This window comes from Roseibium album (assembly GCF_965233825.1).
In the GTDB taxonomy this organism is placed as follows: domain Bacteria; phylum Pseudomonadota; class Alphaproteobacteria; order Rhizobiales; family Stappiaceae; genus Roseibium; species Roseibium album.
Genome location: NZ_OZ247583.1, coordinates 5,433,607 through 5,490,341, shown reverse-complemented (window position 1 = coordinate 5,490,341; position 56,735 = coordinate 5,433,607). Strand labels below are relative to the sequence as shown.

At 56.6% G+C, this 56,735-nt stretch carries 50 protein-coding genes (1 of these 50 running past the window's edge); 25 read left to right on the top strand and 25 right to left on the bottom strand.

Going from position 1 to position 56,735, the window contains the following annotated elements:
- Nucleotides 1-84: 84 nt before the first annotated feature.
- The 5 genes from ACO6TI_RS25230 to flgF form a co-directional block, all read right to left on the bottom strand.
- The gene (locus ACO6TI_RS25230) at nt 85-891 is read right to left on the bottom strand and encodes a lytic murein transglycosylase (RefSeq protein ID WP_422383609.1); all 807 of its coding nucleotides are present in this window, start codon (nt 889-891) and stop codon (nt 85-87) included.
- A gap of 209 nt (nt 892-1,100) precedes the next feature.
- Nucleotides 1,101-1,850, bottom strand: a complete 750-nt coding sequence (gene flgH / locus ACO6TI_RS25225; protein WP_055116581.1) for a flagellar basal body L-ring protein FlgH — start codon at nt 1,848-1,850, stop codon at nt 1,101-1,103.
- Nucleotides 1,850-2,833 carry a flagellar basal body P-ring formation chaperone FlgA gene (gene flgA / locus ACO6TI_RS25220; protein WP_104702156.1) on the bottom strand — a complete coding sequence of 328 codons (984 nt, stop codon included), beginning with the start codon at nt 2,831-2,833 and terminating at the stop codon, nt 1,850-1,852. Before flgA ends, flgH begins: the two co-directional genes overlap by 1 nt.
- A 15-nt stretch (nt 2,834-2,848) precedes the next feature.
- On the bottom strand, nt 2,849-3,631 hold the full coding sequence (flgG, locus tag ACO6TI_RS25215) for a flagellar basal-body rod protein FlgG (protein ID WP_055116579.1): 783 nt from the start codon (nt 3,629-3,631) through the stop codon (nt 2,849-2,851).
- Nucleotides 3,632-3,654: 23 nt separating this feature from the next.
- Nucleotides 3,655-4,395: a flagellar basal-body rod protein FlgF gene (gene flgF, locus ACO6TI_RS25210; protein ID WP_196876969.1), complete on the bottom strand. Its 741-nt coding sequence runs from the start codon at nt 4,393-4,395 to the stop codon at nt 3,655-3,657.
- Nucleotides 4,396-4,673: 278 nt separating this feature from the next.
- On the opposite strand from flgF, the gene ACO6TI_RS25205 reads away from it, so the two are divergent.
- The 5 genes from ACO6TI_RS25205 to ACO6TI_RS25185 all read left to right on the top strand — a co-directional run bounded on the left by ACO6TI_RS25205 (nt 4,674) and on the right by ACO6TI_RS25185 (nt 12,176).
- Nucleotides 4,674-5,186, top strand: coding sequence for a flagellar basal body-associated FliL family protein (locus tag ACO6TI_RS25205; RefSeq protein WP_196876968.1), 513 nt, complete (start codon nt 4,674-4,676; stop codon nt 5,184-5,186).
- Nucleotides 5,187-5,236: 50 nt separating this feature from the next.
- On the top strand, nt 5,237-6,433 hold the full coding sequence (gene fliM, locus ACO6TI_RS25200; protein WP_408008785.1) for a flagellar motor switch protein FliM: 1,197 nt from the start codon (nt 5,237-5,239) through the stop codon (nt 6,431-6,433).
- The gene (locus tag ACO6TI_RS25195; protein WP_281929677.1) at nt 6,430-7,023 is read left to right on the top strand and encodes a DUF6468 domain-containing protein; all 594 of its coding nucleotides are present in this window, start codon (nt 6,430-6,432) and stop codon (nt 7,021-7,023) included. Before fliM ends, ACO6TI_RS25195 begins: the two co-directional genes overlap by 4 nt.
- Complete coding sequence (locus ACO6TI_RS25190; RefSeq protein WP_196895644.1) at nt 7,020-7,751, top strand: MotE family protein; 732 nt, start codon at nt 7,020-7,022, stop codon at nt 7,749-7,751. Before ACO6TI_RS25195 ends, ACO6TI_RS25190 begins: the two co-directional genes overlap by 4 nt.
- Nucleotides 7,752-7,931: 180 nt before the next feature.
- Complete coding sequence (locus ACO6TI_RS25185) at nt 7,932-12,176, top strand: hypothetical protein (protein WP_422385334.1); 4,245 nt, start codon at nt 7,932-7,934, stop codon at nt 12,174-12,176.
- 68 nt (nt 12,177-12,244) lie between these two features.
- Here ACO6TI_RS25185 and ACO6TI_RS25180 read toward each other — a convergent pair whose 3' ends face one another.
- The 3 genes from ACO6TI_RS25180 to ACO6TI_RS25170 all read right to left on the bottom strand — a co-directional run bounded on the left by ACO6TI_RS25180 (nt 12,245) and on the right by ACO6TI_RS25170 (nt 15,758).
- On the bottom strand, nt 12,245-13,315 hold the full coding sequence (locus ACO6TI_RS25180) for a DUF2336 domain-containing protein (RefSeq protein WP_196899747.1): 1,071 nt from the start codon (nt 13,313-13,315) through the stop codon (nt 12,245-12,247).
- A 104-nt stretch (nt 13,316-13,419) separates the two neighbouring features.
- Nucleotides 13,420-14,187, bottom strand: a complete 768-nt coding sequence (gene fliP / locus ACO6TI_RS25175; protein ID WP_209014069.1) for a flagellar type III secretion system pore protein FliP — start codon at nt 14,185-14,187, stop codon at nt 13,420-13,422.
- Nucleotides 14,184-15,758, bottom strand: a complete 1,575-nt coding sequence (locus tag ACO6TI_RS25170; RefSeq protein ID WP_422383608.1) for a hypothetical protein — start codon at nt 15,756-15,758, stop codon at nt 14,184-14,186. Before ACO6TI_RS25170 ends, fliP begins: the two co-directional genes overlap by 4 nt.
- A 104-nt stretch (nt 15,759-15,862) precedes the next feature.
- On the opposite strand from ACO6TI_RS25170, the gene ACO6TI_RS25165 reads away from it, so the two are divergent.
- The 12 genes from ACO6TI_RS25165 (at nt 15,863) to ACO6TI_RS25110 (ending at nt 25,378) form a co-directional block, all read left to right on the top strand.
- Complete coding sequence (locus tag ACO6TI_RS25165; protein WP_196895648.1) at nt 15,863-16,084, top strand: hypothetical protein; 222 nt, start codon at nt 15,863-15,865, stop codon at nt 16,082-16,084.
- Between the two features lie 93 nt (nt 16,085-16,177).
- Nucleotides 16,178-16,582 (top strand): flagellar basal body rod protein FlgB, encoded by a 405-nt coding sequence (gene flgB, locus ACO6TI_RS25160; RefSeq protein ID WP_196914881.1) that lies wholly within the window; start codon nt 16,178-16,180, stop codon nt 16,580-16,582.
- Nucleotides 16,583-16,613: 31 nt separating this feature from the next.
- A complete protein-coding gene (flgC, locus tag ACO6TI_RS25155; protein ID WP_055116557.1) occupies nt 16,614-17,024 on the top strand; it encodes a flagellar basal body rod protein FlgC in 411 nt (136 codons plus the stop codon).
- A 33-nt stretch (nt 17,025-17,057) separates the two neighbouring features.
- Nucleotides 17,058-17,372, top strand: coding sequence for a flagellar hook-basal body complex protein FliE (locus tag ACO6TI_RS25150; protein ID WP_029063063.1), 315 nt, complete (start codon nt 17,058-17,060; stop codon nt 17,370-17,372).
- 22 nt (nt 17,373-17,394) lie between these two features.
- On the top strand, nt 17,395-17,664 hold the full coding sequence (gene fliQ, locus ACO6TI_RS25145; RefSeq protein ID WP_029063062.1) for a flagellar biosynthesis protein FliQ: 270 nt from the start codon (nt 17,395-17,397) through the stop codon (nt 17,662-17,664).
- A 13-nt stretch (nt 17,665-17,677) separates the two neighbouring features.
- Nucleotides 17,678-18,451, top strand: a complete 774-nt coding sequence (gene fliR, locus ACO6TI_RS25140; protein ID WP_055116555.1) for a flagellar biosynthetic protein FliR — start codon at nt 17,678-17,680, stop codon at nt 18,449-18,451.
- A gap of 9 nt (nt 18,452-18,460) precedes the next feature.
- Complete coding sequence (gene flhB, locus ACO6TI_RS25135) at nt 18,461-19,540, top strand: flagellar biosynthesis protein FlhB (RefSeq protein ID WP_104702150.1); 1,080 nt, start codon at nt 18,461-18,463, stop codon at nt 19,538-19,540.
- A 162-nt stretch (nt 19,541-19,702) separates the two neighbouring features.
- Entirely contained in the window at nt 19,703-22,252 is a 2,550-nt protein-coding gene (cckA, locus tag ACO6TI_RS25130) for a cell cycle histidine kinase CckA (RefSeq protein ID WP_104702149.1), read from the top strand.
- A gap of 136 nt (nt 22,253-22,388) precedes the next feature.
- Entirely contained in the window at nt 22,389-23,207 is an 819-nt protein-coding gene (locus ACO6TI_RS25125; RefSeq protein ID WP_422383607.1) for a chromate resistance protein ChrB domain-containing protein, read from the top strand.
- 4 nt (nt 23,208-23,211) lie between these two features.
- On the top strand, nt 23,212-24,540 hold the full coding sequence (gene chrA, locus ACO6TI_RS25120; protein WP_422383606.1) for a chromate efflux transporter: 1,329 nt from the start codon (nt 23,212-23,214) through the stop codon (nt 24,538-24,540).
- A 250-nt stretch (nt 24,541-24,790) separates the two neighbouring features.
- Complete coding sequence (locus ACO6TI_RS25115; protein ID WP_055116979.1) at nt 24,791-25,126, top strand: cupin domain-containing protein; 336 nt, start codon at nt 24,791-24,793, stop codon at nt 25,124-25,126.
- A gap of 93 nt (nt 25,127-25,219) precedes the next feature.
- Entirely contained in the window at nt 25,220-25,378 is a 159-nt protein-coding gene (locus ACO6TI_RS25110) for a hypothetical protein (RefSeq protein ID WP_196914888.1), read from the top strand.
- Nucleotides 25,379-25,616: 238 nt separating this feature from the next.
- Here ACO6TI_RS25110 and ACO6TI_RS25105 read toward each other — a convergent pair whose 3' ends face one another.
- The 4 genes from ACO6TI_RS25105 to ACO6TI_RS25090 all read right to left on the bottom strand — a co-directional run bounded on the left by ACO6TI_RS25105 (nt 25,617) and on the right by ACO6TI_RS25090 (nt 28,496).
- The gene (locus ACO6TI_RS25105) at nt 25,617-26,246 is read right to left on the bottom strand and encodes a lysophospholipid acyltransferase family protein (RefSeq protein WP_055116544.1); all 630 of its coding nucleotides are present in this window, start codon (nt 26,244-26,246) and stop codon (nt 25,617-25,619) included.
- A 12-nt stretch (nt 26,247-26,258) separates the two neighbouring features.
- Nucleotides 26,259-27,185, bottom strand: a complete 927-nt coding sequence (locus ACO6TI_RS25100; protein ID WP_055116542.1) for a phosphatidate cytidylyltransferase — start codon at nt 27,183-27,185, stop codon at nt 26,259-26,261.
- Complete coding sequence (locus ACO6TI_RS25095; protein WP_197000910.1) at nt 27,182-27,793, bottom strand: CDP-alcohol phosphatidyltransferase family protein; 612 nt, start codon at nt 27,791-27,793, stop codon at nt 27,182-27,184. Before ACO6TI_RS25095 ends, ACO6TI_RS25100 begins: the two co-directional genes overlap by 4 nt.
- Nucleotides 27,794-27,902: 109 nt before the next feature.
- Nucleotides 27,903-28,496: a TetR/AcrR family transcriptional regulator gene (locus ACO6TI_RS25090; protein WP_197000909.1), complete on the bottom strand. Its 594-nt coding sequence runs from the start codon at nt 28,494-28,496 to the stop codon at nt 27,903-27,905.
- 186 nt (nt 28,497-28,682) lie between these two features.
- On the opposite strand from ACO6TI_RS25090, the gene ACO6TI_RS25085 reads away from it, so the two are divergent.
- The 4 genes from ACO6TI_RS25085 to ACO6TI_RS25070 are packed head-to-tail and all read left to right on the top strand — an operon-like array spanning nt 28,683 to nt 34,252.
- The gene (locus ACO6TI_RS25085) at nt 28,683-29,546 is read left to right on the top strand and encodes an ABC transporter six-transmembrane domain-containing protein (protein ID WP_108873810.1); all 864 of its coding nucleotides are present in this window, start codon (nt 28,683-28,685) and stop codon (nt 29,544-29,546) included.
- Nucleotides 29,539-30,000: a DUF2147 domain-containing protein gene (locus ACO6TI_RS25080; RefSeq protein ID WP_422383605.1), complete on the top strand. Its 462-nt coding sequence runs from the start codon at nt 29,539-29,541 to the stop codon at nt 29,998-30,000. Before ACO6TI_RS25085 ends, ACO6TI_RS25080 begins: the two co-directional genes overlap by 8 nt.
- A complete protein-coding gene (locus ACO6TI_RS25075; protein ID WP_055116534.1) occupies nt 29,997-31,130 on the top strand; it encodes an efflux RND transporter periplasmic adaptor subunit in 1,134 nt (377 codons plus the stop codon). Before ACO6TI_RS25080 ends, ACO6TI_RS25075 begins: the two co-directional genes overlap by 4 nt.
- A complete protein-coding gene (locus ACO6TI_RS25070) occupies nt 31,127-34,252 on the top strand; it encodes an efflux RND transporter permease subunit (protein WP_422383604.1) in 3,126 nt (1,041 codons plus the stop codon). The genes ACO6TI_RS25075 and ACO6TI_RS25070 overlap by 4 nt, the downstream gene beginning before the upstream one ends.
- Nucleotides 34,253-34,320: 68 nt before the next feature.
- Here the strand turns inward: ACO6TI_RS25070 and ACO6TI_RS25065 are convergent, their stop codons facing one another.
- The 5 genes from ACO6TI_RS25065 to ACO6TI_RS25045 form a co-directional block, all read right to left on the bottom strand.
- Nucleotides 34,321-35,079, bottom strand: a complete 759-nt coding sequence (locus ACO6TI_RS25065; protein ID WP_055116529.1) for a hypothetical protein — start codon at nt 35,077-35,079, stop codon at nt 34,321-34,323.
- A 133-nt stretch (nt 35,080-35,212) separates the two neighbouring features.
- Entirely contained in the window at nt 35,213-35,545 is a 333-nt protein-coding gene (locus ACO6TI_RS25060; RefSeq protein ID WP_108873814.1) for a hypothetical protein, read from the bottom strand.
- 15 nt (nt 35,546-35,560) lie between these two features.
- The gene (locus ACO6TI_RS25055) at nt 35,561-37,225 is read right to left on the bottom strand and encodes a sulfatase-like hydrolase/transferase (RefSeq protein ID WP_422383603.1); all 1,665 of its coding nucleotides are present in this window, start codon (nt 37,223-37,225) and stop codon (nt 35,561-35,563) included.
- A 118-nt stretch (nt 37,226-37,343) separates the two neighbouring features.
- Nucleotides 37,344-38,615: a DUF3179 domain-containing (seleno)protein gene (locus ACO6TI_RS25050; RefSeq protein ID WP_422383602.1), complete on the bottom strand. Its 1,272-nt coding sequence runs from the start codon at nt 38,613-38,615 to the stop codon at nt 37,344-37,346.
- A gap of 166 nt (nt 38,616-38,781) precedes the next feature.
- Nucleotides 38,782-40,422, bottom strand: coding sequence for a sulfatase-like hydrolase/transferase (locus ACO6TI_RS25045; protein WP_422383601.1), 1,641 nt, complete (start codon nt 40,420-40,422; stop codon nt 38,782-38,784).
- Nucleotides 40,423-40,641: 219 nt separating this feature from the next.
- Between ACO6TI_RS25045 and ACO6TI_RS25040 the strand changes: the two genes are divergently transcribed.
- Together ACO6TI_RS25040 and ACO6TI_RS25035 are read left to right on the top strand one after the other, a co-directional pair.
- Nucleotides 40,642-41,586 (top strand): helix-turn-helix domain-containing protein, encoded by a 945-nt coding sequence (locus tag ACO6TI_RS25040; protein ID WP_422383600.1) that lies wholly within the window; start codon nt 40,642-40,644, stop codon nt 41,584-41,586.
- A 403-nt stretch (nt 41,587-41,989) separates the two neighbouring features.
- Nucleotides 41,990-43,735, top strand: coding sequence for a CAP domain-containing protein (locus ACO6TI_RS25035; RefSeq protein WP_422383599.1), 1,746 nt, complete (start codon nt 41,990-41,992; stop codon nt 43,733-43,735).
- Between the two features lie 51 nt (nt 43,736-43,786).
- Here the strand turns inward: ACO6TI_RS25035 and ACO6TI_RS25030 are convergent, their stop codons facing one another.
- Both ACO6TI_RS25030 and ACO6TI_RS25025 read right to left on the bottom strand, forming a co-directional pair.
- Entirely contained in the window at nt 43,787-46,900 is a 3,114-nt protein-coding gene (locus ACO6TI_RS25030) for an efflux RND transporter permease subunit (protein WP_422383598.1), read from the bottom strand.
- Nucleotides 46,893-48,020 (bottom strand): efflux RND transporter periplasmic adaptor subunit, encoded by a 1,128-nt coding sequence (locus ACO6TI_RS25025; protein ID WP_422383597.1) that lies wholly within the window; start codon nt 48,018-48,020, stop codon nt 46,893-46,895. The genes ACO6TI_RS25030 and ACO6TI_RS25025 overlap by 8 nt, the downstream gene beginning before the upstream one ends.
- A 468-nt stretch (nt 48,021-48,488) precedes the next feature.
- On the opposite strand from ACO6TI_RS25025, the gene ACO6TI_RS25020 reads away from it, so the two are divergent.
- On the top strand, nt 48,489-50,528 hold the full coding sequence (locus ACO6TI_RS25020) for a M10 family metallopeptidase C-terminal domain-containing protein (protein WP_422383596.1): 2,040 nt from the start codon (nt 48,489-48,491) through the stop codon (nt 50,526-50,528).
- Between the two features lie 65 nt (nt 50,529-50,593).
- Here the strand turns inward: ACO6TI_RS25020 and ACO6TI_RS25015 are convergent, their stop codons facing one another.
- Genes ACO6TI_RS25015 through ACO6TI_RS24990 form a run of 6 tightly spaced genes read right to left on the bottom strand, consistent with a single transcriptional unit; the run spans nt 50,594 to nt 56,300 of the window.
- Nucleotides 50,594-51,865: an amidase family protein gene (locus ACO6TI_RS25015; RefSeq protein WP_422383595.1), complete on the bottom strand. Its 1,272-nt coding sequence runs from the start codon at nt 51,863-51,865 to the stop codon at nt 50,594-50,596.
- Between the two features lie 39 nt (nt 51,866-51,904).
- Nucleotides 51,905-52,558, bottom strand: a complete 654-nt coding sequence (locus tag ACO6TI_RS25010) for a DUF2848 domain-containing protein (protein ID WP_422383594.1) — start codon at nt 52,556-52,558, stop codon at nt 51,905-51,907.
- An 11-nt stretch (nt 52,559-52,569) separates the two neighbouring features.
- Nucleotides 52,570-53,850 (bottom strand): TRAP transporter large permease, encoded by a 1,281-nt coding sequence (locus tag ACO6TI_RS25005; protein ID WP_422383593.1) that lies wholly within the window; start codon nt 53,848-53,850, stop codon nt 52,570-52,572.
- Nucleotides 53,847-54,380, bottom strand: coding sequence for a TRAP transporter small permease subunit (locus ACO6TI_RS25000; protein ID WP_422383592.1), 534 nt, complete (start codon nt 54,378-54,380; stop codon nt 53,847-53,849). The genes ACO6TI_RS25005 and ACO6TI_RS25000 overlap by 4 nt, the downstream gene beginning before the upstream one ends.
- A gap of 12 nt (nt 54,381-54,392) precedes the next feature.
- Nucleotides 54,393-55,439 (bottom strand): TRAP transporter substrate-binding protein, encoded by a 1,047-nt coding sequence (locus tag ACO6TI_RS24995; RefSeq protein ID WP_104702131.1) that lies wholly within the window; start codon nt 55,437-55,439, stop codon nt 54,393-54,395.
- A 33-nt stretch (nt 55,440-55,472) separates the two neighbouring features.
- On the bottom strand, nt 55,473-56,300 hold the full coding sequence (locus tag ACO6TI_RS24990; protein ID WP_422383591.1) for a putative hydro-lyase: 828 nt from the start codon (nt 56,298-56,300) through the stop codon (nt 55,473-55,475).
- Nucleotides 56,301-56,413: 113 nt separating this feature from the next.
- On the opposite strand from ACO6TI_RS24990, the gene ACO6TI_RS24985 reads away from it, so the two are divergent.
- Nucleotides 56,414-56,735, top strand: partial view of a LysR family transcriptional regulator gene (locus tag ACO6TI_RS24985; RefSeq protein ID WP_422383590.1) — the start only. The gene runs 590 nt beyond the window's last position; only the first 322 of its 912 coding nucleotides appear in the window; it begins with the start codon at nt 56,414-56,416; the stop codon falls past the right edge of the window.

Here is a 56,735-nt window from a genome sequence, read left to right as displayed (position 1 = left end):
AAACGGCTGGCTTGCTGAATACGGCAAGTCCGAGCAACTTTTGAACCTCCCCTCCAGGGGAGGTTTTTTCTTTGTCAGATCCAGTCAGTTGGCGATCTTGTCGGCCATTACGGCAATTGTCTGCTGATAGACACTGGCCTTGTTCCATTCCTTGATGACGCGATAGTTTGCCGTGCCCGGACCCCAGGGTTGACCGCGCCGCCATCCTTTCTTCTTCAGATAGTTCGCGGTGGACGCCAGAACGTCGGGAATGGAGCGGATCAGGTCGCGGCGGCCGTCACGATCATAGTCGACCGCGTATTTGACATAGGAGGAGGCAAGAAACTGGGTCTGGCCGATTTCTCCAGCCCAGGCCCCGCGCATTTCTCCTGGCGACATATCGCGGCGCTGAACGATGACCAGAGCATTGACGAGTTCGTTGGTGAAGAACTTCGACCGGCGGCAGTCATATGCGAGCGTTGCCAGCGACTGCAGGACCGGCATTTTGCCGGAGTAGCCGCCGTAGTTGGTTTCCAGCCCCCAGATTGCCAGGATAACCGGGGCCGGGACGCCGTATTTCTTTTCGATTCTTGAAAACAGCCTGCGATATGTCTCGCCGAGTTTCTTTCCCCTTCGGATCATCGCATTGTTGACCCGCTTTGCATAAAACTGCTTGAAACTCAGCTTGAACGATTTCTGGTTGCGATCGAGGCGGACGACCTTCGAGCTGTATTTCGCATTTTTCAGAGCTTCCCGCACGATACGTTGCTTCAACCGATAGCGTGACGAATTCGCGATGAAGTCCTGTTTCCAGACTTCAAACCCCGCGGGGCCATTCCCGCAAGTGGCCGCGAAAACGGGTGCGGTTAAAATCAGGAAAAAGCTGACAATAGAAACAAAGACAATTTGCATGAAGCCCCCTGTGAATCGAGCTGTCTTCCTTCGGCATTCTAAATCAAAATGACGCCACGTCATCTCGGAAAGTCCAAAATCCTCCGAAACGAGAACGGGCACGGCACTCGGGGAGCGAGATACCGTGCCCGTCGTCAGCCGCCACAGTCCCAGTTTCTAGAACACTTTGACCGAGGCTGGCCGGGGGATCGTTTCCAGTGCCGGGATCATCAGAACGGCAGCAGGATATCCAGAACCTGGTTGCCCACACGCGGCTGCTGAACCGTAGTGATCTGGCCGCGACCGCCATATCCGATGCGGGCCTCAGCTATTTGTTCGCTGGCAATCCGGTTGTTTGCGGTGATGTCTTCAGGCCGCACGATACCGGCGACAATCAGTTCGCGGACTTCGAAGTTCACGCGAACTTCCTGCCTGCCCTCGATGACAAGATTTCCGTTCGGCAGAACCTGGGTGACAACTGCGGCAATGGAGGTCTGGAGGGTTTCTTCCCGGTCGACACTGCCAGCTCCCTGGAAACTTGAGTTGCTGTTGACATTGCCAAGATTGCTGGCCGCCATGTCTGCCGGCAGGAAGATCGTATCGATCGCCGTTCCCAGTGCGCCACCAACTCCTGCGCCGTTTGTCTCGGTTCTGTTGCGCTCGGTTTCGTTTTCAATCTCTGCTTCATCGTCAATCGTGACTACGACAGTCAGAATATCACCGACCTGGCTGGCCCGCTGGTCCTTGAAGAAGGCCCGGCTTCCGGACTGCCAAAGTGAATTCGGATTGTAGTGAACCTGCTGTGGCTCCGGCATCGGCATCTGGACCGGCCGGTATCCGGGTGTCGTTGTCGGATCCTGGATTGCATTCAGGGCAGGTTGCTGACCGACTTGCGCAAGCTGGTCTGCGGTACCACAGCCTGCAGCAAGCGACGCCAGCGCAATACTTGCCAAAAGATGGCGGGGAAGGGAGGTCAACATTAGTTCGTCTCGCTGTTCAGGCTTGCAACGACAGGATTGGCGGTGTGGACACGTACCTGCCCACGTGACATGACGGTTGCTGGAATGATACGTCGTGACTGGAGATTCATGACGTCTATGACATCACCCTTGGCACCTTCTTCCAGTGCTCTTGCCCTTGAAGTCAGTTTCAAGCCAGGCATGTTGAAGGTCACCGTGACCTTGTCTCCCCGTGTTACCAGGACCGGACGCTGGAAATTCCTGCGGGAGAGCGGCATGTTGGCGCGAATGCTGTTACGGGCAGCCATGCCGGTAACTTCCGATGGGTCGATGACGGCACCCGCAGGCGTCTTTGAGCGGGCAAGACGCATCACCGTCAGGTCTTCTTCCTTCAGGATGTCACCCCGGCGAAGCGGCTGTGCGAGCGTGACGACTTCGACCATTTCGTGGGCAATGCCTGTAAGTGTCAGCGGTTCGGTGCCATGTTCGACGGCAACGCTGGCCTGAACAATAAAGCGCCCGCTTGCCTGCACCCAGTCAACGCGGTCGAACCGGATCGGTTCTGCAACTTTCGGGTCGGCGAGAACGCGGTTGGGTGCCTGAATGAGCTTCACATCCAGATTGTTCGGGTCGATGCCTGCGTTCCGTTCGGCCAACGTTTTGCGCACAAGGCTTGCCAACTGGTCTCTGCCCAGTTCAGTCGCGCCCCTGTGTACGACAACGGTTCTCAGACCGTCAGTACCGGCAGTGGTCAGACCAGCGGCCCGCGCCCTTTCAGCGACCAGGTTGGCCGGGACATTGCCCGACGTGCCCATGTCCGGCGAGCGAAAGAGCGGTTTTGCGGCATGGGCACCGGCATCGGAGTAGAAATCGCCTACAGTCACGATCTCGGAAAGTGTCATGACCTGGGAACGCAGGACCGGTTGGACTTCTGCGATTGCAGACAGCCCGGTGAACCCCATGAACAGAAGGCCAAGCGTAGCTTTGATCAGATGTTTCATCATCTCGGCTTTCCTGCGTTAACGGAGGTTAGCGGTGGTTGAGTACATCTCGTCTGCCGCCTTGATGATCCTTGAATTCATCTCGTAGGCACGTTGCGCGGAGATCAGGTCGGCGATTTCGGTCACCGCGTCCACGTTTGCCATTTCAAGGAAGTACTGCTGAACATTGCCGAAGCCGCTGTCGTTCGGATTGCCTGTTTGCGGCGTGCCGCTGGCATTGGTTTCCAGAAACAGGTTGTCGCCGATGGCTTCCAGGCCTGATTTGTTCACGAAACGGGCAAGCTGGATCTGTCCGAGCGTAACGGTGCCGCCGGTCTGATTGATGCCCTGAACTTCGCCAGTGTTTGAAATTGTGATGTCCTGGGTGCCGTCCGGAATCGTTATGCCCGGATTGACGGTGTAACCGTCAACAGTGACCAGTTGCCCGTCGGCATCGCGTTCGAATGAGCCGTCCCTCGTATAACCGGTGTTTCCATCCGGAAGTTCGATCTGGAAAAAGCCTTCGCCGCGGATGGCGACATCCAGTTCCTTGCCTGTCTGTTCAAGAGAACCCTGGGACATGATACGCGCGGTCGACGCGATCTTTACACCGGAACCGATCTGAACGCCGGTTGGAACTATGGTTCCTGCATCGGAGGTCTCGGTGCCCATCCTGCGAAGGTTCTGATAGAGAAGATCCTGGAAATCCGCCCGTTGTTTCTTGAAACCCGTTGTCCTCATGTTGGCAACGTTGTTCGAGATGACTTCGACGTTCCGTTCCTGGGCCTTCATGCCGGTGGCGGCGATCTGCAGTGCTTTCATGATCTTAAATCCTCTGGAGCCCGTCAGGCTTGAACTCTTCCGAGCGTCGAGATGGCCTGCCGGCTCAGCTCATCGATGTCTTTCAGCATCTTCGATACCGCTTCGTATGATCGGGTGACTTCGATCAGGCGCGTGACTTCAAAGACGCCATCCACGTTCGATTGTTCCAGCGCTCCCTGCACGACCTTGGTCGCCGCCGGAACGCCTGGATTTTCGCCTGCAAAAATGGTTTCGGAGAGCTTTTCCAAATCCTGCACATTTTCAAACGAAGCGACCCGGATCTGACCGCGAACGCCAAGTTCGGTGGCAATGGTGCCATCCTCGGCGATTTCGATGATGCCGTCTTCGTTGGTGAAGGTTAGGGGACCGGCGGATGTCATGACCGGTCGGCCCTCGGAGGTTACAAGCTGTCCGTCCGCGTCCAGGTGAAAAGCGCCGTTGCGTGTAAAGGCTTCACCGCCGTCCGGCATTTGCACCACAAAAAACCCTTCGCCCTCAAGAGCGATGTCGAGTTCGTTGCCGGTAAGCTTGAAACTGCCATTGGCAAAATCGGTGTGCGAGGAATAATCGAGAACATAGGACAGTGTTTCATCCGGCGTCTCGAATTCGGTCGCCTCGGCCACCGGCATCATATATTCCTCAAACAGCAGGTTTTGCGATTTGAAACCCGATGTGTTGATGTTCGCCATGTTGTTGGCGATGACATTCAGCTGATTCCGCAGGGCGGTCTGCCTGGAAAGGCCAATTAGCTGTGCGTTCTCCATGTGAACGGTTCCTTTTGCTCCCCGATGAGCCGTTCGGTCTCCCCAGACTTGCGGGCTCGTTAAGGTTAATGCACGTGCCGTGCCAGTTTTTAAATCCTTGGAAAATCTGGGTAAAAGACGAAACAGCAGGGTGCGTGCGGCAAGAGATTCCGGCAGAAGTTAACCACTTGGCAATTTTTGCCTGGTGACTCGCGTTAACGGCTTGGTAACCATTCGTTAACCATTAACTCTTTAGTAATAATTATCGCGCGCGAGCGCCGGATAATGCGGAGTTCGGAATGGCTGACGAAAGCGCTGCTGCTGATGAAGACGTCGAGGGCGAGAGTGAAGGCACTGCGGGTGGCAGCAAGAAAAAGCTGTTTCTGTTTGGCGGTATCGGCCTGGTGGTTCTGCTGGCCGCGGGGGGCGCGGCCTACTATTTTCTGATGGGGTCCGCAACGCCGACGACGATGCCTGACGATGCAGGTTCGCCTGTCGAGGTTCAAAAGCCGGTGGTCTTCTTCGATCTGCCGGAAATGACGGTGAATTTGGCGACGGAAGGACGGACGACCTATCTCAAGGTCAGGATCGCGCTGGAAGTCGAAAATCGCGCGATGATCGATCAGATTCAACCGTTTCTGCCGCGCATTCTGGATGCGTTTCAAATTTATCTGCGCGAATTGCGCCCTGCGGACCTGGAGGGGTCTGCCGGTCTGTTCCGTTTGAAGGAAGAATTGCTCAGACGGATCAATTTGTCGGTGTATCCGGCGAAAGTGGAAGGGGTTCTGTTCAAGGAAATCCTTGTGCAGTGACACGATGAATGGCTGATAGCGACGAAGACGACGATCTGTCCGAAGAAGACATGGCTGATGCCTGGGGAGCCGCTCTTGCGGAGCAGGGCGCCGGTGGTGATGATGATGACGATCTAGCCGCCGCCTGGGGTGCTGCGCTTGAAGAGCAGGGTGCCGGCAGTTCCGACGACATGGCTGCCCAATGGGCGGCGATGATCGACGACAGCGAGCCAGACCTTGAAAACGCGACCCGTGGTGCGGATCGTGTTCTCAATCAGGAGGAAATCGACAATCTCCTGGGCTTCAATATCGAGGATACGATTGCCGGCGACCAGAGCGGTATCCGGGCACTTATCAATTCGGCGATGGTCTCTTACGAGCGATTGCCGATGCTCGAGATTGTCTTTGACCGGCTGGTGCGGCTGACAACGACCTCGTTGCGGAACTTTACGTCTGACAACGTGGAAGTGTCGCTCGACTCCATCAGCTCCGTCCGGTTCGGCGACTATCTCAATTCCATTCCGCTTCCGGCGATCCTTGGAGTGTTCAAGGCCGAGGAATGGGACGGCTTCGGGCTGATCACGGTTGAGTCCAGCCTTATCTATTCGATCATCGACGTGTTGCTCGGCGGCGGGCGCGGGACCTCTGCGGTGCGGGTCGAGGGACGTCCATACACCACGATCGAAACCGGCCTCGTGCAGCAGATGGTGGCGCTGATACTGCAGGATGCGGAACATGCTTTCGCACCGTTGTCTCCGGTTCACTTCAATCTTGAACGCCTGGAGACCAACCCGAGATTCGCCGCTATCTCCCGCCCGGCGAATGCCGCGATTCTCGTTGAGCTGCGGATCGATATGGAGGACCGTGGCGGGTCCGTCGAGATCATGATGCCCTACGCGACACTGGAGCCGATCCGCGATCTGCTGCTTCAGATGTTCATGGGGGAGAAATTCGGCCGCGATCCGATCTGGGAAGGGCACCTTGCCAGTGAAATTCATGCAGCCGAAATCGAGGTGGATGCGGTGTTGCATGAAACCCACCTGCCGTTGAGCAGGGTCCTCAGTCTGGACGTTGGGCAGACACTGGTTTTCGATGTCGCTCCGGCGGATTCGGTGACGATCAAGTGCGGAAATGTCCCGCTGACCGAAGGTACTCTCGGCAAGGTCGAGGATTCCATTGCCATCCGGGTCGCAAAGAACTTGCGCAAGCCCAAAATGACGCTGGCGGCTTTCGAGCGGGCCATGCAGAACGAAATGGAGCAACCATGAGCACTTTGCCAATCGGAATGATCATTGAAGGTCTGGTCGCGGTGCTATTGCTGGTCACGATCGGCTATTGCTGGATGCTCAATCGGCGCTTGCAACGCCTCAGAGCCGACGAAGAAGTGTTACGGGCAACCATCTCCGAACTTATGACTGCGACGGAGATTGCAGAGCGGGCCATCCTCGGTCTGAAGACTACGGCATCAGAGGCCGACAAGGTTCTTGGTACCCGCCTTAAGCAAGCGGAAACCATGTCCGGCGGTCTTGCAGAACAGATTGGTGAAGGTGAGAAAATCTTTACCAGGATTTCGCAGATTGCAGAGGCTGCAAGGGCTGCTTCCTCACAACAGGAACCGGCACCGCGCAGTGACGCCTATGCCGTCAGGTCTCCGACGGATGTTGCTGCATACGGGCAGCAGCCTGCGGGGCATGGTTCGCATCCTGCTCCGTCGACTCAGGCCGCGCCGGCACCTCAAGCTCCGGTCTATGAGCCGGAGCGCAAACGGACGAGCCGTGCGGCGGACATACAAAGTGCGGCGGCAGAGGCGACTGCAAGACTTGAACAATTCCGTAGACGGAACGGTGCTGCTGCATGAATTTGAGACTGTTGCCTTTGTTGGGAATCTCGGCAAGTGCCCTTCTTGCCCTGAAATTGCTCGGGCTCGCATTCGGACCGGAAAGCGAGAACCTGCCCATCAATGGTGCGGTTGCGCAGGAAACGTCTGCGGAAGGTATTGCTCCAGGTGAGGAGATGACTGCCGAAGTCAACGACCAACCTCTTGAAAACGAAATGGCGGCGCAAGAGGAATTCTCGGAGCCACCGGTACTGCCCGACAGTCTTGAAATCGGCGGCTCAGCTGCTGAAAGAGCGGTGTTGGAAAGCCTCGGTAAGCGCCGCGAGACCCTGCAGCAGCAAGAAGGTCAACTGGATCTGCGCGAGAAGCTGCTCCAGGCGACCGAGGAGCGGATTCAGAAACGGGTCGATGAGCTCAAGAAACTGGAGCAGCGTATCGAAACTGCCGTAGAGAAAAAGAAGAAGCAGGAGCAGGATGAGGTCGCTGGGCTTGTCACCATGTACGAGACAATGAAGCCCAAGGACGCAGCCCGTATCTTCGACAGGCTGAGTCTGCCGATTCTTCTGAAAGTCGTGCGCCAGATGAAACCCAGAAAAATGGCCGATATCTTGGCAAAAATGTCTCCGGAAAGAGCAGAACGACTGACCGTTGCAATTGCCAGCAACACGGGCTCGACCCCGCAGCCGGTGCAACCGGTGAGCGCTCCGGCCCCGGCCCAGCAAATGCTGCCGAAAATTCCTTCAAACTGAGCACTTCTTTCGGATTTGAAGGGCACACGTAAGGGCGCGTTAAGAACACTTACCTAACAATAGAGTGTTGGCGCTATCCGAGGACTGAACGACTTGCAGGCACCCATCCTGACATCGCGACAAAACTGCAAGCTCACGGACGCCTCAAAGGTGTGCCGGGCCTTCTGTTTTTCTGTCCTGATGGCGATCTGGGTCTGCCTTTTGTCAACCGCTCTTCCATTTGCCGCCAGAGCCCAGACACTGGAACCGGTGGACCTTCAGGTTGTTCCGGCGGAAGGTTATGGCCGTATTGTCCTGACTTTCAAGGACCGGACCTTGCTGCCGATCTATGATGCGGTGATTACCGGCGGTGTGTTGCGAATTTCATTCGAGGACCCCGTCGACATCAAGGTCGACGACGTGCCGCTGGACCTCGGCGACTACGTCACCATCGCGCGCCGCGATCCTGATGGAAGTGCAATCCGTTTTGCCTTGAAGAACCAGTTTCAGATCAACACGCTGGAGGCAGGCGAAAAGCTCTTCGTCGACATACTGCCGATGAACTGGCAGGGATTGCCACCGGGACTGCCGGACGACGTGGTCCGGGATCTTGCGAAGCGGGCGGAAGCCGCAATGAGAAAGGTGCGTGCGCTGGAGCAGGCGCGCCTGAAGGCCCAGGAAGGTCCGGAAGTCACGCTGCATGTCGGTGAACATCCAACGTTCACACGCCTCGTTTTCGATTGGTCGATCAAGTTCGACACCGCCTTCGTTCGGGAAAACGATATCATCAAGCTGACGTTCAACCATCCGGCGCAGCTGGATATTTCCCACTTGCGTGCACATCTGCCGCAAGGGGTCATCGATGCGACATCATTTCTGGACAAGGGAAAACTCAAGTTCCTGATGCGCGTCGAACCGTCGGTCGATATTCGCGCTTTCAGAGAAGAGCAGACCTATGTGATCGATGTGACACCGGAAAACATGGAGCCCAATGATCCGGCGAATGCTCTGATCAACAAGGAGCTTTCCGTCGCGGACAACGAAAACCGCGAGAACATGATCACGGCACCGGGTCTGCGTGACACGCGTGAAGTGGACAATCCACGTGGCTTGCCGCCAATCAGCAGCGGAAACGTCTCGGGCGGCGTGATGAAGGAATCGCGGGCAGATGAATCGCCCGCATATACTGTTCTTCCACTAAGCGGATCGCTTCCGGATGAAGAAACGCAGTCGCAGGCAAGTGAGCCCGGTCCTGAAACGAAAGAGGCCGCGGCGATTGAAAATGTGCCTGTTGCCGGGACACCGGAGCACGTCTCTGTCACGGAAAATGCGGCCGGCAGGTCGCCAGGCGCGGCACCGAGGGTGAAACCCGCGATACGGTCGCAAGGGCCACCTGAACAGGAATTGGAAACGGCGGCTGGCGAACTACCGATAGTGATCCCGCAAGACACGACTTCCGCAATTCCGGTATCAACGGCGACCGCTTCGGCGGTCGAAACGCTTGCAGCTCCTGAACTTGCCCGGTCTGCAGAAGAAGGGGGCGGCGTTGGCAGCGGTCCCCAGGGGGAGCTTGTCACATCCGCCATATTGCCTGACGGGACACAAAGCGCCGGTGCAGGTGACAGCGGTGTATTGCCGATTGTTCTTGCCCAGACTTCTCCTGGTGCCCTGCCGCTTGCAGAGACCCAGCCTGAAAACGAGGGCGTCGTGCGCAAAGCGCCGATGCTCGATCTCTCAAAGAAGAAGATCGGAGCGCCTGAGGAGGGCGTACCAGTTCAAGAGGGAAATGGCATTCCAACGCTGAAACCTGTTCAGCAACCGGTTGCCGATATGCAATCGGATCGACCTGGTCCTGGTGAATCTGTTCAGATGGAAGGCGGAGCGACGCTTGGTACCGGCGAGGTGCCAGCGGCCATACAACTGCCAAGCAGGACCACTGCAGCGCCGGAAGTCTGGCGCGCGACCGGGGGGGATGTTTTCGCCGACGAGCGCCCGTCTCCTGAGCGGCCGCCCGACAATGTGGCCGAGGAAGTCAGGAATTTCGTTTCGGCAGAAGCACGCAGAATCGGTAACACGGTGCGGGTAGTCTTTCCGTTCTCGGAGCCGGTATCGAGTGCGGTCTTCAGGAGAAATGACAGCATCTGGCTTGTTTTCGATACTGATGCGACGATCGATACACGTGGAATGGTATCAGCCCTTGCCGAAACTGCGGAGAGGATCGATGTCGAACAGTTCGAGGACTATCAGATTCTCAGACTGGACATGAATGATCCGGTGCTTGCGACCGTCGGTGTTGATGGCAATGCCTGGTCGCTTGTGATCGGGGACATGATCCTGGAACCTTCCATCCCGCTGCAGCTTGAACGCAATGTTCGCGGCGATGGCGGATCGGTACTGCGTGTTCTTTACCGGGATCCGCAGCATATTCGGGAGATCACCGATCCGTTCGTCGGCGATACCATTTCGCTGGTCACGGGTTTCGGGCCACCTCGCGGCTTGCTCAAGCCGCAGAAATTCGTCGACCTTGAAGCATTGAGTTCTGCACAGGGCATAGCGATCGTTACCCGCTCAGACGGTATCAAGATGCAGGTACTGGGTGACGATGTGATCATCGAAAGAAAGGGAGGACTTTCTCTTTCGAACCGCCATCTGCGCGGCGGTACAGGCGCCCTGAACACGATCGTCGACCCTGAAAGTTCCAATGTCGAATTCGTGTCCCTGAGCACCGAAGGCCCGGGAGCCTATCGGTCCAGACTTATCGAGCTCCAGAGAAAGCTTTCACGGTCGCCCGCCGGCAAACGCAGAAAACCACTGATCGAACTGTCGCGGTTTTATCTCGCGCACCAGTTTGCACAGGAAGCGCTCGGGTTGATGAACCTGGCTTTGGAGGAAGAACCGGCGCTCGCGGAAGATACCTCATTCAACCTGATGATGGGTGCGGCCCAGACGATGGCCGGCAGGCCGCAGGAGGCCTACGCTCATCTCAATCGCCCCGATCTGAAAAACAACCCCGACGCAGCCATCTGGCAGACGATTGTCGACGTCAAGCTCGGGAACTGGACACCCGCGCGTATCGCCATGCCGCGGGGTCGCACTGTGGTCGGCAACTATCCCTCAGCCATTCAGACCGAATTCAAACTTGCCGCCGCGCAGGCGATGGTTGAAGTCAACGATTTCGGTGTCGCCAATGGCGTTCTGGCCGAGATTGAACCAAGCGAAGTCACTCCGGCACAGGCAGCGCGCTACGACATCTTGCGCGGACGCGTTGCCGATGCTTCCGGCCGTTCCCAACAGGCGCTGACTGTTTTTGATCTGGTGACGCGCTCCGACGACCGTCCCCGTGCCGCTGAGGCAGAATACCGCGCCTTGCGGATCCGCTACCGGGACGGTGAGCGCAGCGTCGACGAGACGATCGACCAGCTGGCCGGGCTTGCAACGTCCTGGCGGGGGGATGAAGTCGAACTCAAGACACTGCGCTTTCTTGCGCAGCTCTATGCCGAGCGGGGACAATACCGGGAAGCGTTCGAAGCGATGAAGTCGGCGGTCCAGGCGGATCCGGATTCAGACACGACGCGCCTTTTGCAGGAAGAAATGAACGGCCTTTTCAATGCCCTGTTCCTTGACGGCAAGGCGGACGAAATGTCACCGGTCAAAGCCCTTGCACTCTACTATGACTTCCGGGAACTGACACCAATTGGCCGTCAGGGTGATGAAATGGTTCGCCAGCTTGCAAAGCGGCTTGTGGAGGTGGACCTCCTGGATCAGGCGACCGAATTGCTGCGTCACCAGGTTGACAACCGTCTGAAAGGTGCCGCTCGCGCTCAGATCGCCGCCGATCTTGCCGCAATCTACCTGATGGACCGGAAGGCCGACGAAGCCTTGAGGGTGTTGAACAGGTCCAGACAGGCAAGTCTGCCATCTACCCTGGAAAGACAACGCAACATTGTCGAAGCACGCGCGCTCACCGAAAACGGTCGTCCGGACCTTGCACTTGAACTCGTACGCAACATGCGAGGATCGGATGTGGATCGCCTGCGCGCCGATACCTTCTGGGCCGCGGAAAGCTGGCGCGATGCCGGTGAGCAACTCGAAGCAATGCACGGGTCACGCTGGTCAGACAACATTCCCCTGGACGAACTGGAGCGACGGGACATCCTGCGTGCCGGGATCGCCTTTTCACTCGCAGGCGACCAGTTGAGCCTGGAACGGCTTCAAACCAAATACACGGGCAAGATGGCTCAAAGCCCGGAGGCACTGGCCTTTGAAGTTGTCACCAGGCCCATAGAGACACAGGGCGTGGAGTTTCTGGAGGTCGCCAACAGGCTGGCCGATACGGATTCACTTGAGACCTTTCTCAAGGAATATCGCCGGCAGTACATGTCGCCGACCCGCACACAAGAAGATCAGGCTGCAGCAGTGCCTGCCGGAAATGATCCTGCCGGGTAGATTGGCAGTTTCGACCGGCAATCAGCCAGGTCCCGTGCAATTGTTGTGTGACAGGCGGATTTGCGGGATCAGTTGAGAGCACTTCCGGCGAAGGAGGCATCGGCATTCGCGCGCGGCTTCTTCAGCTCCGCCTTGTAACGCATAACCAGTTCGGGGATGGTGCGGGAGTTGCGGTCGAGCCACTTGCAGCGGGCCTTGAGGAAATCCCGATAGGTTTTCTCGTCGATGCCGGTTTGCAGCATAAGACGCATGATCGCCCCGTCGGCATCCGATTTCAGTGTATCTGCAACAACATCGTCGCTCAGATTGAGTTTTCGACCAATCAACCAGATTGCCGCATCGATGCGATCATCTTCGAATAGTGTTCGCAGGATCGCGTCAAAGGACATTTCACCATTCGCGATGTGGATGCTGGCCTCGTGCCGCGAGTAGAGTACACCGTCGATCTCGATGTCCCCGTCGCGTTCGAGATCACCGATCGTGGTCGCAAGGCGTTCCAGATCCCCGGTTTCAAGGGCTTTCCGGAGCGGCGCGGGAATGAGCGGACAATTCGTTTCCAGAACCAGTTTCTGGGTTTCCAGAAACTCTTCATCCTTCAGGGCGCGTTTTGCAATTCCAGCCAGCACTTCAATTTCCGTGTTAGCAAAGATCAGCAGTGCAAGCGTTCCCTTGACGGAAAAGGGGGCATCCTTGTTGTCCAGCAGTGCATGAACCACGTCACGGCTGCTTCGTGCAACCAGGGTGTCGGAGATTTCCTCATTCAGATCAGCGCGACGCGCAACCGACAGCCTCTTGTCGTTGCCGCCGGTCCTGGCAATGCGCATCAGGGCCGGTTGGCTGATCATGGGTGAACACTCGATGACCGGTTCGGAAAGTTCGTAGTCTTCCTGGGCGAGCCGATCGGCCAGGTCGGGTATGATCCGGTCAGTCTTGGCAAGTCTGACAACAAGTTCGTACCGGGCTTCCTTGTCGAGTTGATCGAAGACCGACAGGACAATTCTTGAAAACAGCTCGCGTTCAACCTCGGTCGGTTCGTTTTCTTCCGAACGGGCATACTCACCAACAAGCGCGCGAATAAGCTTTGACCTTGCTTCGGGTTCGCTGATTCTTGCCAGTTGTTCGAGTTGGTCGCGTATCACCGGTTTTCCATATAAATTTTAAGAAGGCAGAGGTCCTGCAAATAAGACACGACTATTACATATTTATCTTAATTTTGTTCTACTTTTAGCAATGCGGACTGTGGCTAGCCGCCACCGAAACTCTTTACCAGAGAACCGGCAACAAGGTTCCAACCGTCGACGAGAACAAAGAAAATGAGCTTGAAGGGAAGCGATATCACGACAGGCGGCAACATCATCATACCCATTGACATCAAGACAGATGCAATAACGAGGTCGATGATCAGGAAGGGGAGGTAAAGCAGAAATCCAATTTCGAAAGCGCGCCTGAGTTCGGAGATCATGAATGCCGGGACAAGTATCGACATGGACAGGTCCTCGGGCCCTTCCGGAGTGTCCTGGCCTGACAATTCCTGAAACAACGCCAGATCCTTCTCCCGGACCTGGGACAACATGAACGTCCGGAACGGGTCGGATGCCCGCTCGTATGCCTGATCGAATTCGATATCGCCGTCGATCAACGGCTGGACCCCGGCATCATAGGCGGCCTGCAAGGTCGGCATCATGATGAAGGCTGAAAGGAACAACGCGAGGCTGACCATGACCATGTTGGGCGGAGCTGTTTGAAGCCCGATGGCGGACCGGAGCAACGACAGAACGACAACAATACGCGTAAAACTGGTCACCATGACAAGGATGGAAGGAGCAAGGGACAGAACGGTCAGCAGGATAACGAGCTGAACCGCGCGCTCCGTCAGGCTCGCATCGTCACCGAAACCGACCGAGATTTCCTGCGCTGTTGCCGGCCCTGCGAACAGAACCCAGAATGTGGCCAGGGCAATGGTGACCTGAACGACCCGCTTCAGCCACTTGGCACGACGGTCTGCAATCATCGACCTGGCTGTCCACCCAATTCGTGAAGGATTTTCGCCATCTCGTCTTCGATCGGGTTCTTGTCACCCAACCCTTGCACGTTTCGTTTTTCCGGCTGCGTGGGCTGCACGCCAGGGACAATGTCCAGTGTCGCCGGTGACTGCGAAGACTGAACCGTATTTTCCTGATCCTGTGATTGAACCTGCGGGTCCGGAATCCAGTTGAATTCATCTACCTGCGGTTCACCGATTGGTTCTGACGCCGCATCGTCGAGCAAGTCACCCAGATCCAGGTTTATGTTGACTTCCCTGGGAGCGGAGCTTTGCGTTTCGGTTTCGACGGTTGGGGAGGCCGTTTCCAGTATCGCGTCGGTACCATTCACCTGGGAGCTATCGTCCATTGCCGGAATGAGGGACGTGTCTTCCTGAACCACAAGCGATGTGTCTGATCCTTCTGCCGGAGGCGCCGCGTCCCGGGTTTCTGCCGAAGTCGCTATCTCCGGTTCAGCCGGTGCGACTGGCAGGTCCTGAGTAGCGTCGACACCGGTCACAGCCATGCCGGCGCTGTTTACCGACGGATCGGACATGACCGGTTCGACCTTGTTCGACACCGGTTCCGGGTCAACCGGCTTGAAGAGTGCTGTTTTTGCCCTGGCCGCCGGGCCGGATGACGGCGGCGAGATCGTATGGCCCGTCTTTGGAGAGCGTTCCCGGGTGGCAATCGACCGTGCCAGACTTTTCAGTGTCGATCCGGTTTCACCAACGTCGCCGGTTTCAGGCGTGATCGAAACGGACGGTTCGGGATTTACATCCGGAGCTCTTGCAGTTGCCACCTCTGCTTCCATTTCCGCCAAGGGGGGCGAAATCGTCTCAGCCTGGGTCTTTTGCTGCGAGGCTGTCGAGCGGTTGAAACCGTTTTGCGTTGCTGCCCGCAAGAGATCTGCTGCCGTGCCGGCGCCCCTGACGATACCAGAAGGCTTGTCGACCGGACGCGCTGCGCTGGAAACATCCGGTTCGACGACCGTCTGCGGACTGTTCACCGATGAAGATCTTTGAATGAGGCTTTCGGTCGTCTCGGATCTCCGCTGAACAGGTCTCGGGGTGCCGATTGACGTCTGACGTATTGTCTGCGGCGCCGAAGCGCCGACGGCCGGAGCCGGTGCAGGCGCCGGAACGGCTTCATCCGGTCTGGCCGGAATGTTGGGTCCGGGGGCCGTCGGAACTTTTTTTGAACCCGTCCCGGCGTGGGTCGAATGGGTATTGGCCGCCTGACGCGAGGCTGTAATCGGAGCGTTGCGGACAATGTTCTGTTCGACGACGACGTCGGTGGGTCCTCCGATCAGCAAAAGGTGCTCGACATTGTCCCTGCGGATCAACACCAGCGATCGGCGTGCATCGACCGGAGAACTGTCCATCACCGCGACGCGCGGCTGACGGTTCCGTGTCTGCGGTGCCCTGGATCCCATCAGGCGCTTAAGAACAAAAACAAACAGGCTGAAAAGCAGCAGAACCACGGCCAGTGCGATGAAAACCGCGATAACCTGAGTAACGCCGCCGCTTACGTTGAAGGTCGATTCAATCCAGTCGTACATGTTTACCTCGTGCCGCCCCGCCAGCGGACTGATTTTGATCTTCGGTTACTCTGGACTTCCGCCATAATTGGGGAGCGCTCCGCTTATCCCCAGCAAATCGGGATATGACCCTGTTTCGCATCATTGTCCCCGACCGCTTGCAAATGTTCCGCTTTCAGCGCTGGCTACTCTGGGGACCAGATGGCGGTTTTTCAGGAATCCTTGCCGAAGCCACGCGAATCTCTCTAGGTCTCGAAGTTAACAGAAGCGGGCAAAATTTACCTGTTGCAGCACACCTTCAATTTGCAAAATGCAAAGGAATGTTGCTCTCTTCCACTGATTTTTGAAGGGGTTGCGGTGCAGGGGTGGGTGATCGTTAACCATTCATTAACCATTGAGGCGGCAATCATTGCCTAGTTGGTTAACGGATGGTGAATGGGATGGCCTCTACGGACCTGCCTCTGTTTCAGGCGCTGAAGTCGAAAATGCGATGGCACCAGACACGTCAGAGCGTTCTGGCGGAAAACATCGCGAATGCGAATACGCCCGGATATGTATCCAGGGACGTCAAAACGTATTCCTTTGAAGATCACATCGGTCTTCAGCAATCCGCGCTGACAACGAAAACAACGAAGGTCGGGCACATTTCGGGAGCTGTCTCCGGAAACCTGTCCACCAAGATAGAAAAGCGCGATTCATTTGAAATCACGCCAAACGGCAACAACGTCAATCTGGAAGAGCAGATGATGAAAATCACGCAGAACCAGATGGATTTTCAGGCTGCAACGAGCCTTTACACCAAGGGACTGGGGCTGATCCGGACGGCTCTGTCAAAGAGCGTCTAGGATCCGTGACAGCTGAAAAAGGACCGGCAAGATGGATTTGATCAAATCTCTGTTTGTTTCAGCGAGCGGGCTGAAAGCGCAAAACGGGCGCATGCGCATAATCGCGGAGAATATTGCAAACGCGAATTCGACGGCGCGCACGCCCGAAGAAGAACCTTACCGACGGAAAATACCGACATTCAAAAGCCACTTCGACAAGGAGCTGGGCGCGGAGAAAGTCGAACTTGGCAAGGTCGCGGAGGATTCGTCGGATTTCAAGTCGACCTATATGCCCGGGCATCCGGCCGCGGACGAGAAAGGGTACGTGCTCCAACCGAATGTCAACACGCTGGTCGAAACGACCGACATGCGTGAGGCGCAACGTTCCTACGAAGCCAATCTGAACGTTATTGAATCGACGCGGCGGATGCTGCAGCGAACCATCGACATCCTGCGGGCGTGATCCGGGGGCTAACCACTGAAGGGGGCAGGGGCAGTGACCACACCGTCTATTGCAAACAATGCTTATCAGATTGCTGCCAAGCTGCAGCAGCAGGCACGCGCGGTTGAGGAAACGGTACCGGATCGCTCAGCCGTTGACTTCGGCCAGATGGTGCAGGAAGCCGTCGAGACCGTCGTCGACAAGGGGCAGCAGACCGACAACATGGCTATCGGCATGATCGAAGGCAAGACCGGTGTGGTCGACGTCGTGACGGCCGTGGCGGAAACCGAACTGGCCCTGGAAACAATGGTTGCTGTTCGCGACAGGGTTATCTCCGCCTACGAAGAAATCATGCGGATGCCGATCTGATTCCAATTTGCGGGGGCGAAACATGACCGCCGGTGAAGTGCTCGACATTGCCCGTGAGGGTGTCTGGACAATGATCCTGGTTGCAGGTCCCACCATGGTGGTGGGGCTGATTGTCGGCGTGGTCATCGCGCTGTTCCAGGCGTTGACCCAGATACAGGAAATGACGCTCGTTTTTGTTCCGAAAATTCTTGCGATCTTTGTGACGATCCTGGTCACGCTGCCATTCATGAGCCAGGTGTTGGAGAGCTTCATGGGGCGCGTGACCGAAATGATCCTGACCACCGGAGGATAGCGCAAGGGGCCTGATGACCATTCAGCTCGATTTTCTGCCTGATATTGCTGCAGCGTTCCTGCTGATGTTCGCGCGGCTCGGCACAATGCTGATGCTCTTGCCGGCTCTTGGGGAAAGTTCCATTCCCATGCGTTTCCGCCTCACCATCGCGCTTGCGCTTACGCTTGTGATGTATCCGGTGGCCGCCTCGCTCTACCCGGCCAACCTCACAGCCAACATGATGCAGCTTCTCGTCATGCTTGGTGGCGAACTTGCGATAGGCTTCGGTATCGGTCTTTGCGCCCGGCTGATCACTTCGGTCCTGCAGATCGCGGGCGTCATCATGGCAAACCAGTCCGGGCTTGCCTTCGCTCTCGGCACAGACATTGCCAATGAAGGCCAGCAGGGGGCCCTTTACGGCAACTTCCTAGCAGTTCTCGGCATTACACTGGTGTTCGTGACGGACTCGCACTACCTGATCATTGCCGCGATGTATGACAGTTTCACGATCTTTCCACCTGGAAACGCTCCTCCGGTTGCTGATTTCGCGCAAAATGCGACCGATACCGTTGCTCATGTCTTCACGATTGCCGTGCGAATGAGCGCTCCCTTCCTTGTTGTCGGTCTGGTTTTTTATTTTGGTCTCGGCCTGCTCAACAAGCTGATGCCGCAAATGCAGATCTTCTTCATCGCCATGCCGGTCAACATCGCGGTAGGGCTGTTCCTTCTCATGGTGCTGATTGCGACCCTGATGATGTTCTATCTCGATCATTTCCAGGAAGCGCTCGGCAAGTTTATCGTGGGGTAGCGCCGCAAAATGGCTGACGATACCGACGACTCAGAAAAGACAGAGGACCCCACGCAAAAGCGCTTGAAGGAAGCGCATGACAAGGGGGACGTTCCCAAATCGCAAGAAGTCAGCACCTGGTTCACGCTTGCCGGTGCAACCCTGATGATTGCGATCTTCGCACCTGGCGCAGCTGCCTCGCTGGGAGAGTTGATGAGCGGCTACCTGGAGCATGCCCACCAGATTCCGGTGGATGGTTATGCGCTGAAAGCGCTGTGGCGCGATACCGGCCAGTCAGTCGCCCTGATCGTCGGCGTGCCGCTGATCGCACTGGTATTGATGGCGGTCGCGGGCAATCTCATACAGCATCAACCCCTCTTCACGGGCGAGACAATCAAACCAAAGCTTTCCAAGGTGTCTCCGGCTTCCGGCTTCAAGCGCCTGTTTTCTGCAGACAGCCTGGTCAATTTCACCAAGGGAATGCTCAAGATCTCGATCGTTGGCGCCGTCATGGTCGCCGTCATGTGGCCCCACAGGGACGAAGCCGAGATCATTATCTTTGCCGAAACGAGCGTGATCCTCCAGGAGGCGCGCGTTCTAATTCTGCAGCTGCTGGCAGCAATTCTTGCCGTCATGACGGTGGTGGCGGGCGCGGATTTCATCTACCAGAAAAACAAGTGGTTCAATAAGCAGAAGATGACGCTTCGCGAGGTCAAGGAAGAGTACAAGCAGACCGAAGGCGATCCGCAGGTCAAAGGCAAGATCCGTCAGCTGCGTATGGAACGTTCGCGCAAGCGGATGATGTCTGCCGTGCCGCAGGCGACTGTGGTCGTGACGAACCCGACTCACTACGCGGTCGCGCTGAAGTATGAAGAGGGTATGGGTGCCCCGCTCTGTCTTGCAAAGGGGACGGACGCAATCGCCCTGAAAATGCGGGAAATTGCCAGGGAAAACGAAATTCCGGTAGTGGAAAATCCTCCGTTGGCAAGAGCGCTCTATGCTACGGTTGATATCGATCGGGAGGTTCCCGAGGAACACTACAAGGCGGTTGCAGAGGTGATCGGCTTTGTGTACCGCATGCGCCGACGCGCTTCCTGGAGGGCGAACTAGGAACGCACTTTCTGCATCTTGTGGAAATTTCACGCGCCTGGTGCGGCCAAACGGGCGAATTTCAACAGAAGTAAGCTTCATATCAGTTGAAATTAGTTATTAAGCACAGAATGCTTACACACGGTCCCTTGTAAACCGAATCGGGCCGGGGAGACAGGACGTATGAGTGACATGGACGGGGCGCCGGGCGGGCCGATGATCAGCCGGCCGGAGCGTTCCGGAAATATTGGCCTGTTGATAGGTCTGGCACTGCTGCTCGTCGGTGCGGCTGCGGCCTTTGCGGTTATGGACCGTGAAGTGGCACAGCCGTTCATACTTGCGCTGCTGGGCATTTTGGCCGTTGTCGGTGTCTTCTGCCTGTTTGCCGGTGCCATCGGATTCCTGCGCCTGTCGGCTCGCCCTGGCGAAGCAAATCCGCTCGCGGCCGCTTTTGTCGACACGATGGAAGACGGCGCACTTATCACGGACATGGACGGACGGCTGGTCTATGCCAACAAGGCCTATGCCGATCTTACCGGGGCCGATAGCGCGGCCGACATCACTGTGGTGGAACGGGTGTTTTCCTCTGATCCGGATGCGGCGGATGCGATTTTCCGGCTGTCGCAGGCCATGCGAGACGGGCGCAAGGCGCAGGAAGAGATCCGCATGCCGTTCCCGCTTGGTCGGGTGGAAGGAACGGCTCGCTGGTACCGTGTGTCCGTCCGCCCCCTGCAGCCGGAACACGAACGCGGCGGCAGGCAAAGGGCGATCTGGCAACTGGCCGACATCACCCGGGACCGGGCCGAGCAGGAAAATTCCTTCCAGGAGCTGCAGCGGGCCATCAATTTCCTCGATCATGCACCCGCCGGTTTCTTTTCCAGCGATGCGCATGGCCGCCTTGTTTATCTCAATGCGACGCTTGCCGACTGGCTTGGTTACGATCTGGCGCAGTTTGATGCCGGCGACCTTGATCTGTCAGAGATCGTACGCGGTGACGGCACCGAACTGATCCGCTCCGTCAAGGGGCAGGCGGGAGAAGTCAAAAGCGAGACCTTCGATCTCGACTTCGTCACCCGCAATGGACGCGGACTTCCAGTGCGCCTTCTGCACCGTGTTCCATTCGGCGAAAACGGACAACCCGGCGACAGCCGGACGCTGGTGTTGAACCGGTCGCGCGGGGAGGAGGCTTCCGAGGCCCTGCGCGCAGCGGAAGTCCGCTTTGCGCGCTTCTTCAACAACACGCCGATATCGATTGCCTCGCTCAACAACGACGGCCGGGTTCTGCGCACCAATGCGCCGTTCCTGAAGCTGTTCGGTGCGGTGGACTCGGTCGAAGAGTCGCCAAAACTGGAAGCCTATGTTGCCGAGAGCGGCCGCGAGGAACTCTCCAAGGCATTGTCGGCTGCGGCGAACGGTATCGGGGAAGTTTCCCCGATCGACATTCCGCTCGTGGAAGGAAACGATCCGCGTTCCGCCACATTCTATGTCTCTGCCGTTCAGGACGGTGAAGGCGACGGCGAAACCACAATCGTCTATGCGCTCGAAACAACACAACAGCGTGCCCTGGAAGCACAATTCGCGCAGAGCCAGAAAATGCAGGCCATCGGCCAGCTGGCTGGTGGCGTTGCGCACGACTTCAACAACGTTCTGACCGCGATCATCGGGTTTTCCGATCTTTTGCTTGCCAGCCATCGGCCGACCGACCCGTCCTTCCAGGACATCATGAACATCAAGCAGAACGCCAACCGGGCCGCGGGTCTTGTCCGGCAACTTCTGGCATTCTCTCGTCGCCAGACATTGCGGCCGCAGCGACTTGAACTGAATGACGTTCTGGCCGATCTCTCAATCCTGCTGGACCGGCTTCTTGGTGAGAAAGTCGAGTTGAAGGTTGTTCATGGCCGCGACCTTTGGCCGGTGATGGCAGACCTCAACCAGCTGGAGCAGGTCATCGTCAATCTGGCGGTGAATGCCGGCGATGCCATGGCCGAAGGCGGGCGGCTCACCATTCGCACTCGAAATGTCGAGGAAGCCGAATCCACCCAGTTCGAGAACACGCGTGGGATGCCGCCGGGTGAATATACGCTTGTCGAAGTGAACGATACCGGTCACGGAATGCCGCCCGAGATCATGGAGAAGATATTCGACCCGTTCTTCTCCACAAAGGAAGTTGGCAAGGGGACGGGCCTCGGGCTGTCGACAGTCTATGGTATCGTCAAACAGACAGGCGGTTTTATTTTCTGTACCTCCGAAGTTGATGCAGGCACGACATTCCGGCTCTTCCTGCCGCGACACATTCCGGACGTGGTCGATGAACCGAAACCGGAACCCAAGGAAAGCGAGCCGGAAAAGGTTGCCGATCTCACCGGATCCGCCTCTATCCTTCTTGTGGAAGATGAAGAAGCCGTCCGGGCTTTTGCCGCTCGTGCATTGACGTCGCGAGGCTATACTGTTCACGAGGCAGGAACCGGCAATGAAGCGCTTGAAGTCATGGAAGAGACGGATGGTGAAATTGATCTGGTTGTTTCCGACGTGGTCATGCCGGAGATGGACGGACCGACACTTCTGGTTGAGTTGCGCAAGACCCAGCCCGATCTGAAGATCATTTTCGTTTCCGGATATGCGGAAGATGCCTTTGAGGAAAACCTGCCTGAAGGCGAGCAATTCTTCTTCCTGCCAAAACCGTTCACGCTGAAGCAGCTCGCGACGACCGTGAAGGATGTCCTGAACGGGTGAGGCAAATCTCATCTCAGGCCTCCTTGACAGACCTTCCCTGATTTGGCACTAGAAACCGATGGGGCGAGCGAACACCCCGTGAGGCGTAAGCTGAAGTTTCGCGTCCTTGAAACCCAATTGAACGGGAGGACGCGCCATGCCGTCTCTGAATTCCATATCCATATCCCAGCTTTCCAAACTGATCGGAACCCCTGAGTCTCCGGTGATTGTCGATGTGCGTATTGACGAGGACTTTAACGACGATCCGCACCTCATTCCGGGATCCTTCCGGCATCCGTATTCGAAAATCGGCGAGATCTCGGACCGGCTGAAAGGCCGCAAGGTTGCGATTGCGTGCTGGAGAGGTCTGAAGCTTTCCGAGGGCGTTGCCGCAACTCTGAGGTCGGACGGAATTTCTGCCGAAAATCTTGAAGGCGGCTGCATTGCCTGGCGCGAGGCCGGATTGCCGATGATCCCGGCGGCAAAGCTGCCTGAATGCAATGAGGCCGGGCAAACGGTATGGGTGACGCGCCACCGGCCGAAGATCGATCGGATCGCATGTCCGTGGCTGATCCGCCGTTTTGTGGATCCCGATGCCCGTTTCCTGTTCGTATCACCGACGCAGGTAGAAGCCGTAGCCGAAAAATTCAACGCGACACCCTTCGATATCGAAGGATCGTTCTGGAGCCACCGCGGAGAACTCTGCAGCTTCGATACGATGGTGGAGGAGTTCGCGCTTCAGACCGAGCCGCTTTCCCGGCTTGCCACAATAGTGCGTGCAGCAGACACAAATCGTCATGATCTTGCACCCGAAGCAGCCGGTCTTCTGGCCGCCTCGCTGGGACTGTCGCGCATGTACAAAGACGATCTGCAGCAATTGGAAGCAGGTATGGGTCTCTACGATGCCTTTTACCGATGGGCGCGCGACGCGGCCGACGAAGGACATGATTGGCCAACTGCAAGCAAAAAGGGCTGAAGTCATGTCAACGCACACAACTTCCGCCGGGGTATCGGCCGGAGGTCCAGACAGGCCTGATGCCGAAAATACGTCATGGCAACGGCTCTTGTCCGTTTTCGGCGGTATCGGCGTTCTGTCCTTCGGCGGACCGGCGGCCCAGATTGCACTGATGCATCGCAAGCTGGTCGACGAAACCGGTTGGCTGTCGGAAAAAACCTACGTCAACGCGCTCGGATTCTGCATGCTCTTGCCTGGTCCGGAAGCCATGCAGCTTGCGACCTATTGCGGCTGGAAACTGCGCGGTGTTGCCGGTGGGTTGCTGGCAGGACTGCTTTTTGTCGTGCCCGGAGCGCTCGCGATCTTCGCATTGGCCGCTGTCTACACCGCGTTCGGGAATGTTCCCTTGATCAGCCAGTTGTTTCTCGGGATCAAGGCGGCCGTGCTGATTGTTGTACTGGAAGCACTTATCCGGCTTTCGAAAAGGGCCCTGACAGAACGACGGCAATGGGTGATCGCCGGCCTGGCCTTTGTCGCAATCTTCTTTCTCGCCTTGCCGTTTCCGATGATCGTGCTGGCCGCCGGACTTTATGGTGCTGCCTTCGGCCACAAGGTCGCCGGGAAAACAGTCGAAGAACCGGTTCGTGTCAGAACATCTCCCTCAAGGACGCTGGCAACTGTCGTCGTCAGCCTGGGGATATGGCTTGGGCCGCTCATGGTTCTTGAATGGGTTACCGGTTACCCGATCCTGAGCGATATCGGCTGGTTCTTTTCCAAGCTGGCTGTTGTCACCTTCGGCGGGGCATACGCCGTCCTGGCCTATATGGCACAGGACGTCGTCACCTTGCATGGCTGGCTGAGTGCCGGGGAAATGATGGATGGGCTCGGTCTTGCGGAGACGACGCCCGGTCCCCTGATCCTGGTGACCCAGTTCGTCGGGTATGTCGCAGCGTTTCATGAAGGCGGGACAGCTTTGGGAATAGCAGGTGGCCTTGTGGCTCTCTGGGCAACCTTTGTCCCTTGCTTCCTGTGGATCTTTGCCGGAGCGCCCTATATCGAGTGGATCTCCGCGCAACCTCGGCTCAAGTCCGCTCTTTCAGCCATCATCGCGGCTGTCGTCGGTGTCGTTCTCAACCTGTCGGTCTGGTTTGCGCTGCATGTCTTCTTTCAGACAGTCGCATCTTTGCAATGGGGTTGGCTGACACTTTGGGTTCCGGATGTCGGCAGCCTCGACTGGCGGGTGCCCGTGCTTGCAGCCCTGTGCGGCTTTTTGCTGCTGCGTCTGCACGCGAACCTGATCTGGACATTGCTTGCAGCCGCGCTGGGGGGCGTGCTCCTGTCCCAGGTCGGTTGAGCCTTCCAAAGTCGCAGGGCAATGAAAATTTGTCCTGCGATCTCATCACGTGTTGATTCCGGTTTTGCTTTCAACTCCCTGTTTTAAGGGAGGTTTCTTCGGTGTGCGCTGTCGCGGGGAGGTATTGCATTGCCTTTGTGCCAACTGGATCGGCGCTTGCTCTGTCTCTCGTGAAAGAAGCCTTGAACGGGTTACTGCAACCGTGCACTCTGCACGCGTTGTGGACACAGTCCCGCTTGGAGGAAACAGCATGCAGTTACCGGATTTCATAAAGAATTTTCCCGCACTCGATATTCCATTTCCAGAAGAGACCGTGAGCACTCACGCCATACGCTCTGACGCCGGTCTCGTCGTCTTCTTTGAGTTTCACAAAGACTTTGTACTGCCGCCCCATTCCCATCTTGCCCAATGGGGAACACTGCTCGATGGTGAAATCGAATTCACGATCAACGGCGAAACAAACACGCTCGGTCCTGGCGCTGTCTGGGATATTCCAAGCGGGGTTGAGCACGGAGCCGTCATCAAGGCGGGCAGCAAGGCAATTGACGTTTTTGAAGAAGCGGACCGGTATCAATTGCGCGGCTGAAGGCGCTGCCCGGTCGGTTTTCTGGTTTTCATAGTGCGTCCCGGCCAGACCTGCCGTCTTTCCTTCTTTCAGATTTTTGGGTTTCCGGGCTCGATGTCGTTGGAGTTGACCGATGTTTCATCGGAAGACTACCGGGCCGATTTCGGTGCGCGGGAACTGCGCTGCCCGATCAGAAAGCTGGTTGAGGCACGCCTGTGGGAAGAGATACCGAAGGGCGAGACCGGAACCGGAGATACTGTCGCTGCCGATTGACCGGAGGCAGCCGCCGAAGTGACGGTCGAGGTCGAAAGGCCTGCCGAGGATCAGACAAAGGCTTGGGCCCCTGAAGATATTGATGAGGCGGGTGCAACGGAACCAGGTGCTGAAGAGACCGTATTGGAATGAACATGACTGCGATGGAATGGCGCTCTCTGGAGCGCCTTCATCAGGTGGCGCCTGAACAATGAAGAACAGGGGTGCGTTTGAAGATCAGCGAAGGGCAGCAAGTGTCTCACTCCCAGGACGCAAAATTTTTTTCAGATGAAAGTTGGCTGAAACGTTCTTTCAAACTGTCCATGAACTGAGTCCGGTTTCCCGGCCAGGTGATTGGTTCACCGACAAAAATGTCGCAGAAAAACGGAACCAGCATAAAGGATCCCTTGGGCAGGGCCTTGCCGAGGCCGTGAGTGAATACGGGAACGACCGGAGCATCGGGGAACCGTTCGGCGAGATATGAAACTCCCTTTTTCAGATCCGTCATCTGTTCCGGCTTGCCGCGGGACCCCTCGGGAAAAAGGATCAAAACCCTGTCCTGCGCCAAAGCCTCGTAACACCCCTCCAGCGGATCAACTGATTTATCGGCGCTGGTTCTTTCCACCGGTATGATGCCGAGGACGTGCTCCGACAGCCAGGCTTTGCGAGGAGAGGAAAAGAAGTAATCGGCAGCGGCTACGGGCTTGATGTCCTTGAGCCTGGAGAGCGGCATCAGGGCCATCAGCACCATCGTGTCCAGATGGCTGTTATGGTTGGCAACAATGATTGCCGGTCCCTTTGAAGGGAGAAGATCCTTTCGCCGGACGTTCAGGCCCAACAGGAACAGGACCGCGATCTTGACGAATGAATAGAAGGCTTTTTGCAGCATGCATTCGGCCTCCTAGTAATAAAAATATCGGATGAAGTGAAAGAACAGCGGTGCCGTGAAGGTGAGGCTGTCGATACGGTCCAGAATGCCGCCATGTCCGGGAATGAGGCTGCCCGTATCCTTGACGCCGAGGTCGCGCTTCAGAGCGGAAACAGTCACATCGCCGACGAAACCGGCAATGGCAATCAACAGGCCGGCCGCTGCGGCATGGGCCAGGTCAAGAGGCGTGACAAGCGGTGCGATCAGCATGGCGAGAACGAATGTGGTGGCTACACCGCCAAGGAAACCTTCCCAGGTCTTGTTGGGACTGACACCTGGGATGATCTTGCGACGCCCGAAGAGCTTGCCCCAGGTGTATTGGGCGACATCGTTGAACTGGGTCAGGAAGATCAGAAACAAAAGCAGGCCGGCGCCGCCGGCGCTGCTTTCAGGCGTCGCAGGCAGGATCAGTAGAAATGCCGCGTGGCTGATCGAAAAGACGCACAGCATCAGTCCCCAGTTAAGCGTGCCCACCGATTTGAGAAATCCGTCTGTCTGCTGGGACAGCAAGCTTGCAAAAGGCAGAAACAGGAACATGTAGACCGGGATGAAGACGGCAAACATGCCGTAGTAATGGTCGTAGACCCAGAAATACTGAACCGGGATCGACAGATATGCCCAAAAAAGCACCCGCCGGTCGGCCCTGCGGGTTGGGATCATCGAAAAATATTCCTTTAGCGCCAGGAAACTGATGAGTGCGAACACGATGATCGAAATGGTTTGGCTGACCAGGAAGGCGACTGTGAAGATCGCCACCATGACCCACCAGCTCTGAGTACGCTGGACGAGCTCGCTCATGTCCTTGCTTGAACGCTTTGAAACGACGAATACAACAATGCTGGCAAGTGTGAGCAGAGCCCAGATGCCGATCAGAGCCCAGTGAATAGCGAGTAGTTTCATCGGGTTTCCAGCTCCCTGAGTGCATTGCGGGCTCGATTGAGAATCGTGAGTGCGGACAAGATGAGACCCACACCGAACAGGACCTGGTAGAGAATTGGCGTGGTCAGCCCGATCCCCATCAAAAACCCGCAGAAACCGAAGAGCGCGGCACGGTCGCTCTTGCCGAAGGGCCCGTCATACCGGCGGCTCGCGCCGACCTGAACGCCAATGACCCCAGTCATTTCTCCAATGAGTGCCAGGACGACCAGCCCGATGACGAGTTCGGTTGGAACAAAGGGCAGGGCGGCGAACGGCAAATAGAGTGCCGCGTCCGATACAACGTCTCCAAGCTCGTTCAGAACCGCACCCAGATGAGATTTCTGATCGTGTTCCCGGGCAAGCATGCCGTCGATGGCGTTCAAACCCATGCGGAGGAAAAGAACGACAGGCAGGAGCAGCAAGGGAAGGGCTGCACCCGGAAAGAGCCAAAGCAGCGCTCCTTGCAGGACAGACAGGACAATTGCCGAAACCGTCACCTGATTGGCGGTGACACCGCTTGCTGCAAGCTTGCGGCATACCGGGCGGAGCATGTCCTGAAAGCGGGATTTGAGCTGGTAAATGGTTGGCATATTAAGTTTGTCCGAAGTGGCCAATGAACGCGAAAATTTTACAAGACCGAAAATTCATCCGGTTCGCCAAGAGAGGTTTGACGAGCCGGAGTGGCGAGCCAAGGGGAGCTTAAACTAGACGTTTGACAGCCTTTTTCAAAGAGTTCAGCTCTCTCTTGCTCGGCTTCCTTTCGGAAAAGGCGATACGCATCGACAAACCCTCAATGAGATCAAGCGTAAACTTCGCGCAGTCCCGGTCCGGTATGTCCGGATTCCCGCCAGACAGTTTACGAATGGCTGCAATCTGATCTTCGAGGGCCAATAGGAGACTGTCCCGATTGGTAAGGAAGCCTTCCACGATAACCGGGTTGCGCATGGCTTCGGCAAGAATTTCGATCGTGAGAGCTGCGTTTTCAGGTTGGCTGCACAGCTTCAGATAACGTTCCACGAATGTTTCAAGCGCGGCGAGCGGGTCCGTGTTGGTCGTCAGGCCCTCTTGCAATTCGGCAAGATCTTCGGCTTCGAGAGTGGCGATTTCCGCTATGAGTTCGGTCTTTCCACCGAAATGATTGTAGATGTTGCCAAGGGAAACGCCCGCTCGTTTGGCTATGTCGCGGATGCCGGTCTGATGAAACCCCTGTTCGATAAAGCAGATAGCGGCGGTTTCGACGATGTGTTTCCGGCGCGCATCTGCGGTTTCCGCGCGCGATAATTTTTCGCTCATCCGACTTTTCTCGTTTTGTGCATTGGCACTCTCGAATTTCATTACTACATAATGAACGATCGTTCGCTCATAATCTAATAAAGGCCTTTTTGTCGCCGTGCAATGCGACCCGGCCCGCCAGAGCGGCGGTCACTCGTTCGGTTTCCCTTTTCAAAGGGATTTCAGTTGATTTGAGACGTTTAGGCAATGCACATAAAAATTGATCTTCCATTTATTCTGCGAACATTCAGAAGCCGGATTGCGCTGACCTGGGGCATTGTCCTTGTCGAAAATGTGCTGATTGCGTTTGTCCCCTTGCTCATCGGCAGGACTATCGATGGGTTGCTGAAAGGGCAGATGACCGAGCTGTTCTGGATGATGTCCATTCTTGTCGTGCTGGGGATCATCGCCGTTGCGCGCAGGTTATACGACACGCGGACCTATGGCACCATCCGGCTGCATCTGGGTTCGCAACTCCAGAAAAGAACGTCATCTCTTCAGGTCTCCAAGCGCAGCGCGCGGATCGACATGTCCAGGGAACTGGTCGACTTTCTGGAAACGGACGCGCCTGAACTGATCACCGCGGTTATCCAGATCGCAGTCAGTTTTGCCATCCTGACCTATTTCGACATCCGGCTGGGTGTCTCTGCTGTCATCGTCGTGATCGGCATGATTGCCGTTTATGGCTGTTTCCACCATCGGTTCTACCGTTTCAACGCCAGCCTGAACGAACAAAAGGAACAGCAGGTTGATCTGCTTGCTGCAGGAAACCGGCTTGGCGTGTTCCGTCATCTGCGAGCATTGCGCAGACACGAAGTTTCCATATCGGATACGGAAGCACTCGTTTATGGCGGGATTTTCCTGCTTCAAATCGCCTTTGTCGCTTTCAATCTCTTCCAGGGTGCCGGAATTCCGGACGTGACAGCCGGCCAGATCTTCTCGATCGCAAGCTATTCCTGGGAGTATGTCGAAGCAGCACTGATGCTTCCGGTCGCGCTTCAGAGCTGGTCACGCCTCAGCGAAATCATCTCACGTATCAACTCTGACAACGACGGATACTCAAATGCCTGATATGGCGATCAAGCCAGACCGTTTGCTTGCAGTTCTTTCCTTCGCCTCCTTCATTTCGTTGCTGCCAGGGCTTGTTGAAGCCGGGACACCACCGGAAGGCTATTGGCTTAACGGAGACAAGAGTGTCGTCGTTGCCATCGGCGCCTGTGAAGCGGGCAGTGTGAAACTCTGCGGGATAATTGTGGGTTTGCCAGGCGCGACCAGTAATACCGAACTCGAACGCTACCGCTCCGAGCTGTGCGGATTGCCCTTGATCTGGGACCTGCAGTCAGGCGACGGGAACCAATTCTGGCAGGACGGGAAAATTCTGGATCCCGAGACCGGGCAAGTCCACGACCTTCAGGCGAACTTCGTGGGACACGCTCTCGAGTTACGCGTTTTCGAAGCGCGGCGAACGAAAACGCACAAGCTGACCTGGCAAAAGATCGAGACTTTCAAGGAGCCTTGCACATGAGAAAGGCAATCTGGATCGTGCTGGCCCTTGTGGCCCTTGTCGGCGTTGTTCTTTATCTGGAAACGCTTGAAGATGTTGCCGAAGTCACCGAAACGGGTGCCGAGGTGGCCCCGAGACCCGTGACCGTCGTTGACGCCAGGATTGGCAACCACGCGGGAACCATATCGGTTTTTGCGGAGGTCGTTCCGCGCTGGCAGGTCGACTTGCGCTCTCGCGTTGCAGGGATCGTCAAGGATATTTCTCCATTGGCGCTGGGCGGATCGAGGGTTCCCGGCGACACCGTCCTTCTGACGCTGGAGGAAGCTCCATTTCTCGCAAGTGTTGAAGAAGCACGCCATACGCTCAAGAATGCCGAATTCGGGCTGCGTCAGAAAGAAAACAAGCGCGACATCGCGCTGAAGGACTGGCGAGCGGTCAATCCGGACGAAGTACCGCCGGAAATGGCCATTCACCTGCCGGAGGTCCGGGTTGCCGAGCAATCCGTCGCGGCCGCCGAGGCACGTGTTGGCGCCGCTGAGTTCGATTTGCGGTCAACGACAATCAGGGCCCCGTTCAATGCGATCGTGACGAAGCGGCGCGTCAGCCCAGGACAATCAGTCAACGAGGGGGACGTGCTGTTTTCCTTGCTTGATGACAGCCAACTGGACATACGCGTGTCTCTTTCCCCGAATGAGTGGAGATTGCTGGCGGCAAACTGGGAAGACGGGCGCGCGGATCTCTTTGACGATGCCGGTTCTCATATCGGAACCGCAAAGGTGAAGCGCGGCGGAGGTTTCCTCGAACCTCAGTCGCGCAGATACCAGCTCTTCCTCGAGGTTGACAGGTCCGCAGAAACACTTGCCTTGCCCGGACAGTTTGTCCGCGTTGCCCTGCAGGGGCAACAGGTCGAAAACACGCTCCGGATTCCCGAAAGCGCGCTGACGCAAAACGGTTTTGTCTGGTTTGTCGATCCGGCTGACCGATTGCAAAGATACGAAGCCTCCGCGTTGTTCCGCAACAGCGGAGATGTTGTCGTGAAAGCGCCAGACGATGCGTCCACAGGAGACGTGTTGCGGATCGTCCGACTTCCCATGAGTGCTTATCTTCCGGGGCAAGTGGTGGCACCGGTAAGCGGAGGACAGGGCGAATGACCTGGCTCACAAACTGGTTTATCCGCAATCCGGTGGCAGCAAACCTGTTGATGGTTTTCATACTGATTGCCGGCGTGACATCGCTCCTGACGATCCGAATAGAAGGTTTTCCGAAAATTCCGGCCGATACGGTGACCGTGTCGACTTTCTTCCCAAATGCCTACACGGCACAGGTCGACGAGCAGATCACGCAAAAGATGGAAAAGGCGATCGAGGGGCTCGAAGGTGTCAAGGCCGTCCGGTCGACCTCCGAACCTGGCTTTTCGCTGGTTTCAATTCAGAAAAACAACGGATACGACCTGCAAAAACTGCTCGACAACGTCCGCTTGAAGATCGACGGACTGGCAGATCTTCCTAAAGATGCCCGTCGACCGGTGATCGAGACCAACAATTTCGATGTGCCGGCCCTTTATGTTCAGGTCTTCGGCGAAACCGATCTCAAGTCCTTGCAGAAAATTGCCCGCGGGCTCAGGGCCGATCTGCTTGCCAGTCCTGAAATCTCCCGGGTCAACAACTGGGGCCTGCAGGATCAGGAAATTGCCATCGAGTTTCTGCCCGGCACACTGGAGCGCCTGAACCTCACACTTGCAGATGTCATGACACGTATCCGGGAAACGTCGCTCTATTTTCAAGGCGGCACCTTGCGAACGGAAGGGGGATACATCTCGCTGCGAGCCGACAGTCAGGCAAATTCGCTACGGGACTACCAGGACATTCCCGTTGTCAGATGGCCTGACGGAACGACGACCTTGCTTGGTGACATTGCGAAAATCACCGACGGATTTGAAGAAATCGACATTGAAACCCGCTTCAATCGTCAACCATCGGTCGGCATGGAAGTCCTGATCGGGCGCAAGGATAATCTGCTGCGCGTCTCGGAGGCTGCCGACGCCATTGTTGGCGAAGTTGAACGGACCCTGCCAGAAGGCGTCGAAATTGCCGTCTGGGGCAACTCCCGCGATTACATTTCAGATCGCCTGGAACTTCTGAGCAACAGCGCGATTCAGGGTCTTGTCCTTGTGGCTTTGATGCTGGCCGTCTTTTTGAATGTAAAACTCGCCTTCTGGGTCGCCATGGGGATTCCGATTTCCATTGCGGGGGCGCTGGCCGTGTCGACCACGGGCTGGGTCGACTATTCGCTCAACGATATCACCACGTTCGGTTTCATCATCGTGCTGGGCATTCTGGTGGACGATGCCGTTGTTGTGGGTGAAAGCGTGCACGAGCAGCGAAAACGTTACGTTGATCCCTTGCGCGGCACCGAGGCCGGGGTCGCGCGGGTTTCGACGGCCACGGTTTTCGGCGTGCTCACGACAATAGCGGCGTTCTTTCCGATGCTGCTGATCGACAGTCCCCTGGGCAAAGTGCTGGCGGGTTTTGCAGGCGTCGTCATACTGGCGCTGTTGTTCTCGCTGCTGGAGAGCAAGCTTATCCTGCCGGCGCACCTTGCTCACATTTCCATGGATAAAACAGGAAAGTCGAACCCGCTCTCACGAGGGTGGGCGCGTTTTCAGGGTTTTGCACGCGGATGCCTGATGGGGTTCAGGGACCGGGTCTATGCGCCTGTGCTCAAGTGGTCGCTCGCAAACCGGTACTCCGTTCTCGTTGTTTTTGTCGCGGTGGCAACGCTGGTTTTCGGCCTGATGGGAAAAGGCCAGATCAAGTCCACGTTCTTCCCCAATGTCCCCGGCCAGGTCATCTCCGTTTCCCTGACCATGGATCAACGCGCTCCGGCACATCTGACGAAACGCAATGTTGCCATCCTTGAGGAGGCGGGGCTGGCCCTGAACGAAGATCCGGCCTTGCACACTGCTGAAGGGGCAGGCCCGGTTGCACACCTCTTTGCGTTTCTGAATGGAACGGCGTCTGCAGAGCTTTACCTGGAGCTGACACCTTCCGAAGCAAGGCCCGAACTGTCCACATCGGACGTTCTTGAAAACTGGAAACAGCGCGTCGGTCCCCTGGAAGGGGTTTCGGAACTCACATTTTCCGCATTTGAGGATTTCGGCGGAGGGTTCCGGATCCGACTGATCGGTCCGGACAAGGAGCTTTTGGCAGATGCCAGTCTGGATCTGCAAGAGCGGCTGGCACAGTTCGAGGGAGTGTCAAACGTCCGCGATACCTTCCTGACCGGGCAGCCGGAACTCAGGCTCAGACTGAAACCTGAAGCACGTGCGCTCGGATTTACTTCCGAACGTCTGGCAAGCCAGATCGGCTATGCATTCGGCGGCGGAGAAGCGCAGCGCATTCAGCGGGGTACCTCCGAAGTCCGGGTCGTGGTGCGCAATTCACGAGATTCTCGTGACCGTATCGAAGACCTGATGGCACTCCGGCTGAAGAGTGAGAAAGGGGACTGGATATCGCTTTCGACCGTTGCGGAAATTGAGCCACGATATGTATCGGAGAAGGTCCAGCGCCGGAACGGCGATCTTGTTGCGACCGTGCTGGCCGACGTGAATCGCGAAGTCGTATCACCGGAAGAGATCGGCCAGGCACTGTTCGGCGGGTTCACCGGGGAACTGGAAGAAAAGTATCCGGGTCTCGCAATCGACAGGGGCGGTGAGCTGGAAGAGATTGGCGAAATGAGAGGTGGTCTTCTGCGCGCCGTCATCATTGCCTGTCTCCTGATCTACATTCTGATGGCAGTACCGCTCAAATCCTATTGGAAGCCGCTGATTATCATGTCCGTGGTTCCGTTCGGATTTGTCGGAGCGGTCATAGGCCACGCAATCATGGACCTGCCGTTTTCACTCCTGTCATTTTTTGGCGTGCTGGCATTGATCGGGGTTGTGGTGAATGACTCGCTCGTCATGATGACGTTCTATGTCCAGTCCAGGGAAGAGGGGATGCCGAGTGAGGAAGCAACGTTCAGATGCGGCGTGGACCGCTTTCAGGCTATTTTTCTGACGACCGCAACCACCGTTGTCGGGCTGTTGCCGCTCATGAGCGAAACATCCGAGCAGGCCCGCTATCTTATCCCGGCGGCTGTTTCCCTGGCCTATGGCGAGATTTTCGCGACCTTGATCACCCTGATTCTGATACCGGTGCTGCTGGCGATCTCGCAGGATGTCCGAAGGATAGTTTTCGGAAAATCTCCAACTGTTGAAGTCGCGCCGGCTTGATGCATGGTCCCCTTAAATTGACGAAGCCGCCAAAGTCGGCGGCTTCCGGTGACACATGCCTGTTTCAACTAAAAGCGGGCGGCGACACCGAGCAGCGGCCCATGCGTGATGGTATCGTATGCGAACCTGTTCGCGCCGGATTTGTCGTTGTCGTAGTCGACGCTCAGCGCCTTGTACTGCAGGTGGGCCGACCAGGTCTGGTTGAAGTGGTAGCCGACACCTGCCTGAACGTTCCAGGAGAAGTCGGAAGCAACACCAAAACCGCCGATATCACCCCTGGCATTCGCAGACCATTTGTCATTGAACTGATGGATAGCGCGTATGCCGATGACCGGGTCGATCCAGTCGTCGCCTCTTGAGATGTCGAAACTGCCGGCAAATGTTCCGTTGGCGTTCAGGTCGAGGTTGATGTCCCAATAGCGCCCCCCGGCATAGAGGTCGACCGAAGTCTGAGGAGAGTTGTGGACGCGATAGAACAGCATGCCTTCGACGATGAGCTGGTCAACCCCGACGCTGATCCGTCCGCCGCCAACGCGCGAATCCGCCGACGCACCAAGCCCCATGTAGGCAACGTCCAGCATCGCGCCGAATTTCTGCTGATAAAGCGCTTCGGCGCGAACCATTGCACCAAATCGCAGATTTTCAAGAATATCGTCAGTGCCGACGTCGATATCCGTGCTTGGCAAACGTCCGACCTGCGTCGTTCCGGTAATGTTTGCCGCCACGAAATAAGGCGCAATCAGGAACTCCCAGGTCCGGTTGATCCGATCGTTGGCGGGATAGGTTTCCACGATAGGTGATGGTGGCAGGTCAGCAGCTTGCACCATGGTCAAAGGCAACCCGGTTGCGAATAAAATCAATCCAAGATCTCGGAATAATTTCGAGATATTGTAATTTTTACGCATGAATTCTTGCCCTTCTCAGCATTTTCACGGTTCACCTACAGATGAATCGGTTTTTTTATTCAAACACAACAATAACGTAACCGCTACCGTCCGCGAGGTAATAACTCCCGCCGCATTGCTGATATGCAACACCATCGACCACGACTTTGCTGCATCCGGACGGCAAGGCATTCACTCTCCGCGTTGTTCGGCGCACGGTACGGCGTGCCGATCGACGTACGGTTCCTGGCTTTTGTGCCGCCGCGGTCGTCACCGCAGGTGCGGATAACGACCGTGTGGCGGTGTCACGCCTGATCTCCAGAAACAGACCTGCTGTGAAAGTTATCACCGCGACTGCGGCAGCAAAACTTTTGGAGACCTTGAGAGTTCGCCGCTCCCTGTCGATCATGACATCCTCCAGGCTTTATTTCGTCACGGATCCACGCTTGATTGCAAAGGCTTCGACCGCAGCCTGCGTTTCCGGCCGCAGGTTTTCGATCCCTTCATAAGGAACCCCGTAGGCCGGAGGCCCATCCGGATATTTTTCCTTGCGCGCCATATGCCGTCCGAGGATGCGGACAAATTCCTGGCCACCCCATGCACCCACCTCGGTGGAGACAGGATATTTCTCATGGGTGTCGCGATAGAGATCGAAGAATTCTGCGAGGATCGGGCTCTCGCCGGGGCCAGGCAGGTTCAGCCGCAACTTGTCTTTTACGATCGCTTTGGGTGTGCTGATCGAATAGACGATGACATGGTCCCGCCGTCCCTTGCTTTCGTCCTCAAAAAGGAGTGACGCGGACTGGTCGACCCCGTCCACCAACCTGTCTCTTGGAATGAACTGATCCGCTCCGGCAAAGCGAGACAGGGTCGTATAGAGGTCGGATACATGGATGATGTTGTTCACCATGGAGTCTGGCGCGATCATTCCGGGCCACTTGATGAAGGCATCGACCCGGACGCCACCCTCGCTGGTGTCGCCCTTGCCACCTTTGTAAATCATCGGCGTAAATCCGGATTGCGGGGCATATTTCGTGAAGTGACCGTTGTCACCCATGAGAACGACAATCGTATTGTCCGCAATGCCCAGGGTATCCAACTCGGCCATGATGTCGCCAACCCAGGTATCCAGGAGTTGCATCTTGTCAGCATAAAGACCACCGTTCGGGCTGTCTGGACCGTCCCGGCCGGTGCGTGTGTTGTCGAGCGGTATCATTGGCCAGTATTGCAGGAAGAATGGCTCGTTCTCACCCGCCAATCGGCGCAGCTCATCCAGTGTCTTGTCCTGGAATGCCTGATTCATCTCGTCATATTTCGCGGCCGTCCAGCGCTCGCCTGCTGCCATTCGAATTTCGCGGATCGGCTCACCCGGCTTGCCCTCGATAACGGTTGCCATCGCCGAGGCATCGGGCCTGAAGAGATCGTCCAGAGTGTAGGCCGGATCGAAGTCGGCAATTCCGACGGAAACCTGTTCGCGGATGGCGTCGTCGTGGAAAATCGTCAGCTGTCCCTGCTGGTGAACGGCGTGCTGTGCATAGTCGAAACCCTGGTTCATGGCCCAGCTTTCCGGGATGTCGCCCATGTGCCATTTGCCGACATGCGATGTGCTGTAACCGCCCTCGCTCAGGACTTCTGCCAAGGTCACTTCGTTGCCTGGAAGACCGAACCCGGAGATGTCCACGCTGGTGTCACCCATCCCCATGCGTACCGGCAGGCGGCCGGTCATCTGTGCAACCCGCGTCGGCGTACACGAAGGTTCGGTATACATGCGCACCATGCGCATGCCTTCGTCGGCCAACTGGTTTATGTTGGGCGTCTCGTAGCCGCGAACGGCGTTCAGCTCCGGAATGCCCATGTCACCGAAGCCCATGTCGTCAACAAGTATGCTCAAGATGTTGGGTGGTTTGCCATCGTTGCCGGCTCGGAATTGTGCCAATGCAGCGTCTACGGCCGCGTCATCCTCGGTCCATTGATCGGCGTGTTGGGCCTGCAGGATGTAAAACTCCGCATCATGTGCGATCGGGGCGTCTTGGGCCTGTGCCGAGGTGATCAACAGAGCGAATGTCATTGCCGTTAGCAGTTTTCTCATGCCTGGCTCCCACGAGGTGTTGTAAACGCAAGTTTCTGAAACTGATTGATTTTTGCTGATTTGGGGGTGTTGCAAATTGCACCGTTGCATCGCCCGGATCGGCTTTGGGACAGATTGTTCACTGAGCTGCCTCCGTTGCGGTCTCGCCTGGGGCGCTTTTCGTTGAAGCTGTGCCGGTACGGTTGATTTCGGTGTTGGGAAAGAACTCGGCCCACACGTGCCAGAACATCCCGGGGCGGACATTTTCGACCCGCGTGAGTTTTCCGGCCGGTGTTTTGCCGAAAAAATCAATGTCGGTAACTGGCGCTGCGGTATCGTTGTACCAGATGCCCAGGCTCTCGACCTTCGGGTCCCATACGACAACAAGATCCTTTCCGCCCACCTTGGCGTTGATGATATTGCCGTTTTCGATCACAAAGTCGTCCGTCCAGCACACCACATCGCCGTCTATGTCGATGCCCCAGACATAGGTCTTGTTGTGGAGGCGGTCGTCGCCGTTGCGGTTCATGTTCGAGATGATGGGTGCATTCACGCGATGCTGGCGGGAAATTTCGGATGAAAAGATGGTCTCGATAGCCAGGTCGAACAAAAACAGTATCGGGTTCTTCGAGGGTTTGTTGATGAAAACCTTGCCATCAGGATAAGCCTTTGCAAAACCACGCATTGTCATCCGGAATGTCGGCCACGGACGCATGGCAAGCTGGGGCTGAAGAGGGCAGGCCGGACCATTTTCGCTCTCTTTGCTGTCCCGGTCCCGGAAGCCGTAGATCTGCTGAACCGGTTCGCCAGTCCTGTTGTCGCGCAGGATCAGATTGTTGCCATGTTGCGCCAGCACTTCAAGGTCCAGCTCCTGCCCCTCGATTGACGGCGTATAGCCGATCCCCAGATTGGCCATGGCGCAATAGGTCATGATGACATTCTCGCCATCCAGGCCTTCCCGATTGCCGGCCAGGTGCGGACGCATGATCTGCGCGTCCGGATGTGCCCGGGCAACACCGTTGTTTTCAATGACGAGGACAGGACTTGAGGGACTGACCCATTCCATTGCTTCCTTGATGGGGAGGTACTGCGCGGTGTTCTTCTGGTTTCGGAGACCGACATGGACCCAGACATAGGGAAAGCCATAGAGGACAACGAGCAGCAGAAACGCTGCGAGCCAGAGCCAGAATGGGCCCCCGCCAACACTGAAGTGAGCCAGTGTCATGATGGCGGCACCTGCGAGACCAGCGGCTAGCAGGCGGTTTTCGTTGCGTATGAACCGGACCATGTTCGCCCGTTTCACTTTCAGAACCATCTGCGTGACGTCGCCGAGATCGCGAAAATAGAGCAGGCCGATGACAAGTGAAACAGCAAGGCCGCCATAGAAAAAGAGGTTTCCGATAACAGCCATGGCGTATTCCTCATCTCCCGGGGGCTAACGGGTTTTCGTTGTCACCGTCGCGTTGCATATCTCGACAAGGTCTGTTCCTGAGATGTCACTCGGCAACGGAACACCAAGAACTGCGCTCGGATGTCTGTTTGTGTGAACTCGGTCGACCATCCGAATAACTTGTCTGTCACTGCCAGCTTGCGAAAACTTCCCTTGTGAGCTCGCTCTCGGGACGCAGGTTCTCAATCCCTTCGTAAGGAACGCCTTTGCCGAGCGGCAGGTGTGGATGATTTGCTATCGTCAACTGATGCCGCTTGACCATGTCCTGGAAAGAGGCACCGGACCAAAGTGAATAGCCGACCTGTGGATGTTCTTCGCGCGGATCGCGGTAGATGTTGAAGACCGGTGCCGCGGCGCCGGGTTGACCCGGGGCAGGAAGATGCATCTTGAATTCCTGCTTGACCACTGACCGAAGGACAGTGCCTTCGTAAACATAAACATAATCCCGGCGCGAATTGCCTTCGCCTTCCAGGAGCAGTGCTGTCTGATCGAGGCCATCGATCACCCGGTCGCGCGGTATATAGTCCGTGGCATCGGCTATACGGGCAAACGTGGTGAAGAGGTCAGACACATGAATGATGTCGCCAGCCGCATTGCCCGGTTCGATGACGCCGGGCCAGCGAATGAAGGCGTCAGTACGTACGCCGCCTTCCAGATGTTGGGTCTTTCCGCCCCTGTAAATAAGCTGGTTGAGACCGGATGTGCCCTCGTAGTGATACATCAGTCCATTGTCAGCCATCAGAACGACTATGGTATTGTCGCGCAGTCCCAAGTCGTCGACCCTTGCCAGAAGATCTCCGATCCACCCGTCCAGAAGTTGGAGCTTGTCGGCATGAAATCCGCCATTTCGGGAAATCGCCTGATCAGGATAGACGAAGTTCAGTGGATAGAGCGGCCAGTATTGCAGGAAGAAAGGAGCATCCTCGCCGGCTAGACGCTCCAGTTGTTCGAGGATCTGACGCTGGTAGCGTTCGTTCATCTCCTCGTATTTGGCCTGGGTCCATTCTTCCCCGGGATCCATGCCGACTTCCCTTGCCTTGGCGCCGGCTTCAGCCTCGACACCGGTTACCAGTCCGTAAGGCTTGAAACGCTGGTCGATGGCGAACTGGTTGTTCTGGCCTGAGGCGTGAAATCCGAGCATGTTGTTGGCGGTCATAGCTTCCCGGGTCATCAGGCTGAGTTGAACCTGCTGATGCAACGGGAATGCTGCCCAATCGAAACCCTGGTTGTGCGGATAAGCCTGTTCGATGTCGCCCTGATGCCACTTGCCGACATGTGCGGTGTTGTAGCCCACTTCCTTGAGGATTTCGGCAATGGTGACTTCTTCCGCCGAAAGACCTTCGCCGACCAACGCTACCTTTACCTCTTCCACACCGGCGCGAACAGGATGGCGCCCGGTCAGCATGGCCGTGCGTGTGGGGGTACACGAAGGTTCCGTGTACATCCGCATCAGTGACAGACCTTCACCTGCCAGCTCGTTGATGTTGGGTGTCTCGATACCAGTGACGTAGTTGAGGGTCCGGTTTCCCATTTGCCCAAAACTTACGTCGTCGATCAGAATGTAAAGGATATTGGGAGGTCTGCCGTCATTCGCCGCACGGATCTCCTCCAGTCTCGCATCGATCCTCTGATCCTGCTCTTTCCATTCATCGCCTTTCTGAGCCAGAAGAAACGTAAACTCACCGTCACGGATGATGGGGCCATCCTGCGCGAACGAATTGGCAATTCCGATGCAGAGCATAAGTAAAAATGCGGACAATACCTTCATTTTTCCAGCACCATTGAGTTGTCTGACAAATTCATATACGCAGTATTTTGACGAATATCGATCAACTGCTATTCCATTGCTTGCTCGAAAATCAGCATTTCATTGTAAGAAATGCTGAGATGCCTTCCAGGAGCCGGTTATTTTTGTTTTTGCTGAATTGACTCTAGGGCGCATCAGCTGTTCCCATGATCGAAATTGCGAAACAGAGGCAAGGTTTCATTGGAGAGTCCGGAATTTCAAACAACACTCGTTGCGGAGTTTCTGGACGTCGACCAGTTATGTCATGACGTTCAATACTGGGACCTCCGGTTCCAGCCACTTGGCTCAATCCCGCCTGACGAAAAAATCGCACGCATTGTTCAGGGCAATATGTCCCGTTTTGAATGCACATACGCGCGGTTCCGGATGAATTTCGACCAAAGAGGCGCGCCGCCTCAAGGGAAGGTGACGTTCACGATTCCCGGTGAGAAGCTGAACGAACTCTGGTGGCGCGATCAATTCACCAGCTCAAGCGATGTTCTGGTCTATCTGCCCGAAACGGAACTCAGATCGATTTCCGCTCAGGACTTCGAGGTGTATCTGATCGCAGTTGATGTGCCTGTCATCGAGGAATACCTGGAACGCTGCGGCTTCAGGGAAATTGAGCTTGCAAGATTTCCGAGTGTCTTTCGAGCGCCTGACCACGTCCTGCGAAATGCCAGGGCGGTTCTCGGTCGGCTTGGCCGGCATCCGCGTTTTGTGGATCCATGCTCGCTCGATGCACTTGTGGAAAGGCTCGTCAGTTGCTGGGTGATGCAGACAGGTCTTCAGCCACGTCAAGTGGCGCCCAGTTCCTCGCGCTTCGTGATCGAAGAGATCCTCGCTTCGATAGCATCCGGAGACGCTGCAGACATCCGGATCTCGACCCTCTGTCAGAAGGCCAATATCTCGCGGCGCGCACTCGAAATCGCGTTCCATGACAAGTTCGGCACCGGACCGTCGGCATTCCTGAAATCCGCCCGCCTGGCGCAAGCGCGCAGGAAGCTGCAGACAGCTTCGGAAGCAGCGCGGTCCATTGCCGACATTATGGACGAGGCGGGATTTTCCCATGTCGGACAATTTGCGCTCGACTATCGCAAGATGTTCGGTGAAAGACCGTCTGATACCATGAAACGGTACTCCTGATGATTGGAAGTGTTTTCCGTTGCTGGTTCCAAATATCTGAGAGAAGCAATATTTAATTTATCGGTGCAGATATTTTGATTTGAATTTAGATTTATTGTAGTTTTGGATTTTGTTGGAAGTATTTTTTCATTTTTCGCAACCGGATATTTTTGATTGACTTAACATATCTCGTTTTTCGAATGAGCCCTGGTGTTGAAATTGTTTGCGTGACGCCTTTAACGCAGCGTTCGGGGGCACTTGACCTTGTTGCGATTGGTCGAATGTTCGACAACCCGGGATGCGCGCGGTGCGATACATTTTTTCTGACACATCTTTAGCAAATTCCATCCGCAAAGCGGCGATTCTTTCGCCGGATTTCACCGCGAGCCTTTCGTGCGCAATGCGAAGCACGAAAGGAAACGCAATGGTGGACAATCCGGTGAACACGCTGAGTTCAAGCGAGCAGCTGATCCTGGAACTCGTCAACAAGGAGAGGCAGGCAGCCGGACTGGAACCGGTCGCTTCAGCATCTCAGCTCAACGCAGCGGCTCAAAAACATTCCGAATGGATGGCGGACGGTCGACGGCTTGATCACACAGGATCGGGAGGCTCAAGCCCGTGGGACAGGATGAAGGCGGAAGGCTGGACCGAGTATCCAATGGGCGAGAATATTGCCTACAATCCTTTCAATCAGAGCCGGCCGGCGTCAGGTGAATATGTCCCCCAAAAGATCATCGAGGACATGCATACGGGTTGGATGAATTCATCCGGTCACAGAGCCAATATACTGAATGCAGGTTATACGATGCTGGGTGTCGGTGATGCCATCGGTGGGCATCCCAGTTCTCCTGATCATTCGACGAGTTATGCCACGCAGAATTTTGCCGGGACGACGAAAAACTATGTGACCGGTGTTGTCTTTGACGACGCGGACGGTGACAAGTTCTACGATATGGGTGAGGCGCTGGGGGCGGCGAAGGTAACCATCGTCAACTCGTCCGGATCGACCGTCGCCACAAAGTCGACCGACCCAGGTGGTGGTTACAGCATTGCGCTCGCCAACGGCTCCTATACGGCAAAGTTCACCGGCGCGGGTATCGACGGAACCATCGAGAAGAGTTTTTCCATCTCCGGAAAGAACGTCAAACTCGACGTCAAGGATGGATCTGAGGGCGGCGGAACGCCTCCGCCACCGGTCGGTACCGATGGCGACGACACGATCCATTATACCAACGGGGATGATTTCTGGACCAATGGGGTGCCGAAGGATATCGGCGGTGCGGGAACAGACACGCTGATCGTCAACAAGGGCTCGGTGTTCAACACGTCCGGTCTTTCCTTGTACGGCTTTGAGCGATTTCAGGGAGCGGAGAAGAATGACAGGGTGATCGGCAATGATGGCAATGTCGACTATTGGCTCAATGGCGGGTCGGGAAACGACACGCTCCAGGGCAACGCTGGTGACGATACGCTGATCGGAGGCAGCGGCAATGACCGCCTTTACGGCAAAGCCGGCAATGACACGATCAAGGGCGGCGCCGGGCGTGACGTAGTTTTCGGTGGAGCTGGAAACGACACGATCCATTACGGCAGTGGAGACGTTTACTGGGACAGCGGAGTTCCGCGCAATGTCGGCGGGGCCGGAATTGATACACTCGTTGTGGAGGCAGGATCCAGGTTCAACACCTCGGCCCTGTCAAAATACGGGTTTGAAAGGTTCCAGGGAGCGGAAAAGGACGACCGGGTCACCGGTGACGATGCGAAGGTTGCCTATGTCCTGAATGGCGGCGGTGGCAATGACTTGCTGAAGGGGGGCGCCGGAAACGATACACTGCTCGGTGGCACGGGCAACGACAGGCTCGAGCCCGGTGCGTCCGCCGGCGGGCTGCAGAAACTTTTCGGTCAGTCCGGTAACGACACGTATGTCGTCACCTCGAATGGAGGCCGGATCGACATCGTCGAACTGGCTGGCAACGGCAATGACAAGCTGATTTTCAAGGATCTCAAGAGGTCTGATGTCGATGTCTCGCTGGATGCGGACAACAAAATGGTTCTTTCATGGGATGACGGTGCGGGCCAGGTGACGGTCAATGATGCAGGCGAGTATCTGGATCAATTTGTGTTCCAGTTCGGAGCGGTCTATCAACCCGATGATTTTGCCTTGCTGTGATCTGGCAGGAAGACCCGCTCTTTCGTGGAGCGGGTCTTCCAGGGTCTGCGGTCAGGTTTCCCGATGGGCGGCGAGTTCGTTTTCGAGGCGCATTTCCTGAGCTCCGGGTGGCTGTGTCCAACCGGCAATGATCCGGTAGATCGCAGGCGTCAGGAAAAGTGTGAAGATGGTCGCAAGCCCCAAACCGCCGACGACAACCCAGCCAACCGCCGTTCTTGCCTCGGCCCCGGCACCGGTGGCCAGAACCAGTGGAATACTGCCTGCAACCGTCGATGCCATGGTCATCATCACCGGCTTCAACCGGATGCGCATTGCGTTGCGGATCGCCGTATCAACATCCTCTCCCTGCTGGCGGAGCTGGTTGGCGAATTCCACGATCAGAATACCGTTCTTCGCCATTATTCCGACGAGGATCACCAGACCGATCTGACTGTAGTAGTTGAGGCTGCCGCCGGACATCAGGATCGCCAGCAAGGCGGTCCCGAGACCGCATGGCACGGTGATCAGGATGATCAGTGCGCTGGAAAAACTCTCGAACTGGGCGCAAAGCACAAGGAAAACGATGAGAATAGCAGCGCCGAATACCAGCAAGGTTGTTGTTTCGCCCGTTTCAAGCGTCGCGGCCTCGCCGAGAAACACCAGCCGGCCCTCGCTGCCGAGAACATCCGGGGCGATTTCCCGGAGCCGGTTGACGGCAGCACCAAGGTCCACACCTTTGCCAAGATTGGCCTGGGCCGTTACTGCCCGTTCACGCGCCTCGCGGCTCAATGTGGATGCGGAAGCGGCCACCGCGAGTGTCGCAACAGAAGATATCGGCACAAATTGCCCGTTTCCGGCGCGCAGGAAGGTGTTTTCAAGATCTCCCTGGTCATTGATCGGGCGTCCGCCAAGCTCAAGTCTGACTTCGACAGATTCGTTGTTCAGAAAGATCTCGGAAGCCTTGTTGCCCTCAATGACCGTGTTGAGTGTCTCGATCACATCTCTCGGATTGATATCCAGATTGGCGGCCTGGTCACGGTCGACTTCCAACAGAAGTTGGGGCTGATTGACCTCGTTGACCAGCTGCGCATTTTCGAAAGTCGCATCGCCCTCCATCCTGGCTATCAACTCATTGGTCAGGGCACCCAGAACATCGTAGTCCTTGCCGACAACTGCGAATTGCACACCACGTCCTGCGCCGCGGATGCCAAGACTGTTCGACGCGCGCAGCGAAATGAAGGCACCCGGAATTCTGCTGACGGGTCCCTGAATTTCCGCGGCGATTTCATGTTGGCTTCGATCCCTGTTTTCCCACTGTGCCAGCCGGACGAAAACAAGTGCGAAGCTGGTCGATCTAAGTCCGATGAGGGATTGAACCGCCACGACTTCGCCGGATGCGACATATGGTTCGAGGATTTTCTCGACGCTGGCGACCTGCCGGCTTGAGTAGTCGAGGCTGGCCGTCGAGGGGGTTCGCAAGGCGACCATGATCGTGCCGCGGTCTTCGGACGGCGTGATTTCCTGGGGGAGGAAACCGTAAAGTGCCATGGAGGCACCGGCAAATGCCAGAGCGCTCGCCAGAACAAGGTACCGCGCCCTCAGGATGAAATCGATCAACGTGGCGAAAGTTGCCAGGAATGCGTTTGTGCGCGCCTCGTGTTCGCCGTCCTTGCCATTCACCTCCGGTTTCCCGGGATCGACAATGGCACACAGGGCCGGACACAGCGTCAGCGCGACGAAGGATGAAAGGGCGACGGAAAACGCCAGAACAAATCCGAACTCGCCGAAAATGCCACCTGCCTGTCCCGGCAGGAAGGAAATGGGAATGAAGACGGCGGCAAGGGTTGCCGTCGTCGAAATGACGGCAAAGAAAACTTCCCTTGTTCCAATTGCCGCAGCCGCAAATGCGCCAAGCCCTTCCTTGCGGCGGCGCACGATGTTCTCAAGCACGACAATCGCGTCGTCGACGACCATCCCGGTGGCCAGAACAAGGGCAAGCAAGGTGATGGTGTTTACCGAAAAGCCGGCAGCCCATATGGCGCCAAGCGTGCCAACGAGGGCAATCGGAACAGCGACCGCAGGGATGACAACTGCCCGAAGCGATTGCAGGAAGAGGAAGATGACGGCGACGACGATCACGATGGCCATGGCGATGCTGGAGACAACCCCAGTAATGGAGCGCTCCACGAAGACGCCGTCATCGGCAACGATGATCAGGCTGGCACCGTCCGGAAGATCATCCTGCAGACCGGCGACGGCAGCGCGCGCTGCATTCGAGATCGACAGCGTGTTGGCATGGGACTGACGGATCACATTCAGCCCCACTGAGGGCTGGCCGTTGATGCGCGTGATCACTGACGGGTCGTCGGATGTGAATTGCACGAAGGCAACATCTCCGATCACCGTTTCGCGGTTGAGGCGGATCGACGAGATGGCCTCTTCGGTTGTTGTTGAGGCCACGGACCGGACGACTAGTTCCTGGGTGCCTGTTTCCAGAGCGCCGAGCGGAATGTCCAGGTTGGCGCTGGCGAGGGCGGTTCGCATGTCGGATAGCGAAATTCCGCGACTGGCTAGCGCTACAGGGAAAAATGTAACGCGCATGATACGCGCATAGTCGCCCGCTACCTGTACTTCAGACACACCGTCGATGGCCAAAAGCCTGTCTGAAACCATGCCTTCGGCAAGCGATGCAAGCTCTGTCAGCGGGAGTGAGCCGCTGAGTGCGAGCCGAACGATAGGATCTGCGTCAGCATCGCTTTTTTGCACCGTCGGGTCCTCGACATCATCCGGCAGGTTGCGCTGCGCGCGCGATACCAGGTCGCGTGCGTCATTGGCGGCATCCGTGACGTCCGTCGAACTGCTCAGTTCCAGCGTGAGGCTCGCACTGCCGTAGGAAGATGTCGCGGAGATGTTCTGCAGCCCTTCAAGACGTGCCAGTGCATCTTCCAGGACGCTTGTGACTTCCGAATCTACGGTGCTTGCCGCGGCTCCCGGATAGGTTGCCCGGACTGAAATGACGGGCCTGGAGACATTCGGCAACTCCCGGACCTCGACTCCATTGAGCGCCGTGACTCCAGCGATGATCACCAGAAGATTGAGAACGAGCGCGAGAATGGGGCGACCGACAAAGGTTGCCGCAAAACCGAGCCGGTCCCGGGTCATCCTTTCCGGCGAAGCATCAGCCATCAACCGTCTCCGCGACTTCAACGGCTATCGAGATGCCCTGGCTGACCTTGAAGGCGCCGTCCTTGACAACGATGTCACCCTTTTTCAGGTCGGCTTCAAGCCAGACATTGTCGCCGAGGCGGTGGCGCAAGACCACGTCTATGCGCTGCGGAGAATTATCTTGGCCGAGTTTCCAGACATATGCACCGTTGGGACTCCAGAGGATGGAAATGGCCGGCACCATCGGCATCGGTTCATCCGAACTTGCGAGGCTGACACTGAATGTCATGCCCGGGAGAAGGAGGTTTTGCGGGTTCTGAACCTCCGCGCGCACGCGGACGGTTCTGAATTCCTCGTCGATGGAGCTGTCAAAGGCCGTGATTTCTCCGTTGAAGACGCGTCCGACAAGGGCAGGCGTCGTCAGACGTACCGGAACGCCTGTGCTGATCTGGCTGATTGCCGTTTCCGGGACGGTAAATTCCACAAGAAGACTGCTGGCATCGACCAGGGTAACGATCTCGGCACCCTGCGACAGGTAGCTGCCCACCGTCAGGTCGTTGAGATTGATCAGACCGGCGAAGGGCGCTTTGATGATCCTGCGGTCAAACTCGTATTGAGCCTCGGCTACCTTTGCGTTCGCGACAGCGAGAGACGCCCGTGCCTCATCGACCTGAGCTTGTGATACCGCATTGCTGCGTTGATCAAGAAGCGTCTGGTATCTGTTGTACGAAGCCGTTTGCTGCTCGAGTTCTGCCCTGGCACTGTCCAGAAGAATTTCCTGCGTTTTGCGCTCCAGCGTAACGATCGGATCTCCCGCAGAGACGTCCGTGTTCGGTTGAACATGAATTTGTTCGACCGTACCGGCAACGTCAGCGGTGACGTGGATCAGGCGAATCGCCTTGCCGGTTCCGATCGATTGAATACGGGACCTTGGAGGTGTGAAGGCAACTTCAGTCGTCGTGACGACCACGGCATTGTCGGGAAAACCTGGCTCCTGCGAGGTCTCCCGGTCCTGGGTCCGGACCGCAGAAACCTGTTCGGAACTGTTGCTCGCGGAAAAGAACAAACCGCTGTAGGAAACCCAAATCCCCAACGCAAAGGCGCATGCAAGCGCGAGGATCGATCCAGCAATTCGGTTCATAAACCAGGCTCCAGCAGCTTGCAGGCTTTTCCTTTTCTTGTTCGAACAGACCACAACGAACCGGCTCCGTGCAAGACGGAAGCTGCGTGAATTGACATAAGTTGTAGAATCGAAAATTTAAAGTTTATCGTGTTTTGATGTTTGTTTTCTGAAAATTATGCTCTTATGAAGGCGCTCTATTTGGTGCAAAATATAGATAAAATCGAATTGTTTTCTGATTTTACCTGAAAAATGTTTTTTATATTTTGAAATGTATTTGTATTTTACTTGAGGGCGCTCCCTTCGTTCCTTAGTCTGGATTTCGTGAAATGCTCCAGGGCAAGCGGGATACGGGCATCCGGGTCCCTTTTTGCAGATACGGAGCTCAATGGCATTTGTGCCTTGGAAGCGGGGCCTTGTCGTTGTGGCCGGGGCTCCACCTGCGTTGCGTTTCATGGGTCTGACAAACATAAATGAGGCAAATTCGACATGTGTGAACTCTGTTTCGCCACCGGCCGTACCGAAGAAATTCCCTATGTCGCAGGATTCAGCTGCGTTGACGGCAGTGGAACCGCAGCAAGTACCGGCGCCGACGGGTCAGCGGTTTTATCTGCGCCTCTGCCGGTCTTCAGCAACGACCAGATCGCAGATCAACTGACACAGGAAACCTCCAACGGCTCGCCGATTGCCTTCAATGCCGGTCCGGGCGATACGATCACTGTCGACATTACCGGCCTGACAAATGACGGAAAGTTCCTGGCGACGAATGCGCTGGAAGCGTGGGAGAATGTCACCGGGATCAATTTCTCATTCGTCTCAAGCGGTGCGCAGATCACGTTCGATGATGAGAGTTCCGGTGCTTATGCCAGTTATTCCTGGTGGAGCAACGGCGACATGATCTCGGCCGATGTCAATGTGTCGAAGGGATGGCTGAGTTCGTACGGCACCGGCATAAACAGCTATTCCTTCCAGACCTATATTCACGAGATCGGTCATGCGCTTGGATTGAGGCATGGCGGAAACTACAACGGGTCGGCGACATATGGCGTCGACAATCACTACCTTAACGACTCCTGGCAAGCGACAGTCATGTCCTATTTCAGCCAGACAGAAAACACCTATGTCAACGCCAGCTACGCATACGTGATTACTCCGATGGTCGCGGATATCGTCGCGATACAGGAACTGTACGGCACACCTGCCAGCATTCGAACCGGCGCGACCATATATGGTAACAATTCAAATGCGGGTGGTTACCTGGAGACGTTTTTCGATTCAAATCAAACAGCTGCGATGACAATCTACGACAATGGTGGAACGGATCTGTTCGATTTTTCCCACGTTGGAGCCAATCAGCGCATAGACCTCAACCAGGAAGCCATTTCGAATGTCGGCGGGCTAACCGGCAATCTCATTGTCGCTCGTGGCACGATCATTGAAAATGCATATGGCGGTGGTGGCAATGATGAGCTGATCGGCAACGATGCCGACAACACGCTATTGGGTAACAGTGGGAATGATGACCTGATCGGTGGCGGTGGCAACGACATCCTGCGTGGTGGCTACGGCAATGACAACATGTCGGGCGGCGCCGGCAACGACACCATCTACTACACCAATGGAGACACATTCTGGGTGAACGGTGCCCCCAAGGATGTCGGTGGGAGCGGAACTGACACACTGGTGATGGAAAGCGGGTCCGTTTTCAATACCAGCGGTCTTTCCTGGTACGGATTTGAAAAATTCATCGGTGCGGGGCGAAACGACCGGGTCGTCGGCAATGACGGCACGGTCGACTACGTTCTCGACGGTGGCGGCGGCAACGATACGCTGATCGGCAGCGGTGGTGACGACGAACTCATTGGCGGAGCCGGAAATGACTTTCTCCGAGGCGGTTGGGGCAACGACAGTGTATCGGGAGGAGCGGGGAACGATACGATCTACTATGCCAGCGGCGACCTGTTCTGGGAGAGCGGCACTCCAAAGGATGTGGGCGGATCCGGTATCGACAAGCTGATCATCGAATCCGGATCGAAGTTCAACACTTCGGGGCTTTCCTGGTACGGGTTTGAAGAGTTCCAGGGTGCGGAAAAAAATGACCGGGTGATCGGCAACGATGCCAGTGTCGACTACTGGATGAACGGCGGCGGCGGCAATGATTTCCTGAAAGGAAACGATGGTACGGATACGCTGATCGGCGCGGAAGGCAATGACACTCTGGATGCTGGTTCTTCCTCCGGTGGCTGGCAGAACCTGGAGGGGGGCGCAGGCAACGACAGCTATGTCGTTTCGTCGAATGGTGGCTGGATCAATATCGTTGAACTGATCAGCAATGGCATCGACACATTGTTCTTCAAGGACCTGCAGGTCTCGGACGTTGAAGCTTCGTCGGACAGCGACAGCAACATGCTCCTGTCCTGGGCGAGCGGTGCTGGCCAGGTGAAGATCAACGACCTTGGTGTCTATGTCGACAATTTCGAATTCTCGGACGGTACGGTGCTGCAGGCAGATGATTTTGCATTTGTCTGAGGCGCAGAGGATCAAGGCTCACGCGCTGCCAAATGCGTGAGCCGTTTTTCTGATTTTGGTGGGGCTTACAGGACTGCCTCGACTGCCTTCGCGCAAGCCAGCAGGTCTTCGTCGCGCTCGCCGCCAGCGACCAGCATCGCACTTAACGTCTTGCCGTCGTGCTGGTAGGGCAGGGCAATGGAACAGGCATCGGCGACATTGGCGAGAGAGGGATTTCGAAGTGCCAGAAGGTTGAGGCGATTGAATTCCTCATCATCCTCGAGATCCTTGATCCTTGGAGGCAGCTTGGGCGTTGTCGGCATGAGAAGCACGTCGTTGCCAAGCTCTTTGCGGAATGAAGCGATGAACTCGGCCCGCCGATTCAAGGTCCTGCGGTACTCAATGGCAGACAGCTTGTCGGCGAGTGCCATGCGGGCATGAACGCGGCGGTCAAACTGATCAGGTGAAGCCTGGAAGTGGGGTTCGTAATGCGCGCGCGATTCCACCGATGTCATATGCCAGGGTGGAACACTTTCGTATTGTGCAATCGAGGCAAGTTCCTTTTCCACGATCTCCAGCCCGGCGCTCCGAAGGTTCCGTACAATCGCATTGAAGCCTGTAATCACCTCTGTATCTGCTTCCGATAGGCCGAAATTGAGCGGGACGACAAGTCTTCGAGGTGCGGTAGGAGCAGGCGAAGCGGGTGTCCCCGACATCACCTGCCATGCCAATTCGCATTCTGCCACGGTTCTTGCCATCGGTCCGAAACTGTCGAGGCTGTCGGACAGCGGTTTGCCGCCTTCCATGGACACCGAACCCTGCGTTGGCTTGAAGCCCGTGATGCCCGTAAATGCCGCAGGTATCCGCAGCGAACCGCCGGTGTCGCTGCCGATCGCGATGTCGCAGAGGCCGAGGGCAACGGAAACGGCACCGCCGCTTGTCGATCCTCCAGGGACGCAGCCGGGATAGGCCGGATTCCTGGGCGTACCGTAATGCGGGTTGAGCCCCATGCCCGAATAGGCGAATTCGGACATGTTGGTGAGCCCGACAAAGATACCCCCCGCGGCAGCCAGACGCGCGATGGCCGGTGCGTCCGACGTTGCCGGCGGATCTTCAACCAGAACCCTGGTCGCGCTTGTCGTCGTTTCGTTTTCAACATCGAACAACGCTTTCACGCTGATGAGCGCTCCTGCCAGCGGGTGATCCGTTTTGCCTGCCTGGGTGACCTGCTTTCTTGCACGGTCCGGCAGAAGCTTCAGAAAAACATATTTTGCCGCATCATCCCCGGCGGCACGCTCAAGTGCGGTTTCAAGCCTTTTTCCGGCAGTTTCAGGTGCCCAGGGAAAGGATGCGCTCATCTGGTGGTGTCCTTGATTTGAAATGCAGGCCGGGGAGGTTTACGAGATGATCTGGAGAGTAGAGCTTCGGTAGCGCCAGTCAATTGCCTGGTCACGTTCCGGATCGATGAGCGACATCCGGAAGTCGGATGCTGGGCGCACACCGCCGAGCGCCGGAAGGGTTCCGCACAGCATGGCACTACCGTCAACAAGTTCGGCCCCGATGATCAACTGACGCAGAGGCAGGATGGATGACAAAGTTCCTTCCTGGTAGGCAGTCCAGTCGCCGTTTTCCAATATCCACGATTTCAGTACAAGTTTGTCGAGACGCGGCTCGATGTCATCAAGGGACCAGAGCCTGTCAGCCACCGGCTTGGCACAAATCTGCTTGGAGGCGGCAACCGAATGCGTCTCGAGAGCACGATCCGTGTGATCCGAGGCAAGACCGATCCAGAGCCGGCCGTCCATGCGCATCAGGAAGGGTTCTGCTTCACCTGACGTTTCATGTCCAAGGACCTGAATTTCAGGTTCCTGTGTCAGCAGGGCAGGAGCGCACTGGTAATAGAGGGGAACGGTCGACGGAGCAGGAACTCCGATTGCCGCCAGTTCCTCGATGTGATGATCAACGGCAGCCCGGTCGCGTCCGGTCCATCCGGCCACGATGAGCCGGTCGGGAGTGCAGTCGAGCACTCCGGTGACAGTCTGAAATTTCATCGACAGATCTCTTAAAGGGTTGAGGGCAGGAACAGGGCCAGTTGCGGAACAAGGATGAGCAGACCAACCATGGCCAGCATGGCGAGCGCATAAGGAATGCAGCCCAGCATGACATCGCTGAAACTGCCGGTCTTCCGTGCGGCCTGGACAACGTAGAGATTGAGGCCCACAGGGGGAGTGATCAGCGCCATCTCGACCAGGATTATCATCAGGATGCCAAACCAGATCTTGTCATAACCGAGTTGCACGATGATCGGCACGACGATCGGAATGGTCGCAACCATCAGGGAAAGGGTTTCGATGAAGAAACCCAGCACGATATAGATCAGAATGATCACGAGAAGCGTTTCGAGCGGTCCCAGACCGAGACCGGTGAGAAGATCCTGCAGAGCGCGGCTGACACCGGCCGCCGTAAGCGCAAAGTTCAGCACGTAAGCGCCGATCACGACCAGCACGATCATGGATGAAGTCTTGACTGCGCCACGCAAGGCGTTCTGGAGCATGTCCCAGTTCAGCGCTTTCTGGTGGGCGGCAATCAGAAGGGCAATGGCAACTCCGACTGTCGCCGCCTCGGTCGGGGTTGCCCAGCCTGCATAGATGGACCCCACGATCGCGCCAAACAGGCCGAAAATAGGCAACAGATCGGTCAGCCCTTCCAGTTTTTCCCTTGTGGAGCTGGATTGGCGCGGTCCGCCCAGGGCAGGTCTGAAGATGCACATGATGACGGTGATCAACATGAAAAGACCAGCCAGAAACAGCCCCGGCACCAGCCCGGCCAGAAAGAGCTGCGGGATGGAACTCTCTGTCAGGAACCCATAGACGATCAGGTTGATCGAGGGTGGGATCATGATCCCGAGAGTTCCGCCGGCCGCGATTGCGCCGGAAAAGAGTTTCGGATTGTAGCCCAGTGTCTGCGCCTGCGGCATGGCGACCGTTGCAACCGTCGCGGCTGTTGCAACCGATGAGCCGGAGGTTGCCGAGAACATCGTTGATGTCGCGATATTCGCGTGGATCAGCCCGCCGGGCATCCACGCCACCCACTTTTCCAGCGCCGCGTAGGTGCGCCGCGCAACACCGCTGCGAACCAGAATTTCTCCCAGAAGAACAAACAAGGGGATGGCAATGAGCGTGGCCGAATTTGACGAGGACCAGACGACTTGCCCGAGGCCGCGCATCAGCGGGAACGGGCTGAAGAACTCGTCGATCCCGAAGGCCAGGAGAAACAGGACGATGCCGACCGGAATGGACAGTGCCAGAAGCCCGAGAAGGCCTACGGAGGTGAACGCGATCATGCTTCCCCCCGCGCACCGGCGATTGCATCAACGGACTTGTAGTCGGAAGCGAGGAAATTCGTGAGAGCGGATATCAGCAATATGCTTGCCGACAGCGCGAACCAGACCCAGCCGGCCCACCAGAGCGACTGCGGGATCCACAAAGGGGTCTCCAGTGGTGTGTTTGCACTTGCACCCGTCGAGAGTGTTTTTTCCAGGACACCCCAGCCTCTCCAGGCGACAACGATGGCCGTTCCGGAGAGACAGAGCATTGACAGAATGTCAAAGATCGCCCGGCCAAAAGGGACCAGACGCTGGCGGAGCAGGTCGATGCGCACATGTGCCTGTTCCGTCAGCGCGTAGCTTATGCCCCAGCTGGTCGTGACGGCCATGACATAGCCGGAAATCTCATCGACACCCCCGAGCGAACCACCCAGCCGGCGGGCTACAATCTCGATAAGCGTGAACGCCACACATGCGAGCAGTACCAATCCGACCGCGATTGCGACTCGGTCGTTTATCCGCCTGAGGAGGGTTGCCAGGGATGTCATTGAAATCCTGCCTTAGTTGGTTTCCAGTTTCACGCCAGTGACCTTGCCGACACTGTCGCTCCAGCGTTTGGCCCAGTCGCCTCCGGCTCGTTCGGCCCAATCGGGAAGAACCTCGGTGATCAGCACGTTCCTGGCCTTTTCCTGATCAGCTTCACTTGCCTCGACCAGGATCAGTCCACGTGCATCGCCATAGGGGCATTCACCATTGCCGGTCAGGCAGGCGACGTCATTTTCAAGAGCATTTTGGGCTGTTTCCCAAGCCGGAGCCTCCAGGCCCTCCTTGACGCCTTTTTCCAGTGTCGCCTTTTGCTCGTCCGACAACGCGTTCCACTTATCAAGGTTTATCGCGGTAACGACCGGGTCCCAACCACCAAGCGGCAGCGGCATCAAGTGTGTGGAGACTTCCCACCAGCCGGCATTGTAGCCCGAGCCGGCGCCGGTGATGGCGCAATCCACGACGCCCCGCTGCAGTGCACCCGGCACTTCGCCGAAACCGACATTGACGCCTTCGGCGCCGAGCGCTTCCAGAAACTTGGCCGTCATACGGCCTGAAGCGCGCACCTTCTTGCCTTTCAGATCGTCCAGTGAGCCAATGTCGGCATTGCAGAAAACGACCTGGGGCGGATAGGGCGCAATGCCGAGCACCTTGGCATTGAACACATCACGGTAGATGTCATCGACCATCGGTCGTGCCGCTTCGACCGCTTTTTGAGCCGTTGGTGCGTCGGTCGCGATCAGCGGTACATCGAGACCTTCAAGAGCGACGCTGTCCGATACGGCATAATCTGCAACCGTCATGCCGACATCGAAGACACCCTGGGACAGAAGACGGAAGACGTCACCGCCGGAGATACCCATCTGGTCATGGGTGGTCAATGCAGCCGTCAGATCTCCTCCTGACAATTCCGGGAGTTTTTCATTCCAGAAAGGGGCTTCGTATTGCTTGTGCAATGGCAACCCGCTCCAGCTGCCGACAACAGCAAGTTCTTCGGCTTTTGCACTCGTTCCTGCCGAGAACGCAATCAGTGAGATCGCGGATAACAATACCAGTCTGTTCATAGCGTTCATCCTCTGTTTTTCGTATTTTTTCAGTTAGTTATCGTTATAGGGGTAAATCGGACCCGTGTGCTCGCCGACATCGGCAATGAGCATGGCGCCAGGTGCATGGGTAATGGAAAGGGGTGGTCTGGATCTCATGATCGCAGCTTGAGGCGTTACTCCGCAGGCCCAGAAGACAGGGACTTCACCGGAACTGAAATCGACGGCTTCGCCCCAGTCCGGTTTATCGATATCGGAAATGCCGATCGCTGCGGGATCGCCCACGTGAACGGGTGCACCATGGGCCAGTGGATACTTTCTGCAGATCTCGAAGACCTCCGCGATCCTTGTTTCCGGGATCGGGCGCATCGAAACCACCATCCCGCCTTCGAACGGTCCGCTTGCCACGGTCTCGATTGACGAGCGAAACATCGGGACTGTGACGTTGCGATCAATGTGGCGCATTTCGATTCCCGCCTTGCGCAAGGCGTCCTCGAAGGTGAAGGAACATCCGATCACAAATGCGACCAGATCGTCGCGCCAGTGCGCCTTGAGGTCATTGACCTGCTTTTCCAGAACACCATAGCGGTAAATGTTGTAAAGCGCTGCGTCGGTCCGCATGTCGACGTCATTGCCAAGTCGATCGATGGAAGCTTCGCCTGCGCGCGAAACGCCAGCCAGTGGACAGGCCTTCGGGTTCAGTCGGCAATAGGCATGAAAGTCATCAGCAAGTTCACCGGGCAATATTGCCAGATTGCATTGAAGATTGCCCTTTGCAAGTCCGGCCGTATGACCCGAATACAGCCCGTCTCGGATCATCCTGCGCTGGGCAGTGGTCTCCATGTCAAACAGATCTGGAAGTTGGGCAAGTCCGCTGGTCATTTCCACCTCGAAAGTTGGTGGCAAAATGCTGCGGTGGATCTATTATCAAGTCAAATCGTGATTTTTTGTCCAAAGTGATCAAATTTTTGGATCACTTTTCCGGAGTGACCAACATGACCTTCGAGCAACTCAAGACCTTCCTGACCGTTGCGCGCATGGGAGGTGTACGCAAGGCTGCCGAGCAGATGAATGTCTCCCAACCGGCTGTTTCGACACGGATTTCAAGTCTGGAAACCTATCTGGGAACTGAACTGTTCAGCCGTGTATCGACAGGCGTCGTCCTCACCCGAAAAGGCGTTCTGCTCAGAAATCACGCCGAGCAGATCATGGAGATCATGGAACGGATCAAGGGGGACGTCATGGCAGAGGACAGCGTGAGCAGCCTGTTGCGCCTCGGTGTCGCGGAGACGGTGGCGCAAACCTGGCTCCCCGATT

What these genes read in the sequence shown, in the direction of transcription:
- ACO6TI_RS25230 (WP_422383609.1), bottom strand. Translation starts at nt 891, where the DNA reads ATGCAAATTGTCTTTGTTTCTATTGTCAGCTTTTTCCTGATTTTAACC.
- flgH (WP_055116581.1), bottom strand. Translation starts at nt 1,850, where the DNA reads ATGTTGACCTCCCTTCCCCGCCATCTTTTGGCAAGTATTGCGCTGGCG.
- flgA (WP_104702156.1), bottom strand. Translation starts at nt 2,833, where the DNA reads ATGATGAAACATCTGATCAAAGCTACGCTTGGCCTTCTGTTCATGGGG.
- flgG (WP_055116579.1), bottom strand. Translation starts at nt 3,631, where the DNA reads ATGAAAGCACTGCAGATCGCCGCCACCGGCATGAAGGCCCAGGAACGG.
- flgF (WP_196876969.1), bottom strand. Translation starts at nt 4,395, where the DNA reads ATGGAGAACGCACAGCTAATTGGCCTTTCCAGGCAGACCGCCCTGCGG.
- ACO6TI_RS25205 (WP_196876968.1), top strand. Translation starts at nt 4,674, where the DNA reads ATGGCTGACGAAAGCGCTGCTGCTGATGAAGACGTCGAGGGCGAGAGT.
- fliM (WP_408008785.1), top strand. Translation starts at nt 5,237, where the DNA reads ATGGCTGATGCCTGGGGAGCCGCTCTTGCGGAGCAGGGCGCCGGTGGT.
- ACO6TI_RS25195 (WP_281929677.1), top strand. Translation starts at nt 6,430, where the DNA reads ATGAGCACTTTGCCAATCGGAATGATCATTGAAGGTCTGGTCGCGGTG.
- ACO6TI_RS25190 (WP_196895644.1), top strand. Translation starts at nt 7,020, where the DNA reads ATGAATTTGAGACTGTTGCCTTTGTTGGGAATCTCGGCAAGTGCCCTT.
- ACO6TI_RS25185 (WP_422385334.1), top strand. Translation starts at nt 7,932, where the DNA reads ATGGCGATCTGGGTCTGCCTTTTGTCAACCGCTCTTCCATTTGCCGCC.
- fliP (WP_209014069.1), bottom strand. Translation starts at nt 14,187, where the DNA reads ATGATTGCAGACCGTCGTGCCAAGTGGCTGAAGCGGGTCGTTCAGGTC.
- ACO6TI_RS25170 (WP_422383608.1), bottom strand. Translation starts at nt 15,758, where the DNA reads ATGTACGACTGGATTGAATCGACCTTCAACGTAAGCGGCGGCGTTACT.
- ACO6TI_RS25165 (WP_196895648.1), top strand. Translation starts at nt 15,863, where the DNA reads ATGACCCTGTTTCGCATCATTGTCCCCGACCGCTTGCAAATGTTCCGC.
- flgB (WP_196914881.1), top strand. Translation starts at nt 16,178, where the DNA reads ATGGCCTCTACGGACCTGCCTCTGTTTCAGGCGCTGAAGTCGAAAATG.
- flgC (WP_055116557.1), top strand. Translation starts at nt 16,614, where the DNA reads ATGGATTTGATCAAATCTCTGTTTGTTTCAGCGAGCGGGCTGAAAGCG.
- fliQ (WP_029063062.1), top strand. Translation starts at nt 17,395, where the DNA reads ATGACCGCCGGTGAAGTGCTCGACATTGCCCGTGAGGGTGTCTGGACA.
- fliR (WP_055116555.1), top strand. Translation starts at nt 17,678, where the DNA reads ATGACCATTCAGCTCGATTTTCTGCCTGATATTGCTGCAGCGTTCCTG.
- flhB (WP_104702150.1), top strand. Translation starts at nt 18,461, where the DNA reads ATGGCTGACGATACCGACGACTCAGAAAAGACAGAGGACCCCACGCAA.
- cckA (WP_104702149.1), top strand. Translation starts at nt 19,703, where the DNA reads ATGAGTGACATGGACGGGGCGCCGGGCGGGCCGATGATCAGCCGGCCG.
- ACO6TI_RS25125 (WP_422383607.1), top strand. Translation starts at nt 22,389, where the DNA reads ATGCCGTCTCTGAATTCCATATCCATATCCCAGCTTTCCAAACTGATC.
- chrA (WP_422383606.1), top strand. Translation starts at nt 23,212, where the DNA reads ATGTCAACGCACACAACTTCCGCCGGGGTATCGGCCGGAGGTCCAGAC.
- ACO6TI_RS25115 (WP_055116979.1), top strand. Translation starts at nt 24,791, where the DNA reads ATGCAGTTACCGGATTTCATAAAGAATTTTCCCGCACTCGATATTCCA.
- ACO6TI_RS25110 (WP_196914888.1), top strand. Translation starts at nt 25,220, where the DNA reads ATGTCGTTGGAGTTGACCGATGTTTCATCGGAAGACTACCGGGCCGAT.
- ACO6TI_RS25105 (WP_055116544.1), bottom strand. Translation starts at nt 26,246, where the DNA reads ATGCTGCAAAAAGCCTTCTATTCATTCGTCAAGATCGCGGTCCTGTTC.
- ACO6TI_RS25100 (WP_055116542.1), bottom strand. Translation starts at nt 27,185, where the DNA reads ATGAAACTACTCGCTATTCACTGGGCTCTGATCGGCATCTGGGCTCTG.
- ACO6TI_RS25095 (WP_197000910.1), bottom strand. Translation starts at nt 27,793, where the DNA reads ATGCCAACCATTTACCAGCTCAAATCCCGCTTTCAGGACATGCTCCGC.
- ACO6TI_RS25090 (WP_197000909.1), bottom strand. Translation starts at nt 28,496, where the DNA reads ATGAGCGAAAAATTATCGCGCGCGGAAACCGCAGATGCGCGCCGGAAA.
- ACO6TI_RS25085 (WP_108873810.1), top strand. Translation starts at nt 28,683, where the DNA reads ATGCACATAAAAATTGATCTTCCATTTATTCTGCGAACATTCAGAAGC.
- ACO6TI_RS25080 (WP_422383605.1), top strand. Translation starts at nt 29,539, where the DNA reads ATGCCTGATATGGCGATCAAGCCAGACCGTTTGCTTGCAGTTCTTTCC.
- ACO6TI_RS25075 (WP_055116534.1), top strand. Translation starts at nt 29,997, where the DNA reads ATGAGAAAGGCAATCTGGATCGTGCTGGCCCTTGTGGCCCTTGTCGGC.
- ACO6TI_RS25070 (WP_422383604.1), top strand. Translation starts at nt 31,127, where the DNA reads ATGACCTGGCTCACAAACTGGTTTATCCGCAATCCGGTGGCAGCAAAC.
- ACO6TI_RS25065 (WP_055116529.1), bottom strand. Translation starts at nt 35,079, where the DNA reads ATGGTGCAAGCTGCTGACCTGCCACCATCACCTATCGTGGAAACCTAT.
- ACO6TI_RS25060 (WP_108873814.1), bottom strand. Translation starts at nt 35,545, where the DNA reads ATGATCGACAGGGAGCGGCGAACTCTCAAGGTCTCCAAAAGTTTTGCT.
- ACO6TI_RS25055 (WP_422383603.1), bottom strand. Translation starts at nt 37,225, where the DNA reads ATGAGAAAACTGCTAACGGCAATGACATTCGCTCTGTTGATCACCTCG.
- ACO6TI_RS25050 (WP_422383602.1), bottom strand. Translation starts at nt 38,615, where the DNA reads ATGGCTGTTATCGGAAACCTCTTTTTCTATGGCGGCCTTGCTGTTTCA.
- ACO6TI_RS25045 (WP_422383601.1), bottom strand. Translation starts at nt 40,422, where the DNA reads ATGAAGGTATTGTCCGCATTTTTACTTATGCTCTGCATCGGAATTGCC.
- ACO6TI_RS25035 (WP_422383599.1), top strand. Translation starts at nt 41,990, where the DNA reads ATGGTGGACAATCCGGTGAACACGCTGAGTTCAAGCGAGCAGCTGATC.
- ACO6TI_RS25030 (WP_422383598.1), bottom strand. Translation starts at nt 46,900, where the DNA reads ATGGCTGATGCTTCGCCGGAAAGGATGACCCGGGACCGGCTCGGTTTT.
- ACO6TI_RS25025 (WP_422383597.1), bottom strand. Translation starts at nt 48,020, where the DNA reads ATGAACCGAATTGCTGGATCGATCCTCGCGCTTGCATGCGCCTTTGCG.
- ACO6TI_RS25020 (WP_422383596.1), top strand. Translation starts at nt 48,489, where the DNA reads ATGTGTGAACTCTGTTTCGCCACCGGCCGTACCGAAGAAATTCCCTAT.
- ACO6TI_RS25015 (WP_422383595.1), bottom strand. Translation starts at nt 51,865, where the DNA reads ATGAGCGCATCCTTTCCCTGGGCACCTGAAACTGCCGGAAAAAGGCTT.
- ACO6TI_RS25010 (WP_422383594.1), bottom strand. Translation starts at nt 52,558, where the DNA reads ATGAAATTTCAGACTGTCACCGGAGTGCTCGACTGCACTCCCGACCGG.
- ACO6TI_RS25005 (WP_422383593.1), bottom strand. Translation starts at nt 53,850, where the DNA reads ATGATCGCGTTCACCTCCGTAGGCCTTCTCGGGCTTCTGGCACTGTCC.
- ACO6TI_RS25000 (WP_422383592.1), bottom strand. Translation starts at nt 54,380, where the DNA reads ATGACATCCCTGGCAACCCTCCTCAGGCGGATAAACGACCGAGTCGCA.
- ACO6TI_RS24995 (WP_104702131.1), bottom strand. Translation starts at nt 55,439, where the DNA reads ATGAACAGACTGGTATTGTTATCCGCGATCTCACTGATTGCGTTCTCG.
- ACO6TI_RS24990 (WP_422383591.1), bottom strand. Translation starts at nt 56,300, where the DNA reads ATGACCAGCGGACTTGCCCAACTTCCAGATCTGTTTGACATGGAGACC.